Origin of the sequence: Flavobacterium sp. (genome assembly GCF_040402955.1) — a bacterium.
In the GTDB taxonomy this organism is placed as follows: Bacteria; Bacteroidota; Bacteroidia; order Flavobacteriales; family Flavobacteriaceae; genus Flavobacterium.
This window is the reverse complement of the sequence record NZ_JBBALQ010000014.1, coordinates 1-41386: the sequence shown is the minus strand read 5'-3', so window position 1 is coordinate 41386 and position 41386 is coordinate 1. Positions and strand designations below refer to the sequence as shown.

Here is a 41386-nt window from a genome sequence, read left to right as displayed (position 1 = left end):
CCGTCAATAATTCTGTGGTCATAAGATAAAGCCACATACATCATTGGGTGAATTTCCACTTTACCGTTTACGGCAATTGGACGCTCAATAATATTGTGCATTCCTAAAATTCCAGATTGAGGTGGATTGATAATTGGTGTAGACAACATACTTCCAAAAACCCCACCATTTGTAATTGTGAAGGTGCCACCTGTCATATCGTCAACTGTAATTTGTCCGTCTCTTGCACGTAATGCTAAACGTTTAATTTCTGCTTCTACACCACGGAACGTTAATAATTCTGCATTTCTAACTACAGGAACCATTAATCCTTTTGGTCCAGAAACTGCAATTGAAATATCTGCAAAATCAAAAGCCACTTTATGGTCACCATCCATCATCGAATTTACATCTGGATACAATTGCAAGGCTCTTGTAACCGCTTTAGTAAAGAACGACATATAACCTAATCCAAGACCATTGTGTTTCGCCTTAAATTCGTCTTTATATTGGTTTCTGATGGTGTTAATTGGCGTCATATTTACTTCGTTAAAAGTAGTTAACATCGCCGTTTCGTTTTTAGCTGCAACCAAACGCTCTGCTACTTTTCTACGTAACATAGAAAGTTTTATTCTTTCCGTTCCACGAGAACCACCGGTTGGTGTTCCCATTGCTGGAATAGCGTTAGCTGCATCTTCTGTAGTAATTCTTCCACCTTTTCCTGTTCCAACAATGTCAGAAGGGCTGATGTTTTTTTCGTCTAATATTTTTTTAGCTGCTGGAGATGGTGCTCCTGTAGCATAAGTTGGTCCCCCAGCACCCAACGGGGGAGTTGAATCAGCAACTGGAGTTGTTATTATTTCTTCTTTTTTAATTTCTATATTTTGAGCGTCTGCTCCCCCTTTGGGGGTTGGGGGGCTAGCAGCTGTGTCAATATGACAAACTACTTGCCCTACAGCTACAGCGTCACCTTCTTCCGCTTTAAGCGTAATAATTCCGCTTGCTTCTGCAGGTAATTCTAACGTAGCTTTGTCTGAATCTACTTCAGCAATAGCTTGATCTTTTTCAACGTAATCTCCGTCTTTTACTAACCAAGTTGCAATTTCAACTTCGGTGATAGATTCTCCCGGTGATGGGACTTTCATTTCTAAAATCATATTCTTTTTTAGTTTAAAAGTTTAAAAGGTTTAAGGTTTAAAAGCTTAAAACAGTTATTCTATTTTGTTGTTTTTTGTAATTATTAATTCAATTAAATCCAATAATTCTGGCACATTTTCTTTGGCTGTTTTAAAAACCAAATTATAATCAACACCCATATAATCGTGAATTAATTTATCTCTCATTCCAGCCATAGATTTCCAAGGAACTTGATTGTATTTTAAACGGAAATCTAAACTCAAATTTTTTGTTGCTTCACCTACAATTTCTAAGGCTCTTACAACAGCTCTTTTTAAAATTTCATCATTAATAAACGAATCAAAACTTACTGAATTTGTTACTTGTATTACAAATTTTAATTCTTCGTAAATATGACCAATAAATTCTAATTCATCAGATTTTGACATAATTTACTTCTTTTAAAATATGTGGACCAATATATTTACTTAATCCGTTTTTTGTAACAAAATCTATTTTATTCTCGTTAAATAATGTTTCAATAAATTCGCAAGCGTTAAAATATTTTATGTATGATATTTTATCAACGTCATAATCAATTAAAATGTCAATATCACTTGTTTCCGTTTGCTCATTTCTTACATACGAACCAAACAAACCAATTTCGGTAACACCGAAACTTTTAATAGTTTCTTTGTTATCCTGAATGGTCTGAATTATCTCTTGTTTGGTTATCATTTAACAAAATTACAACTTTTTATTGAAATAAATTTTTATCAAAAACCATAGCAATGGCATTCGCCTGACGTTTTTTAGAACGTTCGTAACTTCCTGCTGCTGGCGCACTATATGCTTTTGGCGAGGCTAAACGTAATTTTACTAAATCAAAATTCATTAACATAAATCCGTAAGCTCCCATGTTTTTTGGTTCTTCTTGTGCCCAAACATAATCATCTACATTTGGATACGAATCGATAATCGCTTTAATTTGATCAGTTGCTAATGGAAATAATTGTTCAAAACGAATTACGGCTACATCCTTTCTTTCTAATTCTTCTCGCTTGGCGATAATATCGTAATATACTTTTCCTGTACAGAAAACTAAAGATTTAATTGCTTTTTTATCTTTAACATTAGGGTCGTCAAGTATTTCTTGGAATTGTCCGTTTGCTAATTCTTCTGCTGTAGAAACAGCTAATGGGTGACGCAATAAACTTTTTGGAGTAAAAACAATTAATGGTTTACGGAATTTCGTTTTCATTTGTCTTCTCATCAAGTGGAAGAAATTGGCTGGAGTCGTAACGTCTGCAATGTACATATTGTGTTTGGCACACATTTGTAAATAACGTTCCATACGAGCAGAAGAGTGTTCCGCACCTTGATTTTCATACCCATGAGGCAATAAGAAAACCAATCCGTTTTGGTTGTTCCACTTGTCTTCCCCTGCAGAAATGTACTGGTCAATCATAATTTGCGCTCCGTTAGAAAAATCTCCAAATTGTGCTTCCCAAATGGTTAATGTGTTGGGCGACGCTAATGCATAACCATATTCAAAACCAACCACACCATATTCTGAAAGGTGCGAATTGTATATATAAAAGTTTCCTTTTTTATTATTTATGTTGTTTAATAAAACAACTTCTTCTTCCGACTCTTCTACTTTAATTACGGCGTGACGGTGCGAAAACGTTCCACGCTCTACGTCTTGTCCAGAAATACGAACATCGTAACCTTCACTAATTAAAGAACCATACGCTAATAATTCTCCCATTGCCCAATCTAATTGGTCTTTTTCGAAAAACATTGCTTTTCTGTCGCCAATTAATTTTGTGATTTTGCTAATGAATTTTTTGTCTGAAGGCAGTTCTGTAATTGTAGAAGCAATATCCGTTAATTGCTTTTTATCAAATTTCGTATCAAATTTCGATAACATTACACCATCTGAAACTTGTTCAAAACCCTTCCATTCATTCTGCATAAATGGTGTAATTACAGTTAGGCTTTTCTTACGAGATTCTTCTAAATTTTCATCTAAATCTGATTTGTAAGTTTCCTCTAACTTTTTTACATAATTAGCATCAATTACACCTTCAGTTATTAATTTTTCTGCATAAATATCACGAGGATTTTTATGTTTTGAAATAGCTTTGTATAATTTTGGTTGTGTAAAACGAGGTTCATCACCTTCATTATGACCGTATTTTCTATATCCTAATAAATCGATAAATACATCGCTTCCAAATTCCATTCGGTAATCTAAAGCGAATAACATCGCGTGAACTACTGCTTCTGCATCATCTGCATTGACGTGTAATACCGGCGATAGGGTTACTTTTGCAACATCTGTACAATATGTGGAAGAACGAGCATCTAAATAATTTGTAGTAAATCCAACTTGGTTATTAATTACTAAATGGATTGTCCCACCTGTTTTATAACCGTCTAATTTTGCCATTTGTATAATTTCATACACAATACCTTGACCAGCTACAGCAGCATCACCGTGAACGGCAATTGGTAAAACTTTTGAAAAATCATCAGCAAAATAGCGGTCTTGTTTGGCTCTTGTAATTCCCTCAATTACAGCACCAACAGTTTCCAAATGAGATGGGTTTGGTGCTAAATTTAAGTTTATTTTTTTTCCTGAATCTGTAACTCGGTCTGATGTTAATCCTAAATGGTATTTTACATCACCATCAAAATACTTGTCATCATCGTAGTCTTTTCCGTCAAATTCTGAGAAAATATTTTGCGTGTCTTTACCAAAAATATTGGCTAAAACATTCAAACGACCTCGGTGTGCCATTCCCATAACAAATTGTTCTACTCCTTTTTCTGCAGCAGCTACAATAAGCGCGTCTAAAGCAGGAATTGTAGCTTCACAACCTTCTAAAGAGAAACGTTTTTGACCTACATATTTTGTATGTAAGAAGGTTTCAAACGAAACCGCTTCGTTTAATTTTTTTAATATATTTTTCTTTTGATCAGCTGAGAAATTTGGCTGATTGTCGTTGATGTCTAATCTGTTTTTTATCCAATCTTGTACTTCTGGCTCTCGGATGTACATAAATTCCACACCAATTGAAGAACAATACACACTTTCTAAATGCTTGATAATATCTGCCAAACTACTTGGCTGCATGTGTACCATTTTTGCGGCATCAAAAACGGTTGTTAAATCAGCTTGAGACAATCCAAAATTTTCTAAAGCTAAAGTTGGAGAATAGGTTCTTCTGTCTCTAACAGGATTGGTTTTGGTAAATAAATGGCCACGTGTTCTGTACCCATCAATTAATTTAAGAACATTAAATTCTTTTTGAAGTTGTTCGGAATTGCCTCCAGAAACAGTTCCGTTTGCAGTATGCGCAATTTGCTCACCCGGATTAGAAAATTCATTAGCAAAATCGAAACCTTGGAAAAAACTTCTCCAACTTGGTTCTACACTGTCAGGATTTTGTAAATATTGGTCGTATAAATCTGCAAAAAATGCAGTATGTGCTGCGTTTAAAAAGGAAAACCTATCCATAATTCGGTCTTAATGACGATTTGGTTAAAAAATTTTATGCAAAAGTATAAACTTTTACGCTAAATGTTCAAAGAAATTTATACTTTTATGTTCAAATTAACAAATAAATCATAAATATAATGAAAGTTAAGAGAAAGTTGCTAGATACATTTTTTTACACACTAATTTTTCTCAATTCCGCACACCTGTTTTCTCAGCAAGACAGCATTCCTAAAACAAAATCTGTTTTTTGGCAAAAAGTGCAATTTGGCGGAGGTTTAGGGCTGGCTTTTGGCAACGGATATTCAAATTTTTCTTTATCTCCAACTGGTTATTACAACGTAAATAAAACAGTAAGCGTTGGTGTTGGAATTTCAGGAAGTTATGTTGCTCAAGAATCGAATCCATCAAATTACAATGCTACAGGTTTTAAATCTACTATTTTTGGTGGAAGTGTAATTGGTTTATTTCACCCTATAGAAGAAGTTCAGCTTTCTGCAGAAATAGAACAATTACTTATAAATAGAAAATTTGACGCAGTGAATAGTCGCAATGATTCATTTTGGAACACAGCTGTTTTTGTTGGAGCTGGGTATCGACAACAAAATGTAACTTTTGGGGTCAGATTTAATTTGCTTCATGCCAACCAAAATAATATTTATGGGCAATCTTGGCTTCCATTTGTTAGAGTAATGTTTTAAAAGTAATACTATCTTAACATAAAATCTAATCTATTTTCCTATTTTTACAAAAAAAAATTATGAGATTTATCCTTGCCTTTTTACTGTATTCCATTACATTTTTTTCTCAAAATAAATTACAATCTGGCCCTATGGTGGGTTATTGTGAAATGAAAGAAGCCGTTATTTGGCTTCAAACAGAAAAGTCGGCTACGGTTTATGTTTCTTATTATTCTTTAGATAAAGTTACAGAAGTTTTTAAAAGCGAAAAGCACATTACAATTAAAGACAATGCATTTACTTGTCATATAGTTTTAGACAAACTTCAGCCAGGAAAGAAATATAATTATGAGGTTTATTTGGATAACAAAAAAATAATTTTGCCTTATGAAACGTCTTTTTCTTCTAAAAAATTATGGCAATTTCGCGAAAAAGCACCCGATTTTACTATTGCTTTAGGAAGTTGTTCTTATATAAGCGAAGAAGCTTTAGACAGACCAGGAAAACCTTATGGTTCTAATTATTCCATTTTTGAAAGTATTGCTAAAAAAAATCCAGATATTATGATTTGGGGCGGCGATTATATTTACTTGCGTGAAGCAGATTGGGATAGTAAAACAGGAATTCAACATCGCTACACCTATTCAAGAAAGATAAAAGAAACGCAAGCGCTTTTAGCTAAAACTCAAAATTTTGCCATTTGGGACGATCATGATTTTGGACCAAACGATAGCGATAGAGGTTTTTATAATAAATATGCAACCCAACAAGCGTTTAAAGATTTTTGGGCAAATAAATCGTATGGGATGAGTCCAAATCAAAACGAAGGTATTTATTCTTGTTTTAATTGGGGCGATGCAGAAGTATTTTTGTTAGACAATCGTTTTTTTAAATCGCCAAACGACAGATTAACTGGCGACAAGGTACTTTTAGGAAAAACGCAAATAGAATGGTTAATTGATGCATTAGTATCATCAAAAGCCAGTTTTAAAATTATCGTAATTGGCGGACAAGTATTAAGTTCGGCAGCTGTTTATGAAAATTATGAAAATTATAAAACAGAAAAAGAAGCGTTGTTAAATGAAATTACAGCGAATAAAATTAAAGGTGTAACTTTTATTTCTGGCGACAGACATTTTACAGAATTATCAATGTTGAAAAGATCTGACGCGTATTCTTTATATGATTGGACGGTTTCTCCATTAACTTCTGGACATGGAAACGTTGAAAAAATTGCTAAAGAAGAAAATAAAAACAGAGTGGAAGGCAGCTTATTTGCACAACATGTTTTTGGAACTTTATCGTTTTCTGGAGAAAAAGAAACCCGTCAAATGAAATTAACATTATTTGATAAAGAAGGAAAAGAATTGTGGAATAAAACAATTTTAAAGAAAGAGCTGGAGTAAATTTAACAAAAATTAAACAAAAAATATTTTACCCCCCCCCTAATTTTTTTATACGTTTGTTACTTAACAATTAAAAATTTAATTTATGAAAAAATCATTTTTAGTATTAGGTTTGTCAATGATTACATTTGGAAGTTTTGCAAATGAAATTAAGGTTGACAAAAACAATGAAAAAGAATCTTTAAAAAATTCTGAATGTTGTACTGCAACATTAACTTACAATGGAGTTCCAGTTGACAGTGAAACTGTTTGCGGATTCATTACAACAGGTGATAATTGCCAAATAGCTAAGGATAAGTTATTAGATAGAAACCCAGCTGCAAAAAAAGCACTTAAAGCAATTTAAAATTAGAAAAAAATCACAAAGGCTGTATTTAATTGGCAGCCTTCTAAATTTATAAAATGAAAAAAAAGTTAACAATTATATTATTGTTTTTTTCTACATTATCATTATGTCAAAGCTATGATATAACATATAATATGGTTCAAAAAGCAAATGTTTACAATATTACAACTAATATAAAATGTTATTTGTATGGAAATAAATTTAGTTCTGTTTATGAAGAAGATTTTGAATTAAAAAAGAATATTGTTATTAAAAAAAACGATGAAGGCATTGTTGATGATAAAGAAATTATTTCATTAAATAAAAACCCTATTTATTTTAAAGATTTTATTGGAAAAAAGGTTTATTATCAAGATCAAATAAAATTTAATGAATTCAATGTAATAGATGTTTTAGACAGTATTGAATGGAAAATTGAAAAAGAGACAAAAGTAATTTTGGATTATCAATGTCAAAAAGCAACTTGTAAGTACAAAGGAAGGGATTTTGTGGTGTTTTTTACTAATGAAATACCTGTTAATGACGGACCATGGAAGTTAACAGGTTTGCCTGGTTTAATATTAGAGGTTAATTCAGATGACAAGATTGCATCGTTTGAAATTAAAGCTGAAAAAATTAAAATTGGAAATAAAAAAATAGCTCTTTCCAATATTTATGAGAAAACGGAAAAAATAAGTTTTAGCGAATTTAAAGCAATATATAAAAAAAAATACGAAGAATCTCTTTATAAAATTATAAACGAAAATGGTGAAACTAGACCAATGAGTATAGGTTTTAGAGAATATTTTATACTAGATTAATTAAACATGAAAAAAATATTTTACTTACTTTTTTTTATTCCAATTTTCAATTTTAGTCAAAACTTTGAAGTAGTATATAATTTTTCTATTACAGACAATAAAGATGCATATGGTGTATTTGGATTTTCTAAACTAAAACTTATAACTAATTCAGTTGAAAGTAATTGTTATGGAAAGAATATTGATACTTTATTAGTTATACCTAATACAGATATTACGCACGAACAAACAGCAACTAATTACAGTCTTTCTAATTATAAAAACATAACTGAATCTACATATTATACTCGTACCTTATTTAAAGAGAATTATTTGAAAGATGCTGAATATGCAATAAATTGGAAAATTAATGACAATAAAAAAGTAATTTTAGATTACGAGTGTCAAGAAGCAACAGGCTCTTATAGAGGAAGGGATTATAAAGTTTATTTTACCTCACAAATCCCTATTCAAAATGGTCCTGATCGCTTTGATAATTTACCAGGTTTGGTGCTAGAAGTAGTTTCTTTAGATGGTTACGTTCGTTATTCGGCAATTTCAGTAGCAAAAAGCAGTGAAAAAATTTATAATCCATATTTAGAAAAAAAGTTTATTACTTGGGAAGAATTCAAAATTATGTACGAAAAATATTTTTATAAAATGATAAATTACAAACCAGACGAATATACAACTTATGTTGTGCCAAATAGGGGTGTAGAACTTTATCTGTTAAAGGAAAAGTAAAATTTTGTAATTGTTTTCACAACTTTTAGTATTAAAACCCATTAACAAACTCCGCTTTTAGTGGAGTTTGTTTTATTTAATTATTTTATGAATTTACATAAACAAAACTATAAATTACTTCTTGTTTTTTATTTTTTATTATTTCTTTCTAGCTCATTTTCACAAACCATAAAAGGAACTGTTACTGATTCAATTGGGGCTGTTCCTTTTGCTAATATTCTTATTAAGAATAAAAACATCATAAAACAATATACTAAAACTAATGAAAATGGTTTATATAGTATTTTGTTAAAAGATAATTCTGATTCATTATATGTTGAGGTAACTTCTTTTCCTCATTTATCTGAAGCCAAACTCATCAAAAAAACAGACTTTGTTAATAACGAACTTGAACTTAACTTTAAGTTGAATAAAAAAATAAATACAATTGAAGAAGTTTTAATTGTAAAGAAAATGCCAATTACAGTAAAAAATGACACTACAACTTATAATCCAAATAGTTTTAAAGATGGAACAGAAAAAGTTATTGAAGATTTACTAAAAAAATTACCTGGTATTACTGTTGAGAATAATGGTGAAATAAAATTTAAAGGCAAAGCGATAAAAAAAATGTTACTTGATGGTGATGATTTGTTTGATGCTAATTACACAATTGGTAGTAAAAACATAAGCGTAGATATGATAGAAAAAGTACAAGGTTTAGAAAATTTTGACGAAAACAGTTTGCTTAAAGGAATTCGAGATTCAGAAGACGTAGCTTTAAATATAGTTCTCAAAAAAGGGAAAACAGATTTATCTGCAAACACAACATTAGGTTACGGAACAAATAATCGCTATTATGGTAATCTTTCTGGTGTTCTTGTAAATAAAAAAATGAAAGGTTTTGGTATAGCATCTTACAATAATATTGGGCAAAATACTTCACCTTACGATTTTGATTCTGAAATAATATCTTTAGAAAATCTTAAAAACAGAAACTCCGTTGCACCAACATTAATAAATGAAGGAAGTTTTTATTCTACTTTAGATAATAGTTTTCATAGGATAAATAATAACTTTTACACCAGTTTAAATTCTTTAAATAAAATGTATAAAAACTCCAACTTAAAATTAAATTTAGGTTATTATACAGATAAATTGCAGCAATTTAATCAAAGTAATACTACTGTTTTTTCAAACACCACAAATTTTCAAATTAACGAAATAAACACGTTATCTAAAAAACCTGATTTATACGATTTTAAACTTCTTTTTGCAAATAAGGAAAAACTAAATTTTCATTGGGAATTTATAAGTAAATTTAATTACAGCACAGTAGATTTTAATGATTTTAGTTCAAATAATACTGTTGTTCAAAACAATATTGTAAAATCTGATAGCTATACTATCAATCAGCAATTAAATTCAACATATAAAATTTCTGAAAATAAAGCTTTAATTTCTTCCATAATCTATGCTAAAAGTAAAAGCCCTCAATCGCTTTTGACTTCACCAGGTACTATTATTGTCAACTCAAATAACTTAATTGCAAGTAAACAAAATAGTGAATTTATTAAAGACTTTTTTAACATTAATTTGTCCTATTATATAAGTAAAAACAAATTCAAATACGGTATACATTCTAGTCTTTTTAGGATAGAAAATTCTTTACAATCAATTTTATTAAATAATACAAACCAAAGTTTAGGTATTGCTTTTGAAAACAAAACAAATTACAAAATAGATAATTTTAATTTAAATCCTGTTTTAGTGTTTAATGAAAAAAAATATGCCATAAAAATAGGTGCAAATGCAACTTACAATAACATTATTTTAAAAGATATAAACGTAACTGAAAACAAAAGTAATCTATTTATAACACCAAAATTTTATGCGGTTTATAAATTCACTAAAAAAAAATCAGTATCTTTTAATTATGTTTTCAATCAAATTTTACCAGAGGAAGACAATATGTTTTCAGGCATAGTTCAAACAAGTTACAGAGGTTTTGTTTCAAATAATTTTTCACTAGAAAACTTAAAAACACATTCATATAACTTAAACTTTAGTCATAATGATTTCTTTAACTTAACTCAATTCAACATAGGTTTAAGCCATAATTATCGTCCAAACAACTATTTTTACAATACAATAATTAATCAAAACATAACGGTTAGCAATAGATTTTATGCAAATGTTAGCAATAAAGATTATGGTTTAAACATTTCTGGAGAAAAGTATTTTCATCCATTGCGAACTACTTTTCAGCTAAACTCTAATGTAAACGTATCTTTTGATAATAACATATTAAATAATTCACAGACTAGAGAGATTAGAAATGAAACTTTATTTATAAATTTTGTTGGACGAAGAAAACTTAAAGAAAATTTTGTTTTTGAAAATAAAGTTTCATTTTTAAATAACAATTCCATAATTGAAAAAGAAAATATTAAAAATAACTTTCAAAGTTTAAACAACCAAACTAAAATAATTTATAAAACTAATAATCAATTTAACGCATCAATTGTTGGTAATTTGTTGACACCAAATTTACAAGACAACAACACCTATTTTTTTTTAGAGTCTGAAATAAACTACCAGCCTAAAAATAAAAAAGTGTCTTATTCATTACTATCAAAAAATTTAACTAATAATAAAATATTTCAAACTTCAAGTGTTTCTGATTACTCAACCACAATTAGTTCACAAAACCTTATTGAACGATATATAATGTTCAAAATTACATTCGGTTTCTAAACCACACTTTTTGCCATTCGCGTTTTAAAATTAAAAACGTAACATCTTCGGATAATTTAAAAACATCTGAACCGTCCAACTTTTTAATTTCATCTTCGGAAACATCAATAATGTATAGTAAATTTAAATATTCTGCGAATTTGTAATTGATTAATTTTATAATTTTCTCCTGAATTAATAGCTTTAATTCAAACGGGAAAATATCCAACGGAATATCAATATTTTCATTTGCTAAAACAAAATCTTTATTGGTTTGTTCAATTAATTTAAAATACAAATTTTGTTCTTCGGCGGCTTCAATTAATGAATCTATCGATGTTGGTGGTAAATACATAAAATTCCAATTTTTTAAATTCCAAATTCCAAAATTTCTCAAACCAAATTTGGAATTTGAGATTTTTATATTGGAATTTTATACCTTTCTGTTCATTAATTTTTCACCAAACAATCTCAAAAACACTTTTTTGTCTTCAGAAATATTCATTTTGGCTAGCGTTTCAAATGCCATTTCAGTGTAGTTAGCTATGGCTTCTTGTGTGGCTTTACTTGCGCCAGAAGTTGTAAAAATTGTTTTTACGGATTCAATTTTATCCGAACTATCATTAGGCTGTATAGAAAATAAATGTAATAATTGCTGTTTGTTTTCTTCTGACGAAAATGCCATTGCTTTTAAATATAAATAGGTTTTTTTGTTTTCGATAATATCGCCACCTACTTGTTTTCCAAAGGTTTCTGGGTTTCCAAACGCATCTAAATAATCGTCTTGTAATTGAAATGCGATGCCTAAATTTAATCCAAAATTATAAATTAAATCGGCGTTTTCTTCTGAAGCTTCAGCTACAATTGCGCCCATTTTCATAGCTGCTCCTAATAAAACAGCCGTTTTAAATTCAATCATTTTTAAATATTCAGGAATGGTAACATCGTCGCGCGTTTCAAAATCTACGTCATATTGTTGTCCTTCGCAAACTTCTAAGGCGGTTTTGCTAAATATTTTTGCTAATTTCTGAAATATTATTGGATCGTAAACTTCAAAATACTGATAGGCTAAAATTAACATGGCATCACCCGATAAAATCCCAGTATTAATGTTCCATTTTTCATGAACGGTTTCGTGACCTCGTCTTAAAGGCGCATCGTCCATAATATCATCATGCACTAATGAAAAATTATGAAATACTTCAATGGCTTTGGCCGCAGAAATGGCTTTTTTATAATCTCCATCAAAAATATCAGACGCCATTAATGTTAAAACAGGACGAATTCTTTTTCCGCCAACTGATAAAATATAATCGATTGGTTCATATAAGTTTTTCGGTTGTTTATAAATATGAATATTTTTAAACTCTTCCGAAATAACATTCTGATATTCTGATAATGAAAGCATACTAGTAATTTTTTGGCTAATTTAAGCTAATAATTACACAATTAAGTTACATTTTCAATGTTAAATTTGTGTGAAGATTATGGAAACTATTTTAGTTTTATAAGTTTCCGTTGTACTTTTGTAATCGAAATTAATTTTTGTATGCAATTAAGTTCTAGAAAGAACATTTAAATGAGGGAAAAAATTATCATAAGAGCAAAAGAAATGTTTTTGAAATTAGGTTTCAAGAGCATCACTATGGATGATATTGCCTCTGATATGTGTATTTCAAAAAAAACAATTTATAAATATTTTTCAAATAAAGAATTGTTAATTGAGGAAAGCACACAATTGGTTCACAAAGAGGTTCGAGAAACTATTGATACAATTGTTGCTAAAAACTTCAACGCTATTGAAGAAAATTTTCAAATTCGTAGAATGTTTAAAGAAATGTTTAAATATAGCGAAACTTCTCCAGTATATCAATTAAAAAGACACTATCCAGAAGTATATCAAAAAGTAGTTGGCTATCAAATTGAAATATGTGAAGGTTGTTTTCGAGATAATATTTTTAAAGGGATTTCCGAAGGTTTGTACCGAGAAAATATTGATGTAGAAAATTATGTAAAATTTTATTACACCTTAATATTTAGCATTAGCGAGAATACCGCCTTAGAGAGAGATGCAAACAATTTAGAACACAAAGCATTAGAATATCACACTCGTGCTATGGCAACATCAGTAGGAATAATCGAATTAGAAAAACAATTACAGATAATAAATAATTAAATTTAAAACAATGAAGATTAAAAAAACAGTATTCCTGTTTCTTTTGAGTACCATTCAAGTTTTTTCGCAAACAGAAACTGCAAGTTTTACGCTGAAACAAGCTATTGAACAAGCCCAAAAGAATAATTACAGCATAATAAACGCTAACAGAGATTTAGAACTTGCCAAGCAAAAAAAATGGGAAACCACTACAATGGGATTACCACAATTAAATGGTTCTGTAAATTATCAAAACACGTTTGAGTTTACTAAGCAAGGAGCTGCGGCAAATGCCTTTAATCCTATGGCAAATCCAAATGAGATTATGTTATTGGCTTTTGGTACGAAACATGTTGCAATCGGAAATTTAACATTAAGTCAACTTATTTTCGATGGTTCGTATATAGTAGGTTTGCAATCGGTTAAAACGTATTTGAAAATTTCTGAAAACGCCAAAGAAAAAACGAATCAAGAAATTAAAGAAATTGTAATTAATTCTTATGGAAATGTGCTTTTAGCAGATGAAAGTATTTTGATTATCAATAAAAACAAGACGGTTTTAGAGAAAATTTTATCCGATACAAAAGAAATTTATAAAAACGGATTAATTGAGGAAGAAACAATTGAACAACTTCAAATTACATTAAATTCTGTAAACAACGCTTTAGAAAATGTAACTAAACAAAGAGTTATTGCCTTAAATATGGTAAAATTATTGCTTGGAATTAATTTAGATGACGACATAGTATTAACAGAGAAATTAAGTAATTTAACTCAAAATAATATCGATTTACAACTTTTAATTTCTGAATTTAATGTAACCGAAAATATCGATTATAAAATTGGTAAAAATGTTGAAGAAAGCAAACAACTTATGGTAAAATTAGAAAAAAGTAAAGGTTTACCATCGTTAGGCGCACAAGTTAACTTTGGATACAATGCCTTTTCAAATGAATTTTCATTTATGAATGCAAGTCAAAAATGGAGTAATTTTTCAAATGTTGGTGTGGGATTAAATGTGCCGATTTTTAGTAGTGGTGGAAGAAATTCTCGTGTTCAACAAGCCAAAATTGATTTAGAAAAATCCAGAACGCAACTTACAGAAACGGAACAAAAATTAAAATTACAATATCAAAAAGCTAAAAGCGATTATGAATATAGTATTAATCAATACAACAACGCTCAGGCCAATTTAAAATTAGCAGAACGTATTGAAACCAAACAACAAATAAAATTCAAAGAAGGTTTGTCGTCAAGTTTTGATTTTGCTGAAGCTCAAAAACAATTATATACGGCACAACAAGAAGCATTACAAGCTATGTTAGAAATCATAAATAAAAAAGCAACTTTAGAAAAATTAGTAAATTAAAAATAAATGAACTTAGATATGAAAAAAGTAGTACTTATTGCTACCAGTTTATTACTGATAGCTTGTGGAGAAAAATCAACAGATGATTTAATTAAAGATAAAAACATTACCGAATTAAAAAACAGAAAAGCAACCATTCAAGCAGAATTAGAAAAAATTGATGCGGCATTAGTAAATGGTAATAAAACCCCAGAATCTGAAGCATTAGTTTCGGTAGTAACAGTTAAAGACACTGTTTTTAATCACTATTTAGAAGTGCAAGGAAATGTAAATACGAAAGAAAATATTTTAGTACAACCGGAATTTAGTGGCACTTTAACTACTTTAAATGTAAAAGCTGGACAACGTGTTGCAAAAGGTCAAATTCTTGGTAAAGTAGATGATGCCGGAATGAGTCAGCAATTAGCCAGTATTGAAAATCAATATGCGTTGGCTAAAACCACTTTTGAAAGACAAAAAAACCTATGGGATAAAAAAATTGGTTCTGAAATTCAGTTTTTACAAGCGCAAGCTCAAATGATTTCAGCACAAAAATCAGTAGCACAAATGCGAGCTCAAGTAGCAAAGACCGTAATTCGTGCACCATTTTCTGGAACTATCGATGAAGTTTTTGTAGAAAGAGGACAAGTAGTTGCTCCTAGCCCACAAGGATTAATGCGTATTGTAAATTTATCAAATATGTATGTTTCTACATCCGTTCCAGAAACCTATATTGGGAAGTTAAAAGTTGGAACTATCGTAGATGTTTTCTTAACATCATTAGGAAAAACCTATAAAGGTAAAGTGCGCCAGGTAGGCAGTTTTATCAATCCAACCAATAGAAGTTTTGGAATAGAAGTAAGCGTACCTAACCCAGATAATTTGTTGCGCCCAAATCAGGTGGTTAGTCTTAAAATTACTGATTATAGCAGCAAAAATGCCATAGTTGTTCCTACGAATGTCATTCAAGAAGATGGACAAAAAAATAAATTTGTTTACATCGTGACCAATTCAAATGGAAAAACAGGAATTGCCAAAAAAGTAATCGTGAAAACGGGTCAATCTTCAGAAAATGTTACTGAAATACTATCGGGTTTAAGCACATCGGATGTTATTGTGGCTGAAGGTTTGAATACAATTGCCGAAGGAACAAAACTTAATTTCTAAAATATAATTGTTTTAAGTTTAAGGTTTCAAGTTGTTCTCAAAACGCTTAAATCTGAAATTTGAAACCTGAAACTAAAAATATGTCACATAAAAATAAAGAATTCGGAATATCAAGCTGGGCTGTCGACAACCGCATTACGGTTTATATATTGACACTCATCATTGTCGTCATGGGAACTTTAGCATACATCAATATGCCAAGAGAAGATTTCCCTGAAATATTAGAAAACAAAATATTTGTATCATCGATTTTTCCAGGGAATTCTGCGGAGGATGTAGAAAAATTAGTCATAAAACCTTTAGAAGATCAATTTAAAAATATTTCTGGAGTTGAAAAAGTTACTTCTAGTTCGTTTCAAGATTACGGGATGATTATCGTTGAATTTGATCAAAAAATTTCGATTGAAGAAGCAAAAGTTTTAATAAAAGACAAAGCCGACCAATCGAAAGCCAAAACGGATTGGCCTAATTTGGACAATGGAAGCAAAGTTGAACCCAATGTTTTCAACATTAATATTTCAGAAGAAGTACCCATTTTAAACATCAACTTGCAAGGAAATTATACCACCCAACAACTGAAAAAATTTGGCGAGTATTTGCAAGACGAAATAGAAAACGTTCCCGAAGTCAAAAAAGTAGATATTCTTGGTGTAGATGACAAAGAAGTAGAAATTGCTATCGATGTTTTCAAAATGAGTGCTGCAAAAGTCAGTTTTGATGATATTCAGAACGCAGTAAAATATGAGAATATGACGCTTTCGGGCGGTAAGATAATATCACAAGGATCCAGAAATAATATCCGAATTGTTGGTGAAATTTCGAATCCAGAACAGCTCAATAATATTATTGTTAAATCATTTGGAGGTACCGTTTACTTAAAAGATATTGCCGTAGTAAGTTTTAAAGAAAAAGAAAAAACAACTTATGCTCGCGAATCTGGGCAAGAGGTGGTCATGTTGAATGTGAAAAAACGTTCAGGACAAAATATGATTTCGGCAATCGACCAAGTCAAAGAAATTGTAAAAACAGCACAAGATAAGGTATTGCCAAAAGATTTGAGTCTGAAAATGACTAATGATCAATCGGACAATGTAAAACATCAGGTAAACGAATTATCAAATCATATTATTTTCGGAATTATTTTGGTAATGATTGTTTTGATGTTTACAATGGGATTGCGAAATTCACTCTTTGTTGGAGCGGCAATTCCGCTTTCGATGTTGATGGCGTTTGCAATTTTATCAGCCTTTGGATTTACATTAAATACCATGGTTTTGTTCGGATTAGTAATGGGACTAGGACTACTCGTCGATGATGGAATTGTGGTGGTCGACAACGTTTTTGCCAATATGCGAAAAGGAATGGGACGAATTGAAGCCTCTAAAATTGGCATTGGTGAAATCGCTTGGCCCGTAATTTCGTCAACAGCAACAACGCTTGCAGCGTTTATACCCTTAGCGTTATGGCCTGGAACCGTTGGAAAATTTATGGTCTACTTCCCGATAACTTTATCGTGCGTCTTAGGAGCATCTTTGTTTGTGGCAATGGTTATTAATGCAGCCATGACCGGCGGATTTATGGATATTGAAGACAAAAATATTTCTAAAATTGCGATTAAAAAATATTCTATTATTTTCTTAGCTTCGGGGCTATTATTTTTGGTTCCGGGTTATATTTCTGACACAACTTGGATGCGAGCGATTGGTCATTTATTATTGATTTCATTGGGATTAATGTGGTTATATTACATTAAATTATACCAATGGACACAAGATTTCCAACATAGTTTTTTTCCAAGTTTAGAAAAAAAGTACCAAGTTTTCTTAAGTAAAATTTTAACCGGAAAACGTGCCGTGATTTCGCTAGGAGTAATTGTGTTTTTACTGTTTTTCTCTTTTGTGTTGCTTGGAATTTTCCCAAGAGAAGTATTATTTTTCCCTAATAATGTACCCAAACAAAACATTGTTTATATTGAATATCCACAAGGAACAGATATTTCTAAAACCAATAAAGCTACTTTATTTGTCGAAAAACAAGTAATTGAAGTGCTGAAGAAATATGTCGACAAAAATACCAACGAAAATTTCTTAGCGGAAAGTATTGTCTCTCAAGTGGGAATGGGCGCAGGAAATCCAAACGTTGATGTTGGTAACCAATCTGAAACCCCTTATAAAGGAAAAGTGACTGTAAACTTTGTTGAATTCAACTTGCGAAGAGGAATTGATACCAATGACGTTTTAGAAGAAATTCGTGCCAAAGTAAAAAATATTGCTGGTGCCAAAATCACTGTTGAAAAAGATGCTGCAGGGCCGCCATCGGGCTATCCTATTAGTTTGCAATTATCAGGAACAAACTACGATCAAATGTTAGTTGAAGCCGATAAAGTAATCACTTTTATCAATTCTAAAAATATTCCTGGAATCGAAAAATTGAATATTGATGTTAACAAAGAATCGCCAGAACTAGAAATGAAAATTGACAGAGTGGGTGTGGGAAGTTTGGGCGCAACAACTGGACAAGTTGGTTTCACGATGCGTCGCGCTATTTATGGTCAAGAAATCTCGAAATACAAAGAAGGAAAAGACGATTATGATATTACGATGCGTTTACAGGAAGACCAGCGCAAAAACGAAAGTGTGTTGTTTAATCAACCGGTAACTTTCCGTAATCAGAATAACGGACAAATTATTCAAGTTCCAATTTCTGCCATTTCTACAACCGAGAAAAAATATACATTTAATCAAATAAAACGTAAAGATTCTAAACGTGTTATTACGATTTATTCCAATGTGTTGACAGGTGCAAATGGCGACGGAATTACCAAACAAATCGAAACGGATTTAAAAACAGCCAATTATAAAATGGCAGATGACATTACCTATTCGTTTTCGGGTGAGCAAGAACAACAGAAAAAAGATTCTAGTTTCTTATTTGGCGCACTACTTTTAGCATTGGCAAGTATCACGATTATTATTGTTTTGCAGTTTAATTCCATTTCAAAAACAGTAGGAATTATGTTCACGGTTTTATTGAGTTTCTCAGGTGTTTTTTATGGATACATTTTCTGTAGTATGGATTTTGTAATCCTTATGACGATGATGGGAATTATTGCCTTATCAGGAATTGTAGTTAAAAACGGAATCGTATTAATGGATTTCTTTGTATTACTATTAGACGAAAAAGTAGCCACAAAGAAACTCAGTTCACATGACGATTTGACCATTGCTGAAATTAAAGAAGTGATTATTGTTTCAGGTAAATCCCGTTTGAGACCAGTTTTACTAACGGCCTTAACAGCAATTTTAGGATTAATTCCATTAGCAATTGGTTTAAACTTCGATTTCTTTGGTTTGGTTACTGATTTGAATCCGCATCTTTATATGGGTGGCGACAATGTGATATTCTGGGCGCCATTGGCTTGGACAATCATCTTCGGATTAACCTATGCTACTGTTTTGACACTAGTTATGGTTCCAGTGATGTTCTATTTGGTAAAAAGAGTGAAATATTGGTTACGAGATAGAAAAGTAAACGACAAAATGGATTAATTACAAATTAAAAAGGGGTCTAAATTTAGACCCCTTTTTTTATTCTGTTTAATTAAACCAATTCAGGAACAACTAAACGTTCAATTGCGTTCCACAATCCTATTCTTTTTTCTAGTGATTCTTGGGCAACTTGTGCTACATCTTGCCATTTTTTTATATCATCTCCGCACAAGTAATCAATCATTTTCATAGCCATTGGTCCGTGTTCATCGGCGTCCAGCTCAATGTGTCTTTCAAAGTAATAAATTAATTTAGACACATTTGTTTCTGGAAAATTTTTCTGAAAACTTTTAACAATTTCAGTAAACATATTCGGTATTAAATCTTCGCGACCAAATGTAAATGCCGATGCAATTTTATGTGGTTGTCCAGTTTCAATAACGGTAAATGAAAAGTTTAAAAAGTCTTTAACTTCGTCAGGTAAATTAGCATTTTTTATCGCAACAAAAACGTTTTTCGTACTCGCTACTTGCTCTAAAAAATCTAAAACGGGTTGTGTAGTAGCACCGCATTCTTTCATAGCATCTAAATACATTTCAAAATGACTTTGACGCGAACCATCTAACGCCAAATCAGATTCTTCTGCTACCACAATTTCATTAATTAAATAGCGTAATTCTGGATTTGGTGAAGCGGTCCAAGGAATAGAAACCGAAGTTAAATGAATTTGTAACCCTTTTAACAATGACATAAAATCCCAAACCGCATAAACATGATGCGTTAAAAAAATGTGTAGATCTTCAATTGTTTGAATTTTTGAGTACAAAGAATGATGTAACAATTCTTGTCTTAAGGGTTCAATTTTGGTTCTTATCGTATTCGTGTTCATCGCGTTGTTTTTACATTTCTAATATTGCTACAAAAGTAAAAATGCTTCTCCAAATAGAGAAGCATTTTATATCAATTTTATTTATTGTTTAATCTATTAATCTAATTATTTGAATGCAGGAAAACCAGTAACGTCCATTCCTGTTATCAATAAATGAATGTCGTGCGTACCTTCATAAGTAACAACAGATTCTAAATTCATCATATGACGCATAATTGAATATTCGCCAGTAATTCCCATTCCACCTAACATTTGACGTGCATTACGAGCAATAGTTAAAGCCATATCTACATTATTTCTTTTCGCCATAGAAATTTGAGCAGTTGTTGCTCTTCCTTCATTTTTTAATACGCCTAATCTCCAAGTTAATAATTGCGCTTTTGTGATTTCGGTAATCATTTCAGCTAATTTCTTTTGTTGTAATTGTGTCGCACCAATAGGCTTATCAAACTGAATACGTTCTTTAGAATAACGCAAAGCTGTATCGTAACAATCCATAGCAGCACCAATGGCACCCCAAGCAATTCCATAACGTGCTGAATCTAAACACCCTAGCGGTGCACCAAGTCCAGATTTGTTTGGTAATAAGTTTTCTTTTGGCACTTTTACGTTATCAAAAATTAGTTCGCCCGTTGCCGAAGCACGTAACGACCATTTATTGTGTGTTTCAGGAGTAGAGAAACCTTCCATACCTCTTTCTACAATTAAACCATGAATTCTTCCTTCTTCATTTTTCGCCCAAACTATAGCAATGTCTGCAAAAGGCGAATTTGAAATCCACATTTTAGCACCATTTAAAAGATAATGGTCGCCCATATCTTTGTAGTTGGTAATCATGCTTCCTGGATCTGATCCGTAATTTGGTTCTGTTAAACCGAAACAACCAATCATTTCTCCAGTAGCTAATTTTGGTAAATATTTCATTCGCTGTGCTTCGTTTCCGTATTTCCAAATCGGGTACATTACCAATGAAGATTGTACAGAAGATGTAGAACGTACACCAGAATCACCTCTTTCAATTTCTTGCATTATTAAACCATATGAAATTTGGTCTAATCCCGCACCACCATATTCTACAGGAATGTATGGTCCAAAACCACCAATTTCTCCCAAACCTTTTACAATTTGTTTTGGAAATTCAGCACGTTGCGCAAAGTCTTCAATAATAGGAGAAACTTCTTTTTTTACCCAAGCTCTTGCTGCATCACGAACTAATTTATGCTCTTCTGATAATAAATCGTCTAACAAATAATAATCTGGTGATTGAAATAAATCTGGTTTCATATGTGAATGTTTTTATAAATCAATTTGAATGACAAAAGTAATTATTTTTTAACAAAAGTAAATTGATTTGTTAGATTTATTAAAAAACAAAAGTTAAATATTACATTTTCAAATAAAAATCTTTAGTAAGTTCAATGTATTCTGGAGTGTATTGATGACGCTCCGTTTCTATGACTAATTCATCAATAACTGGTGCTTGTTCTATACGAGTAAATGCCAATAAACTTCTTTTAATTTCAGAAGTTGGTGTGCCTTTTACTCGAGTAATTTTTAACGGAAATAATAACGATTGTTTCGCTAAAGCAATAAAATCTTCTTCTGCTGAATAGGGAATAATCACAGAAAATATTCCGTTTTCTGATAATAATAAATAGGCGGCTTCTATCAACTCATCAAAAGGTAACGCATCAGTAAAACGAGCTAAATCTCTTGAAGCGTTGTCTGTCTTATAATCTTCAGAATAAAAGGGCGGATTGGAAACAATGATGTCGTATTCTTCTTCGATTTCTTTGATTTCGGCTACAAATTCATCTAACCCAGCATGATAACAAAATAATCGGTCGCCCCAAGATGAATTTTCAAAATTATCTACACATTCTTCGTAGGCATTTTCTTCAATTTCAATAGCATCAATTTGTTCTGAAAAACTTCTTTGGGCCAACATTAGGGAAATTATTCCTGTTCCAGCTCCAATATCAAGTATGTTGTATGGATTGTTAATAAGCGGCGCCCAAGCTCCCAACAAAACGCCATCTGTTCCTACTTTCATGGCAGATTTTTCTTGTTGAACTGAAAATTGTTTGAATGAAAAAATCATAAATTAATTATGAATGTTGAATAACGAATGTTGAATGTTGAAGTTTTACTATTCCAAATACAAATCCACTAAACCAATAGGTGTGTTTAAAACCAATTCTTTTTCTTTTCTATTGACTTCAATAATAAAAGAATCAATCATTGGCACTAAAATTTGTTTTTGTCCTTTGAAAATTTCAAAGATAGGTTGTGCGGCATTATCCAAAATGGCGTGAACAGTTCCAATATCGCCTAAACGTTGATCTGTAACTTTAAAACCTATAATTTCGTGAAAATAAAACTTAGTGCCTTCTAGTTTTGGTAACATCGTTAGAGGTAAATACACTTCTAAATTTTTCATGTTTTCGGCTTCTAGTTCCGTATCAACATCTTCAAATTTAACGCGTAAAAATTTATCTCTATGAATGGAAGATTTTACAATAAAAAATGGAACCAAATTTTTATTGTATTCAATAAAAACTGATTCCAAATTTTGATAAAGTTCAGGTTCGTCTGTATCTAAAAAGATAAGAACTTCCCCTTTGAAACTAAATTTTTTAGCGATTTTGCCTAAATAGAAACATTCGTCTTTACGCATTATCGCAGTATATATTAAGCTTCTTTTTCTTCGTTGTTTTCTTCAGCAGCAGGAGCTTCTGTAGTTTCTTCTGCAACAGCTTCAACTACCTCTTCTGCAGCAACTTCTTCAGTTACCTCAGCAGTAGCTTCAACTTCAACTACTTCTTCTTTAGCAACTTCTTCAGTTACTACAGCAGCAGCTTCAACTTCAACTACTTCTTCTGTAGCAACTTCTTCAGTTACTTCAGCAGCAGCTTCAACTACTTCTTCTGCTTTTACAGCGTCAGCAATTGCAGCAATACGTTTTTCGTTTGCTACTTGTTCTGCTTTAAAAGCTTTAGCTTTAGCATCTGCTTGCGCTTTGCTTAAACCGTCTTTTTTAGCATCAACTTTTCCAGATTTAGCATCTAACCATGTTGCTAATTTAGCATCTGCTTGTTCTTGTGTTAAAGCACCTTTTCTAACGCCACCATCTAAATGATGTTTCAACAAAGCGCCTTTATAAGATAAAATTGCTTTAGCCGTGTCAGTTGGTTGTGCACCATTGTGTAACCATTGAACAGCACTATCAATGTTTAAATCAATAGTTGCAGGGTTAGTGTTTGGATTGTATGTCCCTATTTTTTCTAGGTATTTACCATCTCTTTTTGCGCGGGCATCTGCCGCTACGATCCAGAAAAAAGGTTTCCCTTTTTTACCATGTCTTTGTAATCTAATTTTTACTGGCATAATCTTGTGGATTAAATTTGAGGTACTCGACCTCGGTTAATTAAGGGTGCAAAGATAATAATAATTATCAAATTTCAATGTTTTATGTTTAATTATTTTTAAATCAGTGTTTTAATGAATTTTTTACTACACAGATTGGATAAATTTTAGAAATCTTAAAAATTTCTCTAATCTGTGTTCCAATCTATTTTGAAATTGTTTTTTGAAATTGACATTGTTTTTTGAAATTGATATTGAATTCGTATATTTGAACTTTATAAAAAAATCATGGAAAACATAAAACAATACGTTCAGGAAAATAAAGAACGTTTTATCAAAGAATTAATTGAATTACTTAAAATGCCTTCTGTTAGTGCAGATAGCGCATATGCTCAAGATGTAATTAATACTGCCGAAGCTGTAAAATCTAGCTTGGAAGAAGCAGGTTGTGATGTAGTAGAAATGTGCGAAACACCGGGCTATCCAATTGTTTACGGACATAAAATAATTGATCCAAATTTACCAACTATTTTGGTATACGGCCATTATGATGTACAGCCCGCAGATCCAATAGAATTATGGACGTCTCCCCCATTTGAACCCGTAATTAAAACTACAGAAATTCATCCAGAAGGTGCAATTTTTGCACGTGGTGCTTGTGACGACAAAGGTCAGATGTACATGCACGTGAAAGCTTTCGAATACATGATTGCGAATAATAACTTGCCTTGTAATGTAAAATTTATGATTGAAGGTGAAGAAGAAGTGGGTTCTAAAAGCTTAAGTTGGTTCGTGGAACGCAATCAAGAAAAATTATCTTGTGATGTAATTTTAATTTCAGATACTGGAATGATTTCAAACACGCAACCTTCAATAACAACTGGTTTACGTGGCTTAAGCTATGTGGAAGTAGAAGTTACTGGTCCGAATAGAGATTTACATTCAGGCTTATATGGTGGAGCTGTTGCTAATCCTATAAATATTTTAACTAAAATGATTGCTTCGTTACACGATGAAAATAATCATATTACAATTCCAGGTTTTTACGATGGCGTGGAAGAATTATCATTAGAAGAAAGAGCTGAAATGGCAAAAAGACCGTATTCTGAAGATGATTACAAAAAAGCACTAAACATTGCAGACACCTATGGTGAATCTGGTTATACAACTAACGAGAGAAATTCTATTCGTCCTACTTTAGATGTAAACGGAATTTGGGGTGGTTATACAGGTGAAGGTGCAAAAACTGTAATTGCAAGTAAAGCATTTGCGAAAATTTCGATGCGATTGGTTCCAAATCAAGATTGGGAAAACATAACAGAATTATTTAAAAAACACTTTGAAAGTATAGCGCCAAGTGCTGTAACTGTTAAGGTAACACCTCACCACGGAGGACAAGGTTATGTAACGCCAATTGACAGTATTGGCTATCAAGCTGCGAATAAAGCGTATACAGAATCGTTTGGTGTTTCTGCAATTCCGGTTCGTTCAGGTGGAAGTATTCCAATAGTTGCTTTGTTTGAAAAAGAATTGAAAAGCAAAACTATTTTAATGGGATTTGGTTTGGATAGCGACGCCATTCACTCGCCAAATGAACATTATGGAATTTTTAATTATATGAAAGGAATTGAAACTATTCCGTTATTTTATAAATATTTTACAGAGATGTATAAAAAATAAAAAGAAGAAATTAATTTGCTAAAAGAAAACTTAGTTTATATATTTGCACTCCAATTATCGCGGGTATGGTGAAATTGGTAGACACGCCAGACTTAGGATCTGGTGCCGCAAGGTGTGAAGGTTCGAGTCCTTTTACCCGCACAAAAAAGCTCAAAACATAGTTTTGAGCTTTTTTTATTTGATACTCAACATATACGTTTCTAAAGCTTGCACTTCCGCTTCCGTCATAGCTTTTGTAATTTCGAGATTGGCTTTCATAATTTCATATTGCGAAGGATCAACAATAGGATCCGTTTCACCTTGTAAGAATAACGAAATACTTGCTTTTTTATCTGTATATATTTTAGAAATGTCTTTAATACTTGGTCCTGAAGTTGCAACATCTGCTTTATGACAAGTAGCACACATTCCTTTTCCTTCAAATAATTCTTTTCCTAATTCTTTAGGCGTTTGTTTAACTGAAGTTTCTGCTTGGTTAATAGGATTTCCCATAGCATCGGTCTCTTTTTTCTCGCCACAGCTAATTATACTTATACCTATCGATAACGTAAGAAATAATTTAAAATATACTTTCATAATTTATCTATTTTTTGTTTAGTAAAATCGCTGCTTCTTTTGCAAAATACGTCGAGATTAAACTTGCGCCGGCACGCTTGATGCACATTAATTGTTCCATCATAATTTTGTCGTGATCGAGCCAACCTCTTTCGGCAGCTGCTTTTATCATCGCATATTCGCCAGAAACGTGAAAAACCGTTACAGGAACATTAACCGCATTTTTTACTTCACGAACAATGTCTAAATAAGCAATTCCGGGTTTTACCATAACCATATCGGCACCTTCCTCCACATCCCAAAGCGCTTCTTTGATAGCTTCGATACGATTCGCATAATCCATTTGGTAGGTTTTTTTGTCCTTAGGTACTTCTACATCGGCTTCTCTTGGCGCACTGTCTAAAGCATCTCTAAACGGACCATAAAACGCAGAAGCATATTTCGCAGAATAACTCATAATGCCTACATTTTCAAATCCTTCAGCATCCAAACCTTGGCGCAAACGCAATACACGTCCGTCCATCATATCGCTTGGTGCAACAAAATCAGCTCCCGCTTGAGCGTGCGAAACCGCCATTTTTACTAAAGCTTCGTTGGTGGCGTCATTAGCAACATCGCCTTTTTCAATAATTCCGTCATGACCATAAATTGAATACGGGTCTAATGCCACATCGGGCATCACAATCATTTCAGGGCAAGCGGCTTTGATAGCACGAATAGCTTGTTGCATCAAACCGTTTGGGTTCCAAGCTTCTTTGCCTGTATTGTCTTTTAAAGATTCATCTACTTTCACATAGATATTCACTGCACGAATTCCTAAATCGAATAATTCTTTAACTTCTTTTACGGTTAAATCTATCGAACGACGAAAAATTCCTGGCATCGATGGGATTTCGACTTGCAAATTTTCTCCTTCTGCAATAAACATCGGGAACATAAAATCGCTCGGACTTAATGTGGTTTCACGAACTAAACTTCTTATAGATTCGTTTACTCTTAAACGACGTCCTCTTTGTAATGGAAACATATCTTTTAGCTTTATAGCAATCAGCTGTTAGCTGTTAGCTTTATTTAACTTTGTTATTAATCCGTTTAACATTTTTTTTATTTCTTCAACTTGAAAAAGAAGTTTTTGACCATTTTCAAGAGCTATAAATTTTAAATCAATACTCAATAATATTTGATATTCTAATTCATTTGCAGAACCAAATGCAATATAAAGAAATCTACAAAAATCTTTGTCCGAATTTCTCCCACATCCTTCTGCAATGTTCGTCGGAACAGAACTTGAAGATCTTTTCATCTGACTAATTAATCCGAATTGTTCTTCTTTTGGGAACGAACTGGTGTTTCGATAAATATCAAGCGTTAACTGATGTGATTTTTCCCAAACTAAATATTTTTTATAATCTCTCATGTATTTGAGCTTTAAGCCGTTAGCATTTAGCTATTAGCTAATCTTTTTCTTTTATTTTAGCTAACTGCTAAGGGCTGACAGCTGAAAGCCAATCTAGTGGTTTTTCTAATACTTTTACTACTTTTTCTTCTTCGCTACCTAACACAGGATGATGGTCGTAATGCCATTGCACGTGTGGTGGTAAAGACATCAAAATACTTTCTATTCGGCCATTGGTTTTTAAACCAAATAAGGTGCCTTTGTCGTATACCAAATTAAATTCGACATATCGACCACGGCGGATTTCTTGCCAAGTTCTTTGTTCTGGTGTAAAAGGCAAGTCTTTTCTTTTTGCTACGATTGGTAAATACGCATCAAGAAATGAATTCCCAACTTCAGTAACAAAATTGTACCAATCTTCCATCGATTGTGCTTCGGTTGCTTTCAAATAATCGAAGAATAAACCCCCAATTCCACGCGCTTCATTTCTATGTGCGTTCCAAAAGTAGTCGTCACATTGTTTTTTGTATTTCGGATAAAAATCAGGATTATGTTTATCACAAGCCATTTTACACGTTTGATGAAAATGAATGGCGTCTTCTTCAAACAAATAATAGGGTGTTAAATCTTGTCCGCCACCAAACCACGAATTGATTACTTTCCGATTACCTGTACTGAGCTCTGTCGAAGTATCGTACATTTCGAAATAGCGCCAATTAGCATGTACCGTTGGCACCATTGGATTTTTTGGATGAATTACCAAACTCAATCCGCAAGCAAAGAAATCCGCTTCGCCTACGTTAAACATTTTTTGCATCGAATCGGGTAATTTTCCGTGAACCGCTGATATGTTTACACCACCTTTTTCAAAAACTTGGCCATTTTCAATTACGCGTGTTCTTCCTCCACCGCCTTCGGGTCTGTCCCAAATATCTTCACGAAATTTGACTTTTCCGTCGATGTCTTCTAAGCCTTTACAGATTTGATCTTGAAGGGTTTGTATGTATTGGTAGAATTTGTCTTTCATTTAAAAGCTATTAGCTAAAAGCTGTTGGCTGTCAGCTTATTTATTGTATTCTTTAACTGCTTCCACAAAAGCCTTCGCGTGATCCACCGGTATATTCGGTAAAATTCCATGTCCTAAGTTGACGATATAATTGTCCTTGCCAAATTCGTCTATCATTTCGTGAACCATTTTTTTGATGGTTGGTATTGGCGAAAGTAAACGACTTGGGTCGAAATTTCCTTGTAACGTAATTTTTCCACCAGATAAATAACGCGCATTTCTTGGTAAACAGGTCCAATCTACTCCTAAAGCTGATGCTTTGGATTTGGCCATATCACCTAAAGCAAACCAACAGCCTTTTCCAAAAATAATAACTGGAGTTATTTCTGCTAAAGCTTCGGTAATTTGATTGATATATTGAAATGAAAATTCTTGATAATCTACTGGAGAAAGCATTCCTCCCCAAGAATCGAAAATCTGAATGGCATTACAACCTGCTTTTACTTTTTCTTTCAAATATAAAATCGTCGTGTCGGTAATCTTTTGTAATAAAACGTGCGCTGCAACTGGGTTTGAAAAACAAAATCCTTTTGCAGTATCAAAACTTTTAGAGCCTTTTCCTTCTACTGCGTAACAAAAAATTGTCCAAGGTGAACCTGCAAAACCAATTAATGGCACCTCATCGTTCAACATTTGTTTTGTCAATTTTATCGCATCAAAAACATAACCCAACGTTTCGTTTACATCTGGAACAAATACTTTTTCTACATCTTGAGAAGTACGAATTGGATTCGGAATTATCGGTCCTAAATTGTCTTTTAATTCCACGTGAATTCCCATTGCTCTTGGCACGACCAAAATATCTGAAAACAAAATCGCTGCATCTGGTTTAACGATACGAATCGGTTGCACGGTGATTTCAGCAGCTAATTCAGGAGTTTCACAACGAGTAAAGAAATCGTATTTGTCACGCAAAGCTCTAAATTCTGGCAAATATCTTCCCGCTTGACGCATCATCCAAACCGGTGGACGTTCTACTTTTTCGTTATTTAAGGCTCGTAGGAATAAATCGTTTTTTATCATTTTGATTGTATTAAACCTAACAGGTTTCGAAAACCTGTCAGGTTATATTATTTATAATATTCTATAACTTGTTCAATTACGTTTTCAATACTTGGTTGATACGCAGTTTTAATATTTTTAATTTTAGTTTCTGATAATACAGCTCTTAAAGCATCTGCTGTTGTATTGCCTATGCAAAACAATTTTTCGTTGCCAAGTGTGTTCTTTTTCAAATAACTGGTTACGGCTGATGGGCTGAAAAACAAAATTCCGTCTACTTTATCTGAAATTTTATAAGGTGTTAACGTTGTATCGTAAACTTTAATTTCATTGAACTTAATTTCGTTTTCAGTTAACATTTCTGGTAATGTATCTTTACGAAGATTGCCACTAAAAAAAGTAAAACTTTCATCGGAATAAACTAACATAATAATTTCTGCTAAATCTTCTGCATAACCTGTGTAGGCTTCTACTGTGAAACCATTTTCGTTTAATAATTCTTTGGTTTTTAATCCGACACAAAAAACCAATTTCTGTTTTAATTGCTCAATTTTTGGATGTTGTAAAATACTTAAAACTGCGTTTTGACTCGTAAAAATTAAGTTTTTATTCAGGTTTTTAATTTCGAAAGAAGCGTTTTCTGTTTTAATAAAATCTGCTTCAATAACTTGAATAGTTGCCTTCACTAATTCTTGTTTTTGAATTGGTGAAAGTGTTTTGGTAGATAATATTTTAGTTTCTTTTACCATTTTTTTTCTTTTCACCATTAAGAAATTAAGATTATTAAGTTTTCTTAATTCCTTAATGGTTTGTTTTACTTATTTAGTTTTTCTTTAATTTCAGTCATTACTACTGTGCCGCCATTGGCTAAAATTTCTTGTGCACAATGAAATCCTAATTTTTTCCATTCCGAAACAGCTACGGTTTTAGTAACTTCTAATTTTTGTTTTCCGTCTATTGATAATAAAACACCTGTAAAATCAATCACATCTTCTTTCTCATTATACGTAGCAATTGCTCCAATTGGTGCTGTACAACCTCCTTCTAACGTTCTTAAAAACTGACGTTCTATATAGGTACAAATTTCTGTTTCAATATGATTTAATTGCGAAACGGCATCTAAAGAAAAGAAATCATCTGCATTACACACCACAACCATAGCCCCTTGAGCAGGTGCTGGAATCATCCAATCTAAAACAATTGCTTTTTCTGGTTTTATGTTGATGCGTTCCAAACCGGCTTCAGCAAAAATAGCACCGCCCCAATTTGAATCAGCTACTTTTTGCAAGCGCGTATTCACATTACCACGAATATCTTCTATTTTATGACTTGGGTATTTGTGTAACCAACTTGCTTTTCTTCGTAAACTACTGCTTGCAATGGTGCTATTTTCTGAGGTTAAAAAGTCTAAATTTTCTTTATAAACCAAAATATCAAATGCTGAAGCTCTTTCTAAAACGGCACCTTGTACAATTCCGTTAGGTAATAAGGTTGGTACATCTTTCATAGAATGTACCGCAATGTCAATTTTGCCTTGAATCATTGCTACATCTAAGGTTTTTGTAAAAATTCCTGTAATTCCTAATTCATACAATGGTTTGTCTAAAACAATGTCTCCATCGGATTTTACAGCGATAATTTCTGTTTTATAGCCCAAATCGTTCAACTGTTTTTCAACTGTTTTAGCTTGCCAAAGTGCTAATTCGCTATCGCGGGTTCCTATTCGTATGGTTTTACTCACTATTTTATATTTTAAAACATTAAGAAATTAAGTTTCATTAAGTATTTAGTCATCAAGTCTTGAAAAATATTCATAAGAAGTTTTCTTGTAATCTTTAAGTTTTGCATATATGTCACTTAATTTCTTAATGTTTCGAAAACAAATATACTATTTTTGGTTTTCTATTTGAAAAACTTTATTAATCCACTCTACACTTTCGTCCACAACCGTGTTGTCATCTTTTAAGTGATTGGCAAAATGACTGGTTATTTTTTGAATTAATTTCGCGGTAACAATTTCGGTATATTCTTCATTGAAATCGACATTTTTCTTTTTTAAATGATTGATTTCAGATTCTTTAATGGCGTTTAATTTGGCTTTTAAAGCATGTATAGTTGGGGCGTATTTTCTTCCTTTTGACCAAGTTAAAAATTCAGTTAAAACTTCACTAATAATTTCTTCGGCAGCCGGTATAGATAGTTTTCTGTTTTCTAATGTTACATCGGTAATTTCCGACAAATGATCCATATGCACTAAAGTAACCAAAGGGTTGTGCTTTACGTTTTCGTTTACATTTTTAGGTATCGATAAATCTAAAATCAGTAAAGGCTTTTTCAGATTTAAAATATCTAAATCTACTGTAGGATTCTGAGCACCTGTTGCTACAACCACGACATCTGCCTTTTGTAATTCTATTTGTAAATCGGAATAATCTTTTACAACAAGGTTTAGTTTTTTGGCTAATTTTTCTGCCTTATCCTTTGTTCTATTAATCAGCGTAATTTGATCGTGTTTAGAATGTTTTACCAAATTCTCACAAGTATTTCTTCCGATTTTTCCTGTTCCGAAAAGTAAAATATTTTTGTTGGAAATTTCTTCAACAGTTTTAAATATATATTGAACTGCTGCAAAAGAAACAGAAGTTGCGCCACTAGAAATTTCAGTTTCGTTTTTAACTTTCTTACTCGCTTGAATAACCGAATTTACTAATCGTTCTAAATACGGATTTGCTAAATTGTGTTTTTTACTTTCTACAAATGCGTTTTTCAATTGAGCAATGATTTCAAAATCGCCTAAAATTTGACTATCCAAACCCGTTCCTACTCTAAACATATGGTTTAAAGCTTCCTTTTGTTTGTAAACATAAGCGTATTTTTGAAACTCTTCAACCGTTCCCAAACTGTTTTCGCACAATAAATGAATCAATTGAAAAGGATGCTGAGCAAAACCGTATATTTCAGTTCTGTTGCAAGTGGAAGTAACAATCAGACTTTCAATTCCGTTAGATTTTGCCTGTTCCAAAAGATTGGTTTTGGCAGTAGCGTCTAAACTAAATTTACCTCTAATTTCGGCGTCCGCTTTTTTGTAGCTTAGTCCGATAGCGTAGAAAGTAGATTGTTTTGCAGGTGAATGATTGTCCATAAATTGCTTTATCTCTTAAAGATGCACAAAATTATTGTTTCCATCTGTACAAAAACAACGCTGAAAGTACTTTTTATATCGGAATTCGATTTTTTTAAATAAATTGCACTTATTTTGATATAAACTACTAACTTTGCAACAAATTCAGCACCAAACAACTGCTTTGTTTAGATTAATTATAAATAACAAGCTTGTTTTTTGTTAAACAATTCATAAAAAAATAACGCTATGAGTTCATTTGAAGAAATTAAAATTGATACCGATTTTACGTTATTACGATTTCAAAACGATTCTGAAAATACCGAAACGTCTGAAAAACAAGTAGGTACAGGTTTAATTCAATTTCATTTTAATGTAAAAGGAAAGGGAAAATTTATTTTTAATAATAATTCTTATACTTTAGATTTGAATGAAGAAAAAGCGCTATTGCTTTACAATCCGCAAAAAGAATTGCCGCTTCATTTAGAAATTGCTCCTAAAAGTTGGATCATTTCTATTCTTATTTCAATTAAAAAATTTCACACTTTATTTTCATCGGATTCAGAAATGATTCCGTTTTTGAGTAAAGATAATTCAGAAAAAAAATACTACACCGAAGAAAGTATCAGCCCGTCAATGGCAATTGTATTAAATCAAATATTTCATTACAATCAAAATTCATCAATAAAAACCTTGTATTTAAAAGGAAAAAGTTACGAATTATTAAGTCTGTTTTTTAATACGAATGAAGATCCAAACGCAGAACATTGTCCGTTTTTATCAGATGAAGAAAATGTGTTGAAAATTAAAAAAGCGAAAGAAATCATCATAAAAAATATGGCAGAACCGCCAGGTTTACAAGAATTAGCTGATGAAGTTGGAATTTCGTTAAAAAAATTAAAAGCAGGTTTTAAAGAAATTTATGGCGATACAGTTTTTAATTTTTTATTCGATTATAAAATGGAATTTGCACGAAAACTCTTAGATACTGGCTCGTATAATGTAAATGAAGTGGGATTGAAAATTGGATACAGCACCTCAAGTCACTTTATTGCTGCATTTAAAAAGAAATTTGGTACAACGCCAAAAAAATACTTATTAAACTTAAACGTTAATTTATAAAAACATAAAAAACATATTATGAAAGGAGTTTTATTAGTCAATCTTGGTTCGCCTGAAAGCCCTACTGCTAAAGATGTAAAACCATATTTAGATGAATTTTTAATGGATAAATACGTAATTGACGTTCCGTTTTTGTTACGTGCTTTATTGGTGAGAGGTATTATTTTACAAACACGACCAAAAAAATCTGCTGAAGCCTATGCAAGAATTTGGACAAGCGAAGGTTCTCCATTAATTGTGATTTCAAAAAAAATGCACGAAAAAGTAAAAGGGTTGGTTGACATTCCGGTTGCTTTAGCTATGCGTTATGGAACCATTACTATATTAAAAGGATTGCAAGAATTACACGACAAAGGCGTAACAGAAGTAATGCTTTTTCCTTTGTATCCGCAACACGCTATGGCTTCAACCACAACTATTTTGGTAATGGCAGAAGAGCTTCGCGCCAAGCATTTTCCAAATATGAAATTTACTACCGTTCCAGCGTTTTACAACAAACCTGGGTACATTGAGGCGTTATCCAATTCGATAAAAAAGCATTTGGAAGGTTTTGACTACGATCATTTGTTGTTCTCCTATCATGGTGTTCCGAAACGTCATATTCGTAAAACAGACATTACAAAATCGCATTGTAAAATTGATGGTTCTTGTTGCAATAGGCCTTCGCCGGCACACGAATTTTGTTACCGTCATCAATGTTATGAAACAACAAAACAAGTGGTGAAATTATTAGGCATTCCAGAAGGAAAATACAGCCAAACGTTTCAATCTCGTTTAGCTGGTGATAAATGGTTAACACCTTACACCGATGTTGAAATTAATAAAATGCCCGAAAAAGGAATTAAGAAATTAGCCGTTGTAACGCCTGCTTTTGTGGCCGACTGTCTAGAAACATTGGAAGAAATTGCTATGGAAGCTAACGAAGAATTTTTACATCATGGCGGTGAAGAATTTATGGCCGTTCCGTGTATGAATGACGAAAACGAATGGTGTGGTGTGGTAGCCAATTGGATTGAAGAATTTAAAAGTAGTAATTAATAAAAAGTGATTAGTAAATAGTTTATTTGATGTACGAATATATAAAATCCTTACACTTAATTTTTGTAATCACTTGGTTTGCAGGATTGTTTTACATTGTTCGTTTGTTTGTTTACCAAATTGAAGCAAACGAAATGCCCTCGCCAGAAAAGGAAATTTTACAAAAACAGTATAAAATAATGACGTATCGTTTGTGGTATATTATAACTTGGCCAAGTGCAGTTTTGGCTACAATTTTTGCAGTTTGGTTACTAATTTTGATGCCCGCTTGGTTACAAATGCCTTGGATGCACATGAAGTTAGGCTTTGTGGTTTTGCTTTTTATTTATCATATTAAATGTCAGAAAATATATACGGAATTACAAAACAATCAAGTTAAGTACAGTTCTAATTTTATGCGATTATGGAACGAAGGCGCAACCATAATTTTGTTTGCCGTAGTTTTTTTAGTAATTTTAAAAAATGCAATTAACTGGATTTATGGTGTAGTTGGAATTATTTTGTTTTCAGTAATTATAATGCTTGGTTTTAAATTCTATAAAAGAATAAGAAATAAAAAAAGTGATTAAATTTTTAAAAATACATACGCTTTCGTTACGACGAAGAATATTTTTGTCGATGTTGTTTCTAACAACGTTTTCAACGATATTAATTACAGTTGTTTCGTTAATTCACTTTAGATATGAAGCTAAAGAATACCACGAAGAACGTTTGTCTCGAAAAGAGAATGCCATAAAAGAGCATATTGAATACATTTTACAAACTTCAAAATTTCCACTTACAACCAATAATATACCAAGTATTTTTAAGGGTAGAATTCTTGAATTATCAGACATTCATAGTTTAGAAATAAACTTTTTTGATTTAAATGGTAAATTGCTATTATCATCTAAATCTAATATAAAGAATAAAAAGAAATCAAAAATTAATGCTGAAATTATTAAAAGCTTAAAAAATTCTACTGAAAAACGAATCGTTATTACAAAAATTAAAGAAAACGAAACATATATAAAATCGTCTTATAGTTATATTAAAGATGCCAATTTTAAAAATCTTGCGGTTTTAAATATTCCGTATGAAGAGAATAGCGATTTTTATAATCAAGAAGCGGAAAACTTCCTAACTCGATATGCGCAAGTTTTCATAATAATGTTTATTATTTCTATATTGATTTCTTTTTTATTATCTAGTAATATTACCAAATCTATTTCTCAAATTTCAGAAAAGTTAGGCATTACACAGTTAAATGAGCGCAATCAAAAACTAAAGCTTCAACCAGGAAATCAAGAAATTAATGGGCTAATTTTAGCCTATAACAACATGGTGGATACCTTAGAAGAAAGCGCACAAAAATTAGCACAAAGCGAACGAGAAAACGCTTGGCGTGAAATGGCAAAACAAGTGGCTCACGAAATTAAAAACCCACTTACGCCAATGCGTTTAACTATACAGAGTTTTCAAAGAAAATTTGATCCGAACGACCCAAATAACAGTCAAAAACTTGAAGATTTTTCTGAAACCCTTATTCAGCAAATTGATACTATGACCACTGTAGCAAGTGCATTTTCAAACTTTGCCAATATGCCAACTCAACAAAATGAACGATTAAACATTGTTCAGATTTGTAAAACGGCTTTAGAAATTTTTAATGAAGATTATGTTGCTTTTAACTCTTCAGAAAATGAAATTTACACTTCTTTTGACAGAACACAATTGACAAGAATTGTAACAAATTTGGTAAAAAACGCCATTCAATCTATACCAAAAAATCAAGAAATAAAATCGGTGGTGGTAGAAATTTTAAAAGAAGATACTAATTTTATTTTAAAAATCTCAGATAACGGAATTGGAATTTCGACTGAAAACGCAGCTTATATTTTCGAACCAAAATTCACCACTAAAAATTCAGGAATGGGATTGGGATTGGCCATCATTAAAAAAATTATTGAAAATTATAACGGAAGTATTTCTTTTGAATCCAAAGAAGAAAAAGGAACACTTTTTACTGTAAAACTACCTATAAAAATATAAAAATGGAAACTATTTTAATTGAAAAACAAGACAATTTCGCGATTGTTACGATTAACAGACCCACAAAATTAAATGCTTTAAACAAAGCGACTATTGAAGAACTACATACTGCTTTTAGCGATTTAAATAACGACAGCAGTACAAAAGTAATTATATTAACTGGAAGTGGTGAAAAAGCATTTGTAGCTGGTGCAGATATTGCTGAATTTGCTCATTTTTCTGATGCAGAAGGAGAACAATTGGCCGCAAAAGGACAAGAATTATTATTTGATTTTGTACAAAATTTACAAACTCCAGTTATAGCTGCGGTAAACGGATTTGCTTTAGGTGGCGGATTAGAATTAGCTATGAGTTGTCATTTCAGAATTGCTTCAACTAATGCAAAAATGGGCTTACCAGAAGTTACTTTAGGCGTTATTCCGGGTTATGGTGGCACACAAAGATTGACACAATTAATCGGAAAAGGTAGAGCCATGGAATTAATCATGACAGCCAATATGATTGATGCTGAAACGGCGAAATCGTATGGGTTAGTAAATCATGTGGTGCCGCAAGAAGAGTTATTAGATTTAGCAATATCTGTGGCTACAAAAATCAGTCAAAATTCAAGTGTAGCCATTGCAAAAGCTATTGAAGCAATAAATGCCAACTTTGAAGACGGAGTTAATGGTTTTGAGGTAGAGATTAAAAACTTTGGCGCTTGTTTTGCCACAGCAGATTTTAAAGAAGGCACAACGGCATTTTTAGAAAAAAGAAAAGCGGTATTTGTTGGGAAATAAAACAAATCGAAAATTAATTAAATAAAAAAATCCCGCGCAATGCTCGGGATTTTTACTTTTATAGAAAATTGAATTATTTTTTCTTTTTTCCGCCTTTTTCTGCTTTTGCCGCTTCTTGAGCCGCTTTCATAGCAGCACGAGAAATTCTTACTTGACAAACAACTGTATTGTCTGGGTGTAAAATTTTGTAATTTTCAGCAGCTAATTTAGTAACGTACAATTTGTTACCCATTTCTAATTCAGAAATGTCTGCAACTATTGAATCTGGTAAGTTAGCAGGTAAAGCTCTCACTTTTAATTTACGTTGGTTTAAACGTAAAACCCCTCCTAATAAAACTCCTGGAGAAGTTCCAGTAATTTTAACAGGTACTTCCATTGTAATTTCTTTTGTAGCTTCTAATTGATAAAAATCTACGTGTAAAATTTTGTCAGAAACTGGGTGAAATTGAATATCTTGTAAGATACCGTCAAATTTCTTTCCACCTTCTAATTCAATTACTACAGTGTGCGCTTCTGGAGTGTAAACTAAACCTTTAAATGCTCTTTCTTCAGCACTAAAATGTACTGGATTTTCCCCTCCGTAAATAACGCAAGGAACCATTCCAGCATTACGTAAGGCTTTAGTAGCTACTTTTCCTACGCTTTCTCTTTGTGATCCTTTGATCGTAATTGATTTCATTTGAAATAAATTAAAATTAATAAAAAATAATTGGTTAGTAGTTTAAAGGAATGAACATCTTCAAACCGACTAACTTTACATTAAAAACTTCCCACTTATGGAAGCGTTGTTCTGAACCATGTGCATTACATCTGCAAATAACGGCGCACAGCTCACTACTTTTATTTTCTTAGATTCTTTCTTTAACGGAATAGAATCTGTAACAATTAACTCTTCTAATTTTGAGTTTTCAATTTTTTCATACGCGTCGCCAGATAAAATAGCGTGGGTACAAATGGCTCTTACACTCAAAGCGCCTTTTTCAATCATAACATCAGCAGCTTTTGCTAATGTTCCACCTGTATCAATCATGTCATCTACTAAAATAACATGTCTGCCTCTCACTTCACCAATCAATTCCATCGTATCAATAACGTTGGCTACTTTTCTTTGCTTATAACAAATAACCACATCCGACTTTAAGAATTTCGAATAGGCATACGCTCTTTTAGAACCGCCCATATCAGGTGATGCGATAGTTAAATTTTCTAATCCTAAACTTCTTACATAAGGTAAAAAGATAGTGGAAGCAAACAGGTGATCTACTGGTTTTTCAAAAAATCCTTGAATTTGATCTGCATGTAAATCCATGGTCATAATTCGAGTAGCTCCTGCTGTTTCTAATAATTTGGCAACCAATTTTGCTCCTATCGGCACTCTTGGTTTGTCTTTTCTATCCTGTCTCGCCCATCCAAAATAAGGAATTACAGCTGTTATATGTCTTGCAGATGCTCTTTTTGCGGCATCAATCATTAACAACAATTCCATTAAATTATCTGCACTCGGAAATGTAGAACACACTAAAAACACACGAAGCCCTCTAATAGATTCTTCAAAAGACGGTTGAAACTCACCATCACTGTATTTTGAGAACGTTACTTTACCTAGCGGCACACCATATTTACTGGCGATTTCTTCTGCTAGATACACACTTTGAGAACACGCAAATATTTTTGCTTCAGGCTCTTTGTATGACATTTTAATTAGTTGTTTAGTAGTTAGTTAGTTGTTGTGTTGTGTAATTTGGGTGCAAAGTTAGTAATTAAATTGAACTCTGAAAGTAAAATTTTAAGTATTTTTATAATGAAATTAGAAACTTTAGTTATATTTGCACTCACTTTAAAAAGCCACAAAGTAAATATTCATTTATTTTTACTTTTCAATGCCCGGATGGCGGAATTGGTAGACGCGCACGACTCAAACTCGTGTTCCTTGGAGTGTGGGTTCGATTCCCACTCCGGGTACTGACTTAAACCAAAAAACCTCTAAAGAAATTTAGAGGTTTTTTGGTTTAAAAAATTAAAATAATTTCTTCATATTTCTATTATAAACAGAATGGTAAAACATTACCTAACGATTAATAATTTCTAAAATAGCTTTATTATTAAACGACTTCAACATTACTTTTCCTTCCTTATTAACCAAAAAATAACAAGGATTTGAAAAGGCATTTAATACTTGTTGATATGATCTATTAGAGTCTAAAGATTTTAAATTAATTGCGGCGGTATCAAGTTGGTTTTTTTCAATAAACGGCAACCATTTGTCCTCCTCTTTATCATTTAGGATGACTACCCATGCTGTTTTTTTATTTGGGTATTTTTCCTTAATATTTACCATAAACTTCTTTATTTCTGGCATTTTATTTATGCAATGTTGGCATGTTGGGCTAAAAAAAGTGATTAATGTGAATTCGTTTTGCGAGTAAATCTCTTGAATTGTTACTATGGTACTGTCTTTCTTAGCAAATGACAATTCTGGAAAAATACTATTTAATGGTACTTTTTTATTTGTATCGTATTCATTGGTGAACTTATTCATATCGGTATCTGAAAACGATTTACAAGTATTGTCTTTAATGTAATTTTCATACAAATGGTTGTATGCTATTTCCAAATTCGTGCTCTCAAAAAAAGCTAAATTTGCCGAGATGTACTTTGTAAAAATGGAGTAATTTTGTGTTTTGCAATCCAGACCTTTCAATAATTTATCGATGTGTTTAATGTAATTTTCATTGGTTAAAGGTAAAATAGTAACCAGTTTATATAATAATTTATTGATGTTTGGCAAAAACGCCAATCTTTTATCATTTGAATTTACGGTATCAAAAAACGAATCATAGGCTACTTGCTGTTCATTTGGGTCTGTAATTTTTGGCAATTGCGTTTTGTTTTCTGCCCAAAAATAAAGATTCAATATCGAATTTGGATATTTTTTTTGAAGTTGACTTTTACTTTCCGTTTGTTCTGGTTTGGAAAGTAAGCTGCTTTTTTTTTGATAATCTAAGAAATCTTTATTTATTACATTTGATAAAATTTCCCAATTTTGAGTATTGGTTCCTGTAGCATTTATCTGAAGGGAATTGCCATTATCAATAGCTAATTCAATAAAATTTGGATTCGATTTTAGCGCTAATTTAAAAATAGCCCCAACAATTTTTTTAGGTTCTTTAAAAACCACTTTTTGAATATTGGTTTTGATTTTTATACTATCTACAACATAGTTTTTTTTATTTGTCCCAAAAACAAATGAAAGTTGCACCGTTTCATTTACTAAATTTTGGGTTTGAATAGTTATTTCGTAACCTTGTTTGGCTGTTGGTTTTTCATTGGTTTTCTTTTGAGAATAGCTTTTTCCAAAATAACACAAAATGACCAATAGAAAAAGTAAATTATATATTTTAAACTTGTTATTCTTTATTTTCATCTATTACTTTTTTAAGGATTGCGTCTGCATTAGGATAACATTTTTTTAACAAATTAAGCGTATTTATATGAGGTCGCTTCTTTTTCATTTTGAGAAGTTGTAAATAAAATTTTACAATATCTTGCTCGTTATATGGTACTTCAGAAATACTCTTTTTACTAATTATTTTAAAAATGTTATTTAAGTTATTCATGTCTTCTAAATTAATTTAACATTATTTTCTAAAAAATTAATCTATAATTATAAACTCTGATCTTCTATTTTCTTGATGTTGCTCTTCCGTACAACTAATTCCATCAACACATTCGTTTATTAATTTTGATTCTCCATAACCTGACGCTTTTAATCGCTCTGGTGCAATGCATTGATTAATTAACCAATCTCTGGTAGACTCCGCTCTTTTTTGAGATAATTTTTGATTGTATTCCGATGCATATTGGAAAATCCGGTCAAATTGACCACCACTTTCCAGTTTAAATTGACCACCAT

General features: G+C 31.9%; 38 protein-coding genes, 2 tRNA genes and 1 pseudogene. 18 read left to right on the top strand and 23 right to left on the bottom strand.

The features are described 5' to 3' along the window. From sucB to ABWP78_RS07155, 4 genes are all read right to left on the bottom strand, one after another. On the bottom strand, positions 1-1136 hold a 1136-nt coding region (gene sucB / locus ABWP78_RS07170; protein WP_353170087.1), incomplete at its 3' end, for a dihydrolipoyllysine-residue succinyltransferase. A gap of 54 nt (positions 1137-1190) precedes the next feature. Then, positions 1191-1544 (bottom strand): HepT-like ribonuclease domain-containing protein, encoded by a 354-nt coding sequence (locus ABWP78_RS07165; RefSeq protein ID WP_353170086.1) that lies wholly within the window; start codon positions 1542-1544, stop codon positions 1191-1193. Continuing rightward, on the bottom strand, positions 1531-1833 hold the full coding sequence (locus tag ABWP78_RS07160) for a nucleotidyltransferase family protein (RefSeq protein WP_353170085.1): 303 nt from the start codon (positions 1831-1833) through the stop codon (positions 1531-1533). The genes ABWP78_RS07165 and ABWP78_RS07160 overlap by 14 nt, the downstream gene beginning before the upstream one ends. Before the next feature lie 19 nt (positions 1834-1852). Next, positions 1853-4621, bottom strand: a complete 2769-nt coding sequence (locus tag ABWP78_RS07155) for a 2-oxoglutarate dehydrogenase E1 component (RefSeq protein WP_353170084.1) — start codon at positions 4619-4621, stop codon at positions 1853-1855. A 119-nt stretch (positions 4622-4740) separates the two neighbouring features. On the opposite strand from ABWP78_RS07155, the gene ABWP78_RS07150 reads away from it, so the two are divergent. The 6 genes from ABWP78_RS07150 (at position 4741) to ABWP78_RS07125 (ending at position 11291) form a co-directional block, all read left to right on the top strand. Beyond that, a complete protein-coding gene (locus tag ABWP78_RS07150) occupies positions 4741-5301 on the top strand; it encodes a hypothetical protein (protein ID WP_353170083.1) in 561 nt (186 codons plus the stop codon). Positions 5302-5360: 59 nt separating this feature from the next. Continuing rightward, the gene (locus ABWP78_RS07145; RefSeq protein WP_353170082.1) at positions 5361-6686 is read left to right on the top strand and encodes an alkaline phosphatase D family protein; all 1326 of its coding nucleotides are present in this window, start codon (positions 5361-5363) and stop codon (positions 6684-6686) included. An 85-nt stretch (positions 6687-6771) separates the two neighbouring features. Further along, complete coding sequence (locus ABWP78_RS07140) at positions 6772-7032, top strand: hypothetical protein (protein ID WP_353170081.1); 261 nt, start codon at positions 6772-6774, stop codon at positions 7030-7032. Positions 7033-7088: 56 nt separating this feature from the next. Beyond that, positions 7089-7832 carry a GLPGLI family protein gene (locus ABWP78_RS07135; protein ID WP_353170080.1) on the top strand — a complete coding sequence of 248 codons (744 nt, stop codon included), beginning with the start codon at positions 7089-7091 and terminating at the stop codon, positions 7830-7832. Between the two features lie 6 nt (positions 7833-7838). Then, positions 7839-8555, top strand: coding sequence for a GLPGLI family protein (locus ABWP78_RS07130; protein WP_353170079.1), 717 nt, complete (start codon positions 7839-7841; stop codon positions 8553-8555). 87 nt (positions 8556-8642) lie between these two features. Beyond that, the gene (locus tag ABWP78_RS07125; RefSeq protein ID WP_353170078.1) at positions 8643-11291 is read left to right on the top strand and encodes a TonB-dependent receptor; all 2649 of its coding nucleotides are present in this window, start codon (positions 8643-8645) and stop codon (positions 11289-11291) included. Here the strand turns inward: ABWP78_RS07125 and ABWP78_RS07120 are convergent. Continuing rightward, positions 11275-11625 carry a hypothetical protein gene (locus tag ABWP78_RS07120; RefSeq protein WP_353170077.1) on the bottom strand — a complete coding sequence of 117 codons (351 nt, stop codon included), beginning with the start codon at positions 11623-11625 and terminating at the stop codon, positions 11275-11277. The genes ABWP78_RS07125 and ABWP78_RS07120 overlap by 17 nt on opposite strands. A 78-nt stretch (positions 11626-11703) precedes the next feature. Beyond that, positions 11704-12678 carry a polyprenyl synthetase family protein gene (locus ABWP78_RS07115; RefSeq protein WP_353170076.1) on the bottom strand — a complete coding sequence of 325 codons (975 nt, stop codon included), beginning with the start codon at positions 12676-12678 and terminating at the stop codon, positions 11704-11706. Positions 12679-12849: 171 nt separating this feature from the next. On the opposite strand from ABWP78_RS07115, the gene ABWP78_RS07110 reads away from it, so the two are divergent. From ABWP78_RS07110 to ABWP78_RS07095, 4 genes are all read left to right on the top strand, one after another. Further along, positions 12850-13446, top strand: coding sequence for a TetR/AcrR family transcriptional regulator (locus ABWP78_RS07110; RefSeq protein WP_353170075.1), 597 nt, complete (start codon positions 12850-12852; stop codon positions 13444-13446). Positions 13447-13456: 10 nt separating this feature from the next. Beyond that, positions 13457-14794 (top strand): TolC family protein, encoded by a 1338-nt coding sequence (locus tag ABWP78_RS07105; RefSeq protein ID WP_353170074.1) that lies wholly within the window; start codon positions 13457-13459, stop codon positions 14792-14794. Between the two features lie 18 nt (positions 14795-14812). Then, complete coding sequence (locus ABWP78_RS07100) at positions 14813-15940, top strand: efflux RND transporter periplasmic adaptor subunit (protein ID WP_353170073.1); 1128 nt, start codon at positions 14813-14815, stop codon at positions 15938-15940. Positions 15941-16020: 80 nt separating this feature from the next. Continuing rightward, the gene (locus tag ABWP78_RS07095; protein ID WP_353170072.1) at positions 16021-19488 is read left to right on the top strand and encodes an efflux RND transporter permease subunit; all 3468 of its coding nucleotides are present in this window, start codon (positions 16021-16023) and stop codon (positions 19486-19488) included. Between the two features lie 52 nt (positions 19489-19540). Here the strand turns inward: ABWP78_RS07095 and ABWP78_RS07090 are convergent, their stop codons facing one another. The 5 genes and pseudogenes from ABWP78_RS07090 to ABWP78_RS07070 form a co-directional block, all read right to left on the bottom strand. Continuing rightward, positions 19541-20317: a DUF3050 domain-containing protein gene (locus tag ABWP78_RS07090; protein WP_353170071.1), complete on the bottom strand. Its 777-nt coding sequence runs from the start codon at positions 20315-20317 to the stop codon at positions 19541-19543. Positions 20318-20422: 105 nt separating this feature from the next. Continuing rightward, entirely contained in the window at positions 20423-21601 is a 1179-nt protein-coding gene (locus ABWP78_RS07085) for an acyl-CoA dehydrogenase family protein (RefSeq protein ID WP_353170070.1), read from the bottom strand. Positions 21602-21701: 100 nt separating this feature from the next. Next, the gene (locus ABWP78_RS07080; RefSeq protein WP_353170094.1) at positions 21702-22415 is read right to left on the bottom strand and encodes a tRNA1(Val) (adenine(37)-N6)-methyltransferase; all 714 of its coding nucleotides are present in this window, start codon (positions 22413-22415) and stop codon (positions 21702-21704) included. 51 nt (positions 22416-22466) lie between these two features. Further along, on the bottom strand, positions 22467-22994 hold the full coding sequence (gene rimM / locus ABWP78_RS07075; protein WP_353170069.1) for a ribosome maturation factor RimM: 528 nt from the start codon (positions 22992-22994) through the stop codon (positions 22467-22469). Between the two features lie 158 nt (positions 22995-23152). Next, positions 23153-23704: pseudogene (locus ABWP78_RS07070) on the bottom strand (30S ribosomal protein S16); the annotation flags it as partial. A 267-nt stretch (positions 23705-23971) separates the two neighbouring features. Between ABWP78_RS07070 and ABWP78_RS07065 the strand changes: the two are divergent. Both ABWP78_RS07065 and ABWP78_RS07060 read left to right on the top strand, forming a co-directional pair. Next, positions 23972-25363: a dipeptidase gene (locus ABWP78_RS07065; protein ID WP_353170067.1), complete on the top strand. Its 1392-nt coding sequence runs from the start codon at positions 23972-23974 to the stop codon at positions 25361-25363. A 59-nt stretch (positions 25364-25422) separates the two neighbouring features. Next, a tRNA-Leu gene (locus ABWP78_RS07060) sits at positions 25423-25504 on the top strand. A 33-nt stretch (positions 25505-25537) separates the two neighbouring features. Here ABWP78_RS07060 and ABWP78_RS07055 read toward each other — a convergent pair. The 8 genes from ABWP78_RS07055 to hemA all read right to left on the bottom strand — a co-directional run bounded on the left by ABWP78_RS07055 (position 25538) and on the right by hemA (position 32524). Further along, positions 25538-25939, bottom strand: a complete 402-nt coding sequence (locus tag ABWP78_RS07055) for a c-type cytochrome (protein WP_353170066.1) — start codon at positions 25937-25939, stop codon at positions 25538-25540. Positions 25940-25946: 7 nt separating this feature from the next. Next, the gene (gene hemB / locus ABWP78_RS07050; protein WP_353170065.1) at positions 25947-26945 is read right to left on the bottom strand and encodes a porphobilinogen synthase; all 999 of its coding nucleotides are present in this window, start codon (positions 26943-26945) and stop codon (positions 25947-25949) included. A 27-nt stretch (positions 26946-26972) separates the two neighbouring features. Further along, complete coding sequence (locus tag ABWP78_RS07045) at positions 26973-27335, bottom strand: four helix bundle protein (protein WP_353170064.1); 363 nt, start codon at positions 27333-27335, stop codon at positions 26973-26975. A 67-nt stretch (positions 27336-27402) separates the two neighbouring features. Continuing rightward, positions 27403-28341 (bottom strand): oxygen-dependent coproporphyrinogen oxidase, encoded by a 939-nt coding sequence (hemF, locus tag ABWP78_RS07040; RefSeq protein ID WP_353170063.1) that lies wholly within the window; start codon positions 28339-28341, stop codon positions 27403-27405. 36 nt (positions 28342-28377) lie between these two features. Next, entirely contained in the window at positions 28378-29403 is a 1026-nt protein-coding gene (gene hemE, locus ABWP78_RS07035; RefSeq protein WP_353170062.1) for a uroporphyrinogen decarboxylase, read from the bottom strand. Positions 29404-29450: 47 nt separating this feature from the next. Beyond that, positions 29451-30131: a uroporphyrinogen-III synthase gene (locus ABWP78_RS07030; protein ID WP_353170061.1), complete on the bottom strand. Its 681-nt coding sequence runs from the start codon at positions 30129-30131 to the stop codon at positions 29451-29453. Positions 30132-30196: 65 nt separating this feature from the next. After that, a complete protein-coding gene (gene hemC / locus ABWP78_RS07025) occupies positions 30197-31126 on the bottom strand; it encodes a hydroxymethylbilane synthase (protein WP_353170092.1) in 930 nt (309 codons plus the stop codon). A 144-nt stretch (positions 31127-31270) separates the two neighbouring features. Beyond that, the gene (gene hemA, locus ABWP78_RS07020; protein ID WP_353170060.1) at positions 31271-32524 is read right to left on the bottom strand and encodes a glutamyl-tRNA reductase; all 1254 of its coding nucleotides are present in this window, start codon (positions 32522-32524) and stop codon (positions 31271-31273) included. 228 nt (positions 32525-32752) lie between these two features. Here hemA and ABWP78_RS07015 point away from each other — a divergent pair, with 228 nt between their 5' ends. Genes ABWP78_RS07015 through ABWP78_RS06995 form a run of 5 tightly spaced genes read left to right on the top strand, consistent with a single transcriptional unit; the run spans position 32753 to position 37473 of the window. Continuing rightward, entirely contained in the window at positions 32753-33625 is an 873-nt protein-coding gene (locus ABWP78_RS07015) for a helix-turn-helix transcriptional regulator (protein ID WP_353170059.1), read from the top strand. An 18-nt stretch (positions 33626-33643) separates the two neighbouring features. Next, the gene (gene hemH / locus ABWP78_RS07010; RefSeq protein ID WP_353170058.1) at positions 33644-34663 is read left to right on the top strand and encodes a ferrochelatase; all 1020 of its coding nucleotides are present in this window, start codon (positions 33644-33646) and stop codon (positions 34661-34663) included. 29 nt (positions 34664-34692) lie between these two features. Further along, entirely contained in the window at positions 34693-35232 is a 540-nt protein-coding gene (locus ABWP78_RS07005) for a CopD family protein (RefSeq protein ID WP_353170057.1), read from the top strand. 49 nt (positions 35233-35281) lie between these two features. Continuing rightward, positions 35282-36694, top strand: coding sequence for a sensor histidine kinase (locus tag ABWP78_RS07000; RefSeq protein ID WP_353170090.1), 1413 nt, complete (start codon positions 35282-35284; stop codon positions 36692-36694). Next, positions 36691-37473: an enoyl-CoA hydratase/isomerase family protein gene (locus tag ABWP78_RS06995; RefSeq protein WP_353170088.1), complete on the top strand. Its 783-nt coding sequence runs from the start codon at positions 36691-36693 to the stop codon at positions 37471-37473. Before ABWP78_RS07000 ends, ABWP78_RS06995 begins: the two co-directional genes overlap by 4 nt. A 73-nt stretch (positions 37474-37546) precedes the next feature. Here the strand turns inward: ABWP78_RS06995 and ABWP78_RS06990 are convergent, their stop codons facing one another. Together ABWP78_RS06990 and ABWP78_RS06985 are read right to left on the bottom strand one after the other, a co-directional pair. Continuing rightward, positions 37547-38152, bottom strand: coding sequence for a 50S ribosomal protein L25/general stress protein Ctc (locus ABWP78_RS06990; protein ID WP_353170056.1), 606 nt, complete (start codon positions 38150-38152; stop codon positions 37547-37549). Between the two features lie 75 nt (positions 38153-38227). After that, the gene (locus ABWP78_RS06985; RefSeq protein WP_353170055.1) at positions 38228-39169 is read right to left on the bottom strand and encodes a ribose-phosphate pyrophosphokinase; all 942 of its coding nucleotides are present in this window, start codon (positions 39167-39169) and stop codon (positions 38228-38230) included. A 186-nt stretch (positions 39170-39355) separates the two neighbouring features. Between ABWP78_RS06985 and ABWP78_RS06980 the strand changes: the two genes are divergently transcribed. Continuing rightward, positions 39356-39435 (top strand) — tRNA-Leu (locus ABWP78_RS06980). 106 nt (positions 39436-39541) lie between these two features. Here the strand turns inward: ABWP78_RS06980 and ABWP78_RS06975 are convergent. Further along, complete coding sequence (locus tag ABWP78_RS06975; protein WP_353170054.1) at positions 39542-40897, bottom strand: TlpA family protein disulfide reductase; 1356 nt, start codon at positions 40895-40897, stop codon at positions 39542-39544. Between the two features lie 229 nt (positions 40898-41126). Then, the coding region (locus ABWP78_RS06970; protein WP_353170053.1) for an OmpA family protein at positions 41127-41386 on the bottom strand (260 nt) is incomplete at its 5' end.

Coding starts and splice junctions, on each gene's coding strand:
- ABWP78_RS07100 (WP_353170073.1), top strand. CDS start 14,813: ATGAAAAAAGTAGTACTTATTGCTACCAGTTTATTACTGATAGCTTGT.
- ABWP78_RS07005 (WP_353170057.1), top strand. CDS start 34,693: ATGTACGAATATATAAAATCCTTACACTTAATTTTTGTAATCACTTGG.
- ABWP78_RS06990 (WP_353170056.1), bottom strand. CDS start 38,152: ATGAAATCAATTACGATCAAAGGATCACAAAGAGAAAGCGTAGGAAAA.
- ABWP78_RS07015 (WP_353170059.1), top strand. CDS start 32,753: ATGAGTTCATTTGAAGAAATTAAAATTGATACCGATTTTACGTTATTA.
- ABWP78_RS07090 (WP_353170071.1), bottom strand. CDS start 20,317: ATGAACACGAATACGATAAGAACCAAAATTGAACCCTTAAGACAAGAA.
- ABWP78_RS07115 (WP_353170076.1), bottom strand. CDS start 12,678: ATGCTTTCATTATCAGAATATCAGAATGTTATTTCGGAAGAGTTTAAA.
- ABWP78_RS07065 (WP_353170067.1), top strand. CDS start 23,972: ATGGAAAACATAAAACAATACGTTCAGGAAAATAAAGAACGTTTTATC.
- ABWP78_RS07125 (WP_353170078.1), top strand. CDS start 8,643: ATGAATTTACATAAACAAAACTATAAATTACTTCTTGTTTTTTATTTT.
- ABWP78_RS07140 (WP_353170081.1), top strand. CDS start 6,772: ATGAAAAAATCATTTTTAGTATTAGGTTTGTCAATGATTACATTTGGA.
- ABWP78_RS07155 (WP_353170084.1), bottom strand. CDS start 4,621: ATGGATAGGTTTTCCTTTTTAAACGCAGCACATACTGCATTTTTTGCA.
- ABWP78_RS07110 (WP_353170075.1), top strand. CDS start 12,850: ATGAGGGAAAAAATTATCATAAGAGCAAAAGAAATGTTTTTGAAATTA.
- ABWP78_RS07105 (WP_353170074.1), top strand. CDS start 13,457: ATGAAGATTAAAAAAACAGTATTCCTGTTTCTTTTGAGTACCATTCAA.
- ABWP78_RS07145 (WP_353170082.1), top strand. CDS start 5,361: ATGAGATTTATCCTTGCCTTTTTACTGTATTCCATTACATTTTTTTCT.
- ABWP78_RS06975 (WP_353170054.1), bottom strand. CDS start 40,897: ATGAAAATAAAGAATAACAAGTTTAAAATATATAATTTACTTTTTCTA.
- ABWP78_RS06985 (WP_353170055.1), bottom strand. CDS start 39,169: ATGTCATACAAAGAGCCTGAAGCAAAAATATTTGCGTGTTCTCAAAGT.
- ABWP78_RS07030 (WP_353170061.1), bottom strand. CDS start 30,131: ATGGTAAAAGAAACTAAAATATTATCTACCAAAACACTTTCACCAATT.
- ABWP78_RS07045 (WP_353170064.1), bottom strand. CDS start 27,335: ATGAGAGATTATAAAAAATATTTAGTTTGGGAAAAATCACATCAGTTA.
- ABWP78_RS07160 (WP_353170085.1), bottom strand. CDS start 1,833: ATGATAACCAAACAAGAGATAATTCAGACCATTCAGGATAACAAAGAA.
- hemA (WP_353170060.1), bottom strand. CDS start 32,524: ATGGACAATCATTCACCTGCAAAACAATCTACTTTCTACGCTATCGGA.
- ABWP78_RS07165 (WP_353170086.1), bottom strand. CDS start 1,544: ATGTCAAAATCTGATGAATTAGAATTTATTGGTCATATTTACGAAGAA.
- ABWP78_RS07085 (WP_353170070.1), bottom strand. CDS start 21,601: ATGAAACCAGATTTATTTCAATCACCAGATTATTATTTGTTAGACGAT.
- ABWP78_RS07095 (WP_353170072.1), top strand. CDS start 16,021: ATGTCACATAAAAATAAAGAATTCGGAATATCAAGCTGGGCTGTCGAC.
- ABWP78_RS07120 (WP_353170077.1), bottom strand. CDS start 11,625: ATGTATTTACCACCAACATCGATAGATTCATTAATTGAAGCCGCCGAA.
- hemE (WP_353170062.1), bottom strand. CDS start 29,403: ATGATAAAAAACGATTTATTCCTACGAGCCTTAAATAACGAAAAAGTA.
- hemB (WP_353170065.1), bottom strand. CDS start 26,945: ATGTTTCCATTACAAAGAGGACGTCGTTTAAGAGTAAACGAATCTATA.
- hemF (WP_353170063.1), bottom strand. CDS start 28,341: ATGAAAGACAAATTCTACCAATACATACAAACCCTTCAAGATCAAATC.
- rimM (WP_353170069.1), bottom strand. CDS start 22,994: ATGCGTAAAGACGAATGTTTCTATTTAGGCAAAATCGCTAAAAAATTT.
- ABWP78_RS07055 (WP_353170066.1), bottom strand. CDS start 25,939: ATGAAAGTATATTTTAAATTATTTCTTACGTTATCGATAGGTATAAGT.
- hemH (WP_353170058.1), top strand. CDS start 33,644: ATGAAAGGAGTTTTATTAGTCAATCTTGGTTCGCCTGAAAGCCCTACT.
- ABWP78_RS07150 (WP_353170083.1), top strand. CDS start 4,741: ATGAAAGTTAAGAGAAAGTTGCTAGATACATTTTTTTACACACTAATT.
- ABWP78_RS07130 (WP_353170079.1), top strand. CDS start 7,839: ATGAAAAAAATATTTTACTTACTTTTTTTTATTCCAATTTTCAATTTT.
- ABWP78_RS07000 (WP_353170090.1), top strand. CDS start 35,282: ATGTTGTTTCTAACAACGTTTTCAACGATATTAATTACAGTTGTTTCG.
- ABWP78_RS07135 (WP_353170080.1), top strand. CDS start 7,089: ATGAAAAAAAAGTTAACAATTATATTATTGTTTTTTTCTACATTATCA.